Below are 45340 nucleotides of genomic sequence, written 5' to 3'. Positions count from 1 at the left end.
TTGGGTATAACAAACACACCCAAAAAATATTATTTGTGGACACAATTTGTGGAAAATGATATTAGTAGGGTTTTTGGAAGTGCAAGTCCTTAGATGATGCGGACTCGCATTCCTCACTACAAACCTTTTTTGTTCCGGGTAATTGACACTACGGGATATCAGGAATGAGAGTCAACCGTCATGGATGCGGACTCGCATTCCGAACATCGAACAGATTCCTGCTTCTGCTATGGTTTTTTGGGCTTAACTGTTCGCGGGATTTCGAGCCGAAATGTCGAACCTTTTTTGGGTTGACTTTCTGCGCTAATTGTGCCGTTCATCATCTCGACTAAATAGGCGCTAATTGCTAGTCCTAAACCTGTACCTGGATATTGCCGGGTTGTGGTTTGGTCGGCTTGATGGAATTTGTCGAAAATGTGGGCCAGCTCGGTTTTATTGATGCCGATTCCTGTGTCCCGAACGGCGATACTTAGCCGATCGCCCTCCAATTCCCCTACCTCAATGCAAATGCAGCCCTGATGCGTGAATTTAACCGCGTTGGAAATCAGATTGACCAATACCTGCCGCAGGCGCAACTTGTCATTAACTATCAATTGATCTTGCAAGCCCACGCAGACGCACATTGCCACATTCTTGTCGCTGGCTTGATTCCTAAATTCCAGGGCGGCATCCATGACTAAACGCGCTAAATCAAATTCTGCAATTTCTAATTCTGTGCGGCCGCTCTCAATTTTGGAGAGGTCGAGGATATCGTTAATCAGCACCAGCAGGTTTTTGCCGTTGTTTAAAATCCGCGCCACCATGTCTGTTTGCTGGCTCGTCAGCAGTTGTTTGTGCTGGCGCAGCAACAATTGGGAAAAGCCGATAATCGCATTCATCGGAGTTCGCAATTCGTGGGACATGGTAGCCAAAAATTGCGATTTTAACTTTGCTGCTTCTAGCAGTTGCAATTTTTGCTGTTGAATGCGCCGGCCCTGATTTTCCAGTTCTTCCTGCTGGCGAATTAGCAGCTCGTTTTGCAACTCTAAAAGCTGTTCCTGTTTTTTTAATTTTTCGATCGCCCGCGCGCTGTTAATCGCGATCGCAGCTTGTTTTCCCATCACCGCCAGCAGTTCCACCGAGCCCCTGTCAATGGCGGTGCTGTCTTTCTCGTTCCCGATCGCCAGCACGCCCAAACGCCCGGTTTCCCCGGACTCGATCGCCGCAGCACAGGCCGCCGCCGGCACCCCGCCGCCGGACTCTGAGCGCCACAGTTGCGACTCTCCCGTCGCAAACGCCCTCAGCAGTAAATTGTCTTGCACGTGCGGGGTGTGACCTGCACGTGCAAAGTTTGTCGCGCCTCCGACAGCGCTGAGTTTGAGCCCGCTGGAATCGCACTCTGGGAGCGCCACCAGACAAAACTCCGCTCCGGCGATCGCTTCCACAGTCGCGTCCGCTATTGCTTGCAACAGTTCGCACAAGTTACCCGCGCGCTGGCCCAACAGATTTGTAAACTGGTCGATCGCCTGCCACTCCCGTACTGCGTGCATTTTTGACAAATTTTCGCCTCTGGAGTTAGCTTTCGAGGGCGCTTCACGGCGCAAAAATGCTGGTTCGGCTATTGGCCCGGCTTGAGTTTGCACGATTTCCTCCATATCTGTGTAAGTTCCCACCCACTCCAAAACATCGCCACTCTCAGGGTTGGCGGGCGTTCCTCTGGCCAGGTTCCAGCGGTAAGTGCCGCCGCGCGCCTGGAGACGAAATTGTATTTCGTAACTTTGGGGCCCGCCAGCATCCGGGCGCGATCGCGCCAAAAGACCAGCACGGTCTTCTGGGTGGACGTGGGCCAGATAGCCGAAACCCAAACCTGCTGATGCTGGTACTCCCGTGTACTCCTCCCAGCGCTGCCCTAAATAAGTCACCCAGCCGCTGGCATTTGCTTTCCAAACTATGTGAGGAATTGCCGACCACAGGCGATCGTCCTGAGTTGCGCGATCGGCAACTTGTTGTTGGGGGGATGTTATTTCTGATGGCTTGTGTAATATTTCCGTCTCGGAACAGTCCGAGCGCAAAGAGTTATTGGCGTGATACTGAGTCATAACTGGTTTTATAAATAAGCATTGAACTATAGCCCTAACACCGACTAAAGAAGGAGTCCTGCTAGCTTTATAGATTTTGACGGCCAATGTGCATCAAAAGTTTTTATACTTTAAACTTACCCAGGTACTGCTATATTTACCTCTATCAAGGGGCGGACAATGGGATAAATCATGTAAACTGTTATAACATTGAGAGCTTACCAGTCCCGATCGCACTTTCCTAGCGTTCTCCGCAAAATAAGTTAAAAATTAACTTGCAATCTTGGCGGCTTCATGAGTATGCTGGAAAAAGATGTGCGGGCTGTCAAACCCTAAATCAGGACACATTCTCAAAATAACTCAGCTTAGCTGAGTTAGTTGACGATATTTTAAAAGTTTAGCGGACTATTGGAAGAAAGATGAGTAAAATTCGCGTTGCATTGATAGAAGACCACGACCTGACAAGAGTCGGCATCCGCACAGCTTTACAACAGCGTGACACCATCGAAGTTGTCGGCGATGCAGCTAACGCCACAGACGGTTTGAAACTGCTTCAGTCTACCAAACCTGACGTGGCAATTGTAGATATTGGCTTGCCAGATTTTGACGGCATTGAACTGACACAAAAGTTCAAAAAATCGATATTAGCGGAGTCCGATCCGGATACCAAAGTTTTGATTCTGACTTTCCAGGACAACGAAGAAGAAGTTCTGGCAGCTTTTGCCGCCGGAGCTGACTCTTACTGCATGAAAGATATCAGCTTCGATCAGTTGCTAGATGTAGTAAAAGTAACTCACGAAGGTAACTCTTGGATCGATCCGGCGATCGCTCGCATCGTTCTGAAACAAGCTCGCACTAAGGAGCCTGCTCCCGAAGAACCCAAGCCTGAGGGCAAAAGAGTCACAATTAAGGCTGCCGAACCAGAGTTCAGTCACATCATTGAAACTTACCCTTTAACCGAGCGGGAGTTAGAAGTTTTGGAACTGATCGTGCAGGGTTACAGCAATGCTGCGATCGCCGAAAAGCTGTACATTACTGTCGGTACAGTCAAGACTCACGTCCGCAATATTCTGAACAAGCTGTGCGCTGATGACCGAACTCAGGCTGCTGTTCTCGCCCTCCGTTCTGGCTTGGTTGGGTAAAGCCTCACCAGCCGGTAAAAGCAAGTGAAAAGTAGGGTGCGGAGTCCGCACCTTACGACCTCAAGAATAGGGTACACAATCGCACCCGGCGACCGAAAATTTAGGGTGCAAAATACACACCTTACTGCCGAAATTTAGGGCAAAATTCACAGTAGCAGCCGAATATTTTAAAGTATAAACAAGCTAGATTTTTATTCCGCATCTATCCCAGTGTAGATATTTATAACACAAGTTTAAAACAGAACTCTACCTTAAGATAGATACAAAATAACGATCCAGTTTCTAATACTGAGGGTTGAGCCAGAAGAAGTTAGATAAATTTCCGATCGCACTCCCGATATGGCACGATGTCACTTCATGAAATGTGCAGAGCCTGCCAGATACTCATACTTTTAGGAATAGTGAAGAACTTACAGAAATTATATCCGCAGAGTGATGCCTGAGTTCGCTTTCATTTGCGAGATTAAAAGTATCTACTGCTACTGAAAAATCTTAAAAAGAGGGATTATGAGCGCTCCAATTGAATTCCAGTTATTTGCTCCATACAACAAAGGAGCTGCCTTGATGGGGTGTTTTTCTAATTGGGAAGAAATTCCCATGGAAAAGGACGAAGCAGGTTATTTCCGCACGCGAGTTGACTTGGAGGATGGCGTTTATCAATACAAATTTCGCGTGCAATCGAAAAGCTGGTTTCTGGAAGCAGATCAGTGGGTAGATGTGGTAGATCCATACGCGACTGATATCGACGATCCCACTCAAAACGGCGTGGTTAGAATCAAAGATGGCGATCGCATTGTCGATACCTACGTGTGGCAACACGATGACAAACCCCTGCCTGCCGATCGAGAATTAGTAATATACGAAATGCACGTTGCCGACTTTTCCGGTGGCGAAGCCGATCCCCTCGCCCGCGGCAAATACGAGCACGTCGTCGAAAAACTCGATTATCTAGTCGAACTCGGCGTTAACGCGATCGAACTCATGCCCCTCAAAGAATACCCAGGCGACTACAGTTGGGGCTACAACCCCCGCTACTTCTTCGCTGCGGAGTCCAGCTACGGCACCACCGCACAACTCAAAAACCTGATAGACGAGTGTCACGGGCGCGGGATTCGCGTCATCATCGACGGGATTTACAACCACTCCGAATCATCCAGCCCCCTCACCCAAATCGATCACGATTATTGGTACCACCACGCCCCCCGCGATCCAGACAACAATTGGGGCCCAGAATTCAACTACGAATTTTACGACGACAACTTAGGAACTTACCCGGCGCGCAAATTTATCGGCGATACAGTTCGCTATTGGATTCAAGAATACCATCTCGACGGCATTCGTTTCGACGCAGCGCGACAAATTGCTAACTACGATTTCATGCACTGGATAGTTGAAGAAGCCAAAAATGCCGCCGGCCCAAAACCCTTTTACACCGTTGCCGAATACATTCCCGAAACTACTAGCATTACCAATCTAGACGGCCCGATGGACGGCTGCTGGCACGACAGTTTCTATCACTGCATTGTCGAACATATCTGCGGCGATACCTTTGATTTAGAGCGGCTCAAAGACGTAATCGACTGCAAGCGCCAAGGTTTCTTGGGTGCTACAAATGTAGTCAATTATTTGAGCAATCACGATCACGATCGCGTGATGGCCGAATTGGGCGATCGCACAATTTTGGATGAAGCAGCATTCAAGCGGGTGAAGTTGGGATCTGTGTTGTTAATGACCGCAGTTGGCGTACCGCTGATTTGGATGGGCGAAGAATTTGGCGAATACAAAGCCAAAACAATCGAGCAAGCAAAAATTGACTGGACGCTGCTAGGAAATGACATGAATAAAGGTTTGTGGGAATACTACAAAGGCTTGATTCACCTGCGCAAAAACAACCAAGCACTTTACACCGAAAACATCGACTTTTTCCACGAAGATCCCGACTCGAAAGTGTTTGCTTACACTCGCTGGAATGATGAAGGCTCGCGAGTTGTTGTAGTCGCAAATATGTCGGAAAATTATCTAGCGGGTTACAGCGTTCCCCACTTCCCGGCCAATGGAACTTGGCACGAATGGACGGGTAATTATGATGTGGAATCGGGCGATGATAATATTATGATTGACTTGCCGGAATACGAAGCCAAAGTGTTTGTTTGGCAGTAACCAGTCTTGTGATATCCGCTAGAACGACTATGGAATAGGTTCGTAGTGAGGACTTTAGTCCTGATTTCTGCGGACTAAAGTCCGAACGATCAAACCTGATAAAACTTGCGTTGCATTGGGGTTAATTTTTAGTTAGGTACGTTGTTGCGCTTGGGCGCTCTCTTGTATATGAAAGAGCGCCCAAGCGCAACAACATACCTTTATTTGATGTTAGTTGCGAGGGATTTTCTTTCTGAGATGCACCCCAATACGCTTCAATTAACCGTTTTTTTGTCATTGCGAGCGATCGAGCGAAGCAATCGCCTAGACTATGACACTTCTTGATTAAGGCAGGGGTAGTCAGAAACCGGGTTTTTTGCGAAAATACTTGATTCCAACTCCCAGATATTATGAAAACCCGGTTTCTTGGGCGATGAGTCAACTTGGGTTAACAATCTAATGACTTTGCACGCATATTAATCAATTGAGCGGCATCATAGTCTTTGCGATTGCTTCGCTCGATCGCTCGCAATGACATTAGGATTAAATCAATTGAGCGGCATCATAGTCTTTGCGATTGCTTCGCTCGATCGCTCGCAATGACATTATGGTTAACCTAAGCGTATTGAGATGCACCCTACGGCTACTTCTGGTTGTTAATGTAAACTACATATTGTACTCAGTTTATTTTCTAGATACAATTGGGTGGCCGCCGCCGCCGGTATGGGTTTGCTAAAGAAGTAACCCTGACCCATATCGCATTGCAGGGATTGCAAAAATGCCAACTGTTCTGCTGTTTCCACTCCCTCAGCAATCACCCGTAAATTCAAGCCCTGTCCCAGGGCGATCGCCACTTTCACAATCGTAGCACCGCTGTTGCCGTTGAGCAAATCTGCCACGAAGGATTTGTCTATTTTTAAATTATTCAGTGGCAAGTTTTTCAGAGACCACAGCGAAGAATAACCGGTGCCAAAATCGTCTAGAGAAATATGAATGCCCATTTGCTGCAACTGCTGCAATACCGATACCGTAAAATTCACATCTGTCATGGCAACTGTCTCAGTAATTTCTATTTCTAAATACTCGGGATTTAACTCAGTTTCTGACAAGATTTCAGCGATGGTTTGTACCGTGTTAGCGTGCAGAAACTGGCGGGCTGATAAATTCACAGCTACCCGTACCGGAGGCAATCCTAATAACTGCCACTCTCGATTTTGCAAGCAAGCTGTCCGCAGCACCCATTCATCTATTTGGCAGATTAATCCTGTTTCTTCAGCTAAGGGAATAAATCGATCTGGAGGAATTAAACCGCGTTCGGGATGCTGCCAGCGAATCAGAGCTTCCATGCCGACTATTTGGCAGGTATTTAAGTTTATTTGCGGTTGATAGTGCAGCACAAACTCGGATTGTTTCAGAGCTTTGTAAAGATAATTTTCTAAGTTAAGTTCCTCGGAGACTTGATTTCCGATCGCCCGCGTGTAAAACTGATAATTATTCCGACCTCTCTGTTTAGCTTTGTACATCGCAGCATCAGCATTTTTCAGCAAAGTTTCTGCATCTTCTCCATCGTAAGGAGCCAAGGCAATTCCCAAGCTAGCCTTAATATAAAGTTCCCGACCGTCAAAATCAAAGGGACTGCTTAAACTTTGGATAATTAGCTGGCACACCTTAGTTGCGTCCTCAGGGCAGTTGATATTGTACAGCAGCACAGTAAATTCATCACCGCCCCAACGGGCGAGCGAATCTCCCACGCGCAAACAGCTAGTCAAACGCCGTGATACAGCTTGCAGCAACTGGTCGCCCACTGGGTGGCCGAGGGTATCGTTAACATTTTTAAATCTGTCTAAATCTAGAAATATCACCGCCAACATTTCTGCATTCTGGTGAGCGTTAGCTAAAGCTAAAGACAGCCTTTCATTAAACAGCAATCTATTCGCTAAACCTGTTAATGGGTCGTGGGAAGCTTGATGTCGCATCATCGCCTCGACGCGCCTCTGCATGGCAGCCATGTACAGGTGAGTTCCTAAAGATTTTGCTAGCTTCTGTTCGTCGCTTGTCCACTTTTGAGCTTCGCCGGTTTTGATTTCTTTCCAAGCTGCAAAGGACTGTCGGGGACGATCGCTCCGGGCGTCGGAACTGCAACGGCCAGCCCACCAAATTTCGGTTTCTACGGCGCTGCGAAAAACGGTGAGACAGCCGATGCACTGTTGGCGGTATTGCAGCGGTACTGCCAAAAATGACAGAATAGAAGCTTGGGAAAAATTTGCAGATAAAGATTGGAGTTGAGGTTCATCAGAAATATCGGAAATTGCGTACAAGTGCGGGACGATAAAATTAGAAATATTTGTATCAATTGAACTGTAATGCTCGGAATATAGATTTTGAAAAATACCTAATTGGCTGGTAAGATTGGCAGCTTTTGGCTCCTCTTGGTTGGCAAACCCCATGATCTGCTGCCAAAAATCGCTGAGTTCGAGATTGGTGTCTGGGGGCTGCGGCCCGCAGGTATAAAGTTTAGCAGGCCGATCGCCAAATTCAGCAGCAATGTACAATCGCCCTCCCGAACCGTGCAAATGCTTGACAGTTTGTTCGAGAACTGCTTGCCGAATTTCGCTGAGTTCCAGAGGAGAGTGCAGCAAACTGCTAATTTGGTTGACAATGGCTTCGTCGCGCGCTTGCTGTCGGGCTTGAGTGAGGAGAAAAGATTGGGCGATCGCAATTGAAAGCTGATCCACAAGCAACTGCACCATGTTCAATTGTCGATCGCTAAACCGTTTCGGTTGCCTGTGGTGAGACACCAACAGCCCCCAAAGCTGATTTTGATGCAAAATCGGCACCGCCAGAGAAGAAAGCGCCCCCATCGCCTTCAGATATTCTGCGTGACAGGGGTCTACAGGACAATAGCGAATATCTTCAACTGCTAAAGTTTTGCCGGTTTCGGGACAATCTAAGCGATTAATTGTTTGATGCTGCAATTCCACATCTACAATCACTCGCTGCCGCGCTTTGACAAACATTTCGCGGGAACTATTGGGAATGTCGCTGGCTGGAAAGCGCAAACCAAGCAGAGATGGCAAGTTATAGCCGTCGATCGACTCAGCAATCACCTCGCCGCTACCGTCTGCATCAAAGTGATAAACTTTTACCCGATCGCTTCCTAAAAAGCTGCGGATTTCTAGCGCCGTTGTCGTCAAAATCTCTTGCAGTTCTAAAGAGTTGCGGATGCGATGGGTAATTCGATTGAGTAAAATCTCTTGTTTTAAATTAGCTCTTGACGTTTGTCTAACTTTTCTGCGGGCCATCCCTTTTAATCTCCAGGGCAATTGACAGCATTTTTGCGAGCCACCGTGTTAACTCGCCCTGTACTATAGATTACAACACTTTCGCTGCGTTTGTGGGATTTACTCAACCCTCGGACAGAGAAACCCAGTTTTTAGGAATATTTCTGGTTTTTCCACAAATTTTGTGTAGTAACCGGGTTTCTTAAAAGACTTTTACGCGGACTAAAGTCCTCACTACAAACGAATAAAGAAACCGGGTCGATCGCACAAGCTTCTCACTTAGAGTGCAGAATGCTTGAAGAGTCCACCCGGTCGCTCAGTATTTATACTGGGAAATATCCCGTTAAGCCGACTCCCAAATTTCCCGAATTCTGTCGGGTAAAAAGCCAGCTATTTCCTGAATTCGCTCCTGGGACAACTCATCCTTCGTTGCTGAAAATACAGCGGCGATCGCAGTTTCTGCTTTTACTCCCGCAGGAAGCGCACCTTCTAGTTCCACCCTCCGTGCAAACAAATTGCCATCGATCCCCAAAGGTGCAGGCCCGCGCAAAGGCTGACGCACCCGGCTGAGCAATCCTACCAGCGGATTCGTATCTTTCCAGAGGTCGGCTATTTCTGTTTGCAGGGTTTTGTCGTCCGTCGGTAAAACTTCTTTGTGCAGTTCGGCTTCCACGCGATCGCTGGCTTCTGTTGTCATCACATCGCGCATGATGCGATACACCACTTCGGTAATGTCCCGGGCATCAAAGATATCCTCCAAGTGACCCTTTACCATCACTTTTTCCAAAAATGGCATATCCTTAGTGGCGATCGGAACTGCTGACCCTTCTTGATGCAGAGACTTAGGAGGATTCGTCTCCATTTTCTGCAACAGTTTGCGGCCTTTTTCGGTTAAATCAGCTTCTTGAAATGCCACTAAAGGCGGCAATAACTCAGTGCCTCCGTAAGGCTCTCCGCTAAACTCCGCTTTGATAAATTCCCTTTGGTTGAGGTAGTCCAAGTGCCCGAGCAATTCAGCTTCTGCCACATCTCGACCGACATACTCTTCGGCTGCATTCCTAATTTCCGACTCTCCCCTGCTACCGTTGCCAGTGGCAATCTGTTTGAGCAAGATGTAAGTTAAGTCGTCTCTGATTGCAATTGTCATCAACATCTCCTAGGTTAATATCTGGTAAAGGGTCAGTAAAAAATGATATTTTTACTGGTTCAAGTGGCGATCGTAATTACTACTTAAAAACATTGAAGTCTAAACCAGAGAAACAAGTATCTCTCAGCAGGTGGAAGTTGTTAAATTTATGTGCGTTATCGAATATTCCCTTAGGTAGATACACGGAGGATATCTGTAGTGTAGTTTTGAGAGAATTATCGAAAACCGCCGCCACTCTTCAAAGCAAAAATTAAGCTAGGAAAGTTTATTAGCAAGATTTTTCCTGGTTATCGCCGCTTGTTGTCAAGGCTAACGCAACCGTAGGGCGTAAGTTGGCAATTTGCGCGGGGCTCGGTAAAATTATGGAGATACTGTGGGAGCGCTCGACTGGTGGAGTCTTTGCCAGAACTTGCAGCGATATTGTACAATCTGGCTAGACTGAAGACTGGCCATCTGAGAGCTACAAATACGAGCCAATCTGTTTCAAGTGCCGCAGCGCCACTTGAAGAATGCCTCGGGTACAATTTTTACGATCGTTTTTCGATCTGGATTTATGAATTACCCTGCTTGGAATCAGCATTTGGAATCTTCTTTAAATATGGGTCAACCGGCGGTTGACAAGCGTCCTATCGTGTTGGCTGTAGACGACAATCACGATAACTTAGAGCTGCTGACGCAAATACTCGATTTATTCGGCTGCGAGTGCGTGGGAGCCGCGGACGGATACAGCGCTCTTTCGACAGCAGTCTCGCGCTGTCCCGACCTAATCGTACTCGACATTTGTCTGCCCGATATAGACGGTATAGAATTAGTAAAACGGATCAGAGAAAACCCGGATCTGGTACATATTCCGATCGTGGCCGTCACAGCACTAGCAAAAACCGAAGACCGCGATCGGATTCTCGAAGCAGGCTGCGTTGCATACCTTTCTAAACCTTTCAACATCAAGGATTTAGAACAAATTATCAGCCAACACCTCAAGCATCAGGCGTCTCTGGTTGAGTTTTAGATTTAGAACTCGCATCGCGAACTTTCGGTGCAGACTCCAAAATGGCGATCGTTCCGGTGCGGCCAGTCTCCAAAGTCGCATCGGTGAGCAAATCAGTCACTCCCACACCCAAAACCTCTTTGATTAAGTCTTTCAGTGGCAATTCCAAAACTGACTCTAATTGCGATCGCACCTGGGAAGCCAAATCTCCGTGACCGTTCTGATCCAGCAATTTTTCTGGTTGAGTAATCGCATTTTCGATCACAATTATTAATTTGTTATCCAAAAGATTGCAGAGCGCCTGACTCGTTTGATGTCCGAGTAGAGAGCGATACAAAGCTTGAATACCCTGCGCCAGACTCCGTTCTAATTTGCCGCGAGTAGGTACTAAATTTTCCCCGGTCATATTTTTATGTACAGCAAGATAACTCAAAAAAACAGTTAACGGTTATATCAATTTAATGTGAAGGTGCACATATCTCGATCCCCCTCGCATCCCCCGAATCGTTGCGGGGACTTTGAGAAGAATCTTGTCCCACCCCCTACTCCCCTTATTAAGGGGGGTTAGGGGGGATCGGATTCTGGAGCATCCTCATAAAAAATTGGTATTAACAGTTAACAAGTTAACCGTTAACTGTTCCTAACAACCGTCGCGCTAGCCGACAGTAACTTGATTGGTTTCCACCCCAGTTGCACCCTTAACACCTTTAGCAATTGTCACCAACGTGCTGACAATTTCTTGACTGGGAACCGTACCTTTGAGAACCACCGTAGTGCCGTGTTGAGCCACATAAACAGTGTCAATGTCCGCCACATCAGGATTTGCATCAAAGGCCTGAGCCACCCGTTTAGCTAAACCGCTTTGATCGTATTCTCCATTCAATCCCATGCGTTCCGGCGGGATTGTTTGAGTCGCAGTCGCAGCAGGTTGAGCTTGAGCTTGAGGTGCAGCGACAGGTGCTTGGTAAGCAGGAGCTTCCACATTGTCGTGATTTTCCAATTTTTCTAAACCAAACAGTCTTTTGAGCCAGCCCATAGAATTTATCCTCTCACAATGTTTTTGTTAATTGACATTTGGCACGGCGCCGTACAATTCTTATGCTCAATACCAGGAATTGCGATCGCCATCCAGGACGCAGACACTCTCGTTGTGACAGCCATCAGGCTCGGTAGAAAAACCCGGTCGATCGAGTTGTATGCGCCAGTCATAAATACAATTTAGTCTTCTACAACTTCGCCGATCATCTGCCTGGAGACATAATTATCCCGAACTCAAATAAATACCTGAGCTGACCATTCAGGCAAATCAAACTTAAAGTCTTCTTCCCCAACTTCTACAATTTTGTTGTACATCCACTCGTGCCAAGTTCCGGTATCGGGAAAGTTAGGAATGCAGTAATCAGATAGATAAGTGTCAGAAAAATTGGCCACCACTACTATTCGCGAACCCTCATCGCTCCAGCGATAGTAAGCGAGCACTTTTGCTTCGGCATTTTCGTGGAGAAATTCAATATTTTCGGTGTAAAGTGCCGGAAAATTTGTCCGCAATCGAATCAGGTGTTTGTAGTATTCCAACAAATCACGATTCTGTTGATTGTTCAACAAAGACCATTGCAATTTATTCGGCTGGTTGGGAGTTTGGCAAGTGGATTGTCCGAACTCTTCGCCCATCCACAGCATCGGTATTCCCACTGCTGTAATTAACAAAACCGCTGCCAATTTAGCGCGTTTAAAAGCAGCTTCGGGGTCGAGATTTTCAAAGCTAGATTCTGCCAGCAAGTGGTTGCGGTCGTGACTGGCTAAATAATTGATAACATTAGTTGTGTGTTGATAGCCTTGTTGTGTGGCATCCAGAACTTGCTTGAGCTTTTCGATATCGAAACTATTCCCCGCCAGATTTTCGAGGGCAAAAATCCGAAAACTTTCGCGCCAGCAAGCGTCCATCGGCCCGTCCGCCGCCACCAGTTCGGGAAGTTCGGGAATGTGTTCTGCGATGTTGTAAAATGGCTTGTCGCCGGCAGTTTTTCTCGCTTCGGCAGTTATCCAGTGCAAGAAATCTCTATTTTCCAACTGCCGCACTGCGTCGTAGCGAATGCCGTCGATCTGATATTCTTGAATCCAGAAATTAACCACATCGCCGATGAATTGCCAAGCCGGACGAATGCCGAGTTTGGCGTCGAAGTTTTCGTAATTAAACTCCGGGCCCCAGTAGTTAGCGGGATCTTCGGGATAATGTTTGTCCTGGTAGTACCAATAATTGCGATCGATTAGCAATAAGGGACATTCTTCGTCGCAGTGGTTGTAAATGCCATCCAAGATGACTCGGATGCCCCGTCTGTGGCACTCGTCAACCAATTTCTTCAAATCTGCGGTTGTACCGTAGCTGGACTCTACGGCGAAGAAATCGCGGACTTTGTAGCCCCAGCTATAATCACCGGGATATTCATTAACAGGCATTAGTTCGATCGCATTTATCCCCAAATCACCGAGATCATCTAATTTCGCGATTACCTGCTGAAACTTACTGCTGCGATCGGAACCATCGGCGCCACAAAAATCAGCAACGTGCAGTTCGTAAATCACTAATTCTTCATTTTCGGGAAGTTCCGTGTCGTCGTGTTCCCAAACATAAGTATCAATAATTCGCTCTCCGGCTTTGATACGAACTGCACTGGTATGAGTAGTGCGATCGATCTCAGTAGCGTAGGGGTCATTAACTTCTACCCATTCGTCCGGTTCAACACAGGGACTTTGCGACTGAACTCGGAACTTATATTGATAAATACCGTCTGCGAGCTGAATTTGAGTGCGAAAATAACCTCTCTCATCTTTTTCTAAGGGAATTTCTTCCCATTGGGAAAATGAGCCGAGCAGTGTAGCTGCTTTGTTGTTGGGAGCGAAGAGTTTGAATTCAATTGCAGCACTCATGAATACTTGGCTGGCAGAACTTATAAGTGGGATTAGTATTCATTTTTACAATTTTGCCAATCTGTCGCCATCGTTCTTAAGAGTTAAATTGTAACTCTAATGTTGTAAGGTGCTGGGGTCGCACCCTATCAAAATCCTTTGTCTCTCTCGTTTGCATCCCAGTCTCGATCCCCCCTAGCCCCCCTTAAGAAGGGGGGGGACAAGAGTGTTTCCGATCCCCCCCTTTTTAAGGGGGGTTAGGGGGGATCAGCGGGCCTAACACCAGCAACCTACCGATTGAGTCAGGTGCACACAAGCAAAGCACTCGGAGACCTGATTTCAATCAAAATTGTAGCTAAAGTAACTAAAAAATATCAGACGTTATTTATGAAAATTAATTTAACTTTTGATAACTAGATAAATCGCGCTGGAAGATTAATATTTGTAACCAAAGGAACATTTTTTAGCTGACAGAGCTAATACCGTAGAAAGATGTCATTTTAGGCGGAAAGGGCGAGGATGAGCTTGTAGTTATCAAGTAAGGGAAACCAGAAAGATAAATACTTTATTCAACTGGATTCTCGGGCGATCGCCTTTAAGTCAAGTTTGAGCGGATCAGAGCAATGATTATTTTTGCTTATACATTGGGAGCACTTGTTTGTTAGTCAAAGACTGGGAAACTTTGCAGAACCAAAATCAGCTTAAACGACTGCTGCTACCTCAGTAATTGGTAATTGGTGAAAATTTCATCCGTCCCTGTTACCTGTTAGATCTTCCGAGCAGCGGCTAAGATGGCTCTAAAAGTTTAATGTGGGATGTTGACGAATTACCGTTACTGTAAAAACTCTGGAGTGTTAAAAATGCTAAAACAAATGTGTTGGTTGCCCAGATTGGGAGGCAATGGAGAAACGATATTGCACCTCCGCACCGAAGCCCGTCAAGCGTGGCGGCCTTATACAGCTTTTCCGCAGTTCGCGGTCTCGGACTACCTGGAACCGGGCGGTTCTAAGGGATGGGCAACTTTTCAGAAGCTGATAACTCAAGGGTGGAATTTAGTATCGACTGAAGATGGGCAGCAGTCGTTCTTTGACCAACAAAAAAGTGCTTGAGGAAGCAGAAACCGCAGGCAGAAAAGAAGAGGTAAAATCCTCTTCTTTTTTTAGTATTTGGGACGAATAAACTACTATAAGTTCGTAGTGCGTCCTGGCGTCCGCAAAAAGCTGCGGACGCCAGGACGCACTACAAACCTTTTATGATAGTTCGTTTCGCCCTTTCTGACTTTCTGACTATGCTGGTATTGCTACCTTATCCAACACCGGCTGGCGAGTTTTCAAATTAAACCGATAGCCGTGGGGGAGGATGTGCAACTTGGCCCCGCAAAGCGCCAAAGCCTCATCCTTCAACAGTCCATCCATATTGTCGTGGAGTTTTTCCGACTCGTCGATGACAGTCACAGCCCCTTGGCCAATGACTGCAACCTCGTCACCGCTGACTAAAATAGCTGTATTTTCGTCAATCCCAAATCCCAACACGGCTGGTTGCAGCAAGAGTGCGGCAACTAAGCGTCCCAAACGGCCTCGCTGGGCGAAATGCTGGTCGATGACAATTCCCGGCAGGAAACCCATTCCTGGGCCCATTGCTACCACGTCAACGCGAGGATTTGTCTCCGAGTCTCCTTCAATAATCATCATGTCTGGCATCATCGCCGCGCCTGCACTGGTGCCGCCCACGATCGCCCCTTCCGAGTAGCGTTTGTGCATAGCTGCGTCGAGTTTGGTATCTTTCAAGCAGCTAATAATCCGCGCTTGCTCTCCGCCGGTAAAGAATATGCCTGTCGCTTGTTCGATCGCTTCTAAATAATCTGGATTGTCAGCATCTTCGGGTTTCTGGGTATCAACCACTCGCACATCTTCAGCGCCCAGCCGTTCAAACACTCTGATGTAATTATCTCCGACTTCTCCCGGCAGACTTGTCGCAGCCGTCATCACTACAATGCGGGCTTTAGTGCCTCCAGCGCACCGCAAGAATTCCCGCAGAATTTTGCAGTCCCCGTCTTTGTCTTCAGCGCCGCCAATAATTAGCAACTTTCCCTGATTTTCGCTGCCAGCCATACGATCTGCACTCTTAATGGATTATATTTCAATAAAACATAACATTTTTGTCCCTAAAACTACCAAAAGGTAGAGATTGATACAGAAAAACTATCTGATTTTGATGTGTCTTGGATGCACGCAACTCAAGCGTTCCGGTTGTTTTACTCGAATTCCTGGCTGTAACGCTAAGTAGAAGGAAGAACGAAGAAGGGCCTTCGGCTTCGGTCAGGATAAAAAGAAGAGATACACAGCCAACCTTTTAGCGATCGGGATTTTACGTTGAATTGGGTAGATGTACTTATTTTTGATAAAAAAACGAACCCCTCCTCACACCATGGAGGAGGGGTCAAAAAATGAGTTTATATTACAGGACTTAGGCGTGCGACGTGTTTAACCCGGTTTCTAACTGGAGACTTAACCCATAAACCTCTGATTTTTCCGATCGACCGGGTTGATGAGCGCAACTTATAGATTAGTCCGATCGCGAGTTAGTGCGATCGATCGATCAAATTGCTCAACACTGTACGCGCCCGTTCCAAAGGCAGGTGTCTGGGTTTGCCGTTCCAGACAATCTGATATTCGTTGCTGTGTTGACCGTCGCCGTAGCCAGAAATCAGCTTCAGGTGAAATGCTTCCTCAGCTAATTGATGAACTTGATCCCTGAGAGCAGTTTGTGCAATCTTCATAATTTGCTGCCTCTTAAATCCTTTTTCACAGTCATAGCCAATTTTAATCGGCCGTGTACCCCTCAAAAGTTATAGCTTTTTTTGATTAGTCATTAGTCATTAGTCATTAGTCATTAGTCATTAGTCATTAGTTTTGGGCATGGGGAATTGGGCATGGGGAATTGGGCATGGGGAATTGGGAATTGGGCATGGGGAATTGGGCATGGGGAATTGGGAATTGGGAATTGGGGATGGGAATGGGGAATTCTCTCCCTCTCCCTCTCTCTCCCTCTCTCTCCCTCTCTCCCCCTCTCCCATTCTCCCTCTCTTCCCCTCTCCCATTCTCCCCCTCTCCATTCTCCCTCTCTCCCATTCTTCCCCTCTCCCTCTAGGCCTCTGCAATATCTATGCCCGCAGGTAGTATCTAAGGCGCCGACAAGAGAGCTAGTGTGACAAGTTAGCTAAAAGGAGGTTAGATAATGCTGCAAGAAAAAAATACCGATACAGCCCGGGTCAATGCTCGAAAAACCGATGTTTTTGATATTTTCAACTTCAAACACTATATGGGGCCGAACCCTTATTTAGAAACAGCGGCTTTAGTTTTCGATTTTGCGGTGACGGATGCGATCGCACCACAGCCGATCGCACATTACCAGGAAATTATCGGCGATCGCTACCCGCAACTGCTGCACGAAACCTTCACCAACCACGCCCAACTGTTCGGCCGCACCGCCTCAGAAGTAGCCAAACTCGACATGGGGTTGCACTTCCAACACTGGAACGTCAAACCATTTTCTCACTTTAGCAGAATCAGCATCGAAGCAATTCACGCCCGCAGCGCCAGAGCCGTAGTTTACGCTGTTTGGGATTGGTTTGAAGCCATCAATCAAAATCAAGATTTCCCCTTAGCAGCACAAATCGGCGCCCTGCAAAATATGTTCCGGCAGTCGGTTTACGGAGGCCCGACAGTTTATTCATTAATGCGATCGGCATCCCAAAAAGGCATTCCCGCATTTTATTTGTGGGATGAAGGATTGATGCAATACGGTTACGGTAAAAAACTGGTGCGCGGCTCGGCCACAACCTTTGATTCTGACAGCCATTTAGACTCAGATTTTACCACGCGCAAAGACGATTGTAAAGCTTTTCTCGCTACCTTAGGCTTTCCAGTTCCCAAAGGCGATATTGTCTCCACCGAAAACGGAGCTTTGGCAGTTGCGAGAGAAATTGGCTACCCAGTTGCTATTAAACCCGTAGTCGGTCATAAGGGAATTGGCGTCACCGCAGATGTCCGAGATGCTGAGGAATTGCAGGCGGCTTTTAAAAGAGCAGTTAACGCAATTCCAGAAACATCGCCCGTGCGAGTTATTGTGGAAAACAGTATCAAAGGAGCGGATTTTAGGCTGCTGTGCGTAGACGGCAAATTCGTTTCTGCAACTGAACGGCGGCCGGCTTGGGTAACAGGAGACGGCGAATTAACAATTCGCGAATTGATCCGCCGCGAAAACCGCAAACCTGAACGTTTGGACACGCCAACTTCGGCGATGAGCAAAATTCAGTCCGACGAAGCGATGGAAATGTATCTGGAAGAACAAGGGCTGTCATTGGATAGTGTCTTGGAGGGCGATCGCACTGTGTCTCTGCGCAAAGTCGCCAATCTTTCCGCAGGCGGCGTGAGCATTGATGCTACCCGCACCATTCACCCGGATAACATTGTTTTAGCTCAAGATATCGCCCTGCATTTTCGGTTAACTTGTTTGGGGATTGATGTCGTCACAGAAACTCTCGCCAAATCTTGGAAAACCGGGAATTTTGGGATTCTCGAAATCAATGCCGCGCCGGGAATTTTTATGCACCTCAATCCGGCTGTCGGAGAAGGGGTTGATGTGCCTTCGCATATTATCGATACTTTCTTTGAATCGGGAAAGTCTGCCAGAATTCCGATAATTACGTTCAACAGAATTTCGGTGCACGAACTGCAAGAAACCATCGATCGCATTTTGTTGCAGCATCCCGATTGGACAATCGGCGCTGTTTGTCGCGGTGGACTTTTTGTCAATCGTTCGGAAAAGGTGTTGAATAAAAATTACAATCTTAACGTGCAAACTTTGCTGCGGAATCCGAAGCTCGATTTGTTGATTGCTGAATATCCCGAAAATGTTTTGGAAGCTGAGGGAATGTTTTATCAGGGCAGCAATATGGTGGTGCTGGACAATCCGGGGGAAACAGAGATGATTTTGCTCAGGGAAAGCACTGATGATGATACCGTGGTGGTGCGGGAAGGCAATAGTATTTCTATCCGCCGCCAAGGTTTAATCGAACAGTACAGTCTGGAGGATGGGGAACCGTTTACTCGGGTGTATTTGAAGGAAATTGGGACTGTTTTGTAAGGTGAAAATTGCTACTTGAGTAAGGTGTGGGTTGCCCGCCCTTAAATCAACACGAAGGTGCGAATTGTTACTGGCACAAAGTAATAAGCGCACCTTTGTCTTAACGATTAAGTGAGAATTGCGATTTAGGCAAGGTTTGTATCCCCCACTCAAATTTAACAACTCAGTGCGAATTGCTACTTGTGTAAGGTACTTTCGGCGCACCCTACTTAGGTAAGGTAATTGTCATCTTGTCGTTACCAAACTAATATTTTCGTAGAAACCGACTTTATGAAGATAAATTCATATTTGTGCGATTTTAAGTTTTGACACAATCTTGTTTCTGCGCTGTCGATCGTGTTATCAAGGAAATTCAGAAGTATTCAAACAAATCGCGCTCCGCTGTCAGGCTGTGGAAATATGAATGTTGCGAACAATTGGTTTAAGTATGTGACGAAAAGTTTACAATCATACCGCCGCTACATTCCAGCAGCGCTGACTCTTTGTACGGGTGCGGGTTTGTCATTGATAGCGGCAGGCGTTGTCTGGAATTGGGAAAATCAGCGCATGGAAGCAGAATTTCATCAGCAAGCCGATCGCCTGAATGCGACATTGCAGCAAAGCATCAACAAAAATTTAGATTTTCTGTACTCAATTCAAGCATTCTACAGCGCATCTAGTGAAGTTAGCAGGCAAGATTTTAGAGAATTCGTTCAACCTGCACTTCCCAGAAATTCTGCCGTGTTTTCTGTCAACTGGGTTCTCCGCGTCCCGGCTGCGGACAAAGCAGCTTACGAAGAGGCAATTCGAGCCGAAGGTTTTGGGGCATTTCAAATTTATGAGCGAGATGCTGACAAAAAGCCTGTACCAGTCAAAGCGCGATCGGAATATTTTCCTGTCACATACAGAGAAGCCGTAGAATTAGACACAAAAGCACTTGGTTTCGATCTGGCATCGAATCCTGAACGCAAAGCAGCTTTAGAGAAGTCGGTGAATAGCGGGAAAATAGCCGCTTCTGGGAAGATTAAATTAATCAAGAACGATAAACCGGGAGTGCAAATATTTCTACCAGCACCTGGCCAGACAAGTTCTCCAGATAACTATGCCTACAGCAGCCAAAAACTCAGGGGAGTTATTTCGGGTGTGTTTCAGATTACCAATATGGTGAATTTTTATTTAGAATCGCTGAATTTAGACAAGATAAATTTTTACCTTTATGACAACTCTGCTACAGGGAAAGAACGCTTTCTGATTCGTTACGACTCGGAAGCGAAGGAGTTGATAGACGATCCAAAACTCGAAAAGCCTGAGTTAATTAATCTGGGGGGACAAATCTGTGCAAATCCTAGTGCTTGCAGTCGCACATTTAACGTAGCAGACCGCCAGTGGATGCTGCTAATTTTGCCGGGGAAGGGGTACAATGGTCTGAACACGCATCAGGGTTCGCTGGCAATTGGCGCGATCGGGCTTTTGATGACCGGCAGCTTGACGGCTTACCTGTTGATGTCTCTAGGACGTACAGCCAAAGTAGAACGCCAAGTGTGCGATCGTACAATTCAACTAAAACACCGCACCGCTGAATTAGAAACGGCACTGAAAAACTTGCAGTCAGCTCAACTTAAACTCATCCAAACTGAAAAAATGTCCAGCTTGGGGCAGTTAGTGGCTGGAGTGGCTCACGAAATTAACAATCCTGTCTGCTTTATTTCTGGCAACCTGAGCCATACAGGCGAATATACTCAAAACTTGCTGGAACTTGTGAAAATCTACCAGCAGCAATATCCCAACCCAACGCCAGAAGTACAAGAAAAACTACAAGATATAGATTTGGAGTTTATCCGAGAAGACTTGCCCAAACTCCTAAAATCCATGAATGTAGGAGCCGATCGCATCCGCCATATCGTGCTTTCTCTGCGGAGTTTTTCGCGATTGGACGAAGCTGAAATGAAGTCAGTAAATATTCATGAAGGTATTGACAGCACCTTGATGATTTTGGACAGTCGGCTGAAAGCGAACGGTGATTTTCCTGGCATTAAAGTCATCAAAGAATACGGGAATTTGCCCTTAGTGGAATGCTGGGCAGGACAATTAAATCAGGTATTCATGAATATTTTGAGCAATGCTATTGATGTTTTACATGAGGAAGAAAAGACACCTTTAACCATAAAATATAAGTCAGATTCAGAATTTTTGCCTTCGATTCGGATTCGCACTGAAGTTTTAAGTTATAATTGTGTAGGTGTGCGATTTTTTGACAATGGAGCGGGCATGACGGAGCGTGTAAAAAAACATTTATTTGAGCCGTTTTTTACTACCAAGCCTGTAGGCAAAGGTACGGGATTGGGATTGTCGATTAGCTATCAAATAGTTGAAAAACATCAAGGTTCGCTCAAGTGCGAATCCTCTCCGGGAGAAGGAACTGAATTCTGGATTGAGGTGCCAGTCAGGCAACAACCGGAGCCATCTGTTTATAAGGTTTCATCTGCGGTAAGTGTCAATCAATTTTAGATTTGAGATTTGAGATTTTAGATTGGGGAATGACTTACTGTCTAATGGTTTAGATATCCTCTACAGTTGCATCACCTACCGGGGACAGCACTGTTAAAAAATACTTCTTGCATTCATTATACCTCTTGAAAAACTATCTATGAACGGGCCAGATGCCCGTTCACAAACTAACTTTTTAGATGGAACAGGAAAGATCCCTGTTCCCAAATTTGATTAAAAAGACTTTTGCAAGATATAGCACTTGTAAGTATGTGAGGTACGCAGAAGAGATAGGGAAACGGCATTGCCGTGTCCCTACAGGGTTCTGGAATGTACCGAATAAATCTGCAATCTGCTGTATCTATTGAGATGCTCCGGTTAGAGTTATATCAATTAAAAAAAACCTGACTACCAAAAATAAATTAGAGATTTTTACCTGTAGGGAGAAGGCACCTTGAGTATCCGGAAATTTACGATAGTAACAGATAATTTATATAAGCTTAATGGTAGCAACAATTTGTCAAAATAAGCTGATTAGCAAGCTCGTCGTAATTTACATCTAAATATCGCCCAAAACAAATATCTGGGATTTTCCCCGCCGCGACAATTTATAATTGTAGTAAGACCCGATTACCAATTACTAATTACGATGTCTTTACAATTTATTAGCATTCCGCCAAGAACCGATCGCAAACCTGTAGCTTTAATTGTCGCTTTGCACGGATGGGGTGCTAATGCTCGGGATTTGACTAGCTTAGCACCGGCTTTCAATTTGCCGGATTATCAGTTTGTGTTTCCCGACGCCCCGTTTCCCCATCCCCAGGTAATGAGCGGCAAAATGTGGTATGACCTGGCAAACAAAGACGCTCAGGGATTGGTAGAAAGCAGGCAATTGCTGAGAGAATTGTTGCTGTCTTTGGAAAGCAGCACGGGCGTGCCTTTGTCTCGCACGATTTTAGGTGGCTTTTCTCAAGGCGGAGCGATGACTCTGGATGTGGGCTTGACTTTGCCTGTAGCGGGTTTAATTTGTCTGAGCGGTTATTTGCACTCCTCGATTTCGACCGTTGCTGGGAGTGCTTTGCCACCTGTTTTAATCGTGCACGGTACTCAAGATACTATTGTGCCCGTTAGTGCTGCGGTGCGATCGCGCGAGAGTTTGACTGCTTGGGGAGCGGCCGTGCAGTATCGAGAATTTAACATGGGACACGAGATTATGCCGGAAGTTGTAGATGTAATGCGAAGTTTTGTTGTAGGAACTGTGTCTAAATCGGATTAAAGGATTAGGATATAGTATGGCGGAAGTCTCGGGCAGGGTAAAAAAATGAAAACTTTAACCAAAGCATCGCGCGATATTGCTGTACTTACTTCTCAGGACGTGGCAGAATTGGCTGTCCGTTTGGAAGTTGACGATTATACAGATCCTTTTGAGGGATTGAATGATTGGCATTTGTTGCGATCGCTTGCCTTTCAGCGGCCGGAGATGGTTGAACCCTATCTCCACCTTCTGGATATGGAAGCCTACGACGAAGCATAGGCTTAAAAATCTAGCTGAAAATTTTCGACGGGATTGAGGAAGAAGTTAGCAGCGTATTTTGTTGCGGGTTGAACAGATGAGTTATAGATTTTTGTCTGTTTTTATCTCAACTTCTTTCTTGATTCTTTTTTATGAGAACATGAAACAAGGTTCGTAGTGAGGACTTTAGTCCGCAAAAAAAGAAGGACTAAAGTCCTCACTACAAACCAATCTTATCGCACATAAATAATATTATACGTAAGTCCTGTTCGTTCTAAAATCTAAAATCGTATGGTGAAGGGCAGGAAAATTTTAAAAGGTTCGTAGTGAGGACTTTAGTCCTTCCTAGATGCGGACTAAAGTCCTCACTACAAACCAATTTTATAGCACATAATATTATACGTAAGTCCAGTTCGTTCTAAAATCTAAAATCGCATGGTGAAGGGCAGGAAAATTTTAAAAGGTTCGTAGTGAGGACTTTAGTCCTTCCTAGATGCGGACTAAAGTCCTCACTACAAACCAATTTTATAGCACATAATATTATACGTAAGTCCAGTTCGTTCTAAAATCTAAAATCGCATGGTGAAGGCCAGGAAAATTTTAAAAGGTTCGTAGTGAGGACTTTAGTCCTTCCTAGATGCGGACTAAAGTCCTCACTACAAACCAATTTTATAGCACATAATATTATACGTAAGTCCAGTTCGTTCTAAAATCTAAAATCGTATGGTGAAGGCCAGGAAAATTTTAAAAGGTTCGTAGTGAGGACTTTAGTCCTTCCTAGATGCGGACTAAAGTCCTCACTACAAACCAATTTTATAGCACATAATATTATACGTAAGTCCAGTTCGTTCTAAAATCTAAAATCTAAAATCTAAAATCGTATGTTGAAGGACAGGAGAATTTTAATCGGCGTTAGTGGCGGGATTGCGGCTTACAAAGTTTGCGAAGTAGTTTCAACTTTAGCAAAAGCTGGAGCTGAAGTTAAAGTGATTCTGACTGATGCATCCGGAGAGTTTGTAACGCCTCTGACTTTTGCTACTCTTTCCCGCCATCCTGCTTTTACAGATCAGGATTTTTGGCAAGCAAATCACGGCCGCCCGCTGCACATTCAACTCGGAGAATGGGCGGAAGTTTTTGTGATTGCTCCCCTGACAGCTAATACTTTGGCTAAGTTGGCGGGAGGTTTTGCTGATAATTTGCTCACTAATACTGTGTTAGCTTCTACTTGCCCGATTTTGCTAGCGCCGGCGATGAATACGGATATGTGGGAACAGCCTGCGGTGCAGCGGAATTGGCGGGAAGTGTTGAGTTATCGGCGCTATCATGCGGCGAATCCGGGGGCGGGAATGCTGGCGTGCGATCGCGCGGGTGTTGGTAGGATGGCAGAACCTGGTGAGATTTTGCCTCATATTGAGTCGCTGTTGTATGCTAAGGGCGATCGAGATTTAGCGGGCAAACGCGTGTTAATCAGCGCCGGAGGAACCCGAGAACACCTCGATCCGGTGCGGTTTATCGGCAATCCTTCGACGGGCAAAATGGGCGTAGCTTTGGCACAAGCTGCACTGCATCGGGGCGCGACTGTAACCCTGGTACACAGTATCGCTGGGGAATTGCCGCTGTCTGGTGTACGGGCGATCGCAGTTACCAGCGCCCAAGAAATGCGGCAGGCGATGCTACAATGCTTTGGCGATGCAGATTTAACGGTGATGGCGGCGGCGGTTGCGGATGTAAAACCGGCCGATCGCAGTAATGAGAAATTGCCAAAGCGATCGCTCCCCAATGCTTTACCGTTAGCGCCGGTAGCTGATATTGTGGCAGAGTTGGGGAACTTGAAACAGCCACACCAAAAACTGATCGGCTTTGCAGCACAAACTGGAGATATTGTCAAGCCTGCGAGCGAGAAATTGCGGGCTAAGAACCTGGATGCGATCGCCGCAAACCCGATCGATAAAATAGGTGCAGGTTTCGGCAGCAATACCAATCAAGCAATATTGATTAATGCCGCCGGCAAGCAAGTAGAAATCGCACCTTGCAGCAAATTAGAAATGGCTCACCGGTTGTTTGATTTTGTAATGGAGGAGTGATATAATGCTCTGTGAATTAACCACAATATTTGTAGGGGCGGGTTCACCAACAATCTTTGATTCACATTCACAATATCTATAAACCCGCCCTGACAGATGCACAGAATGCGATCGACTTCCAAATTGTTATAAATTTGCTGGTTCCGGGGATAATTCTGATTCCACAAAATTCTTAGATTCCGACTCAGCCGGCAACTCAATATCTGCAACAGTAATTTCTAGTCTAAATCCTAACGCTTCCAGCAATTCTACCAAACTGTAAATTTCCGAACCGCCACTTTCAGTCAGCATCCCATCGAGTTTTTCGTGATATTCTTTTGCTGAATCAGAAAGAGCATCCATCCTGATTCGAGCCTCAATCACCTTTCTGATGGCATTTCTCAGCAGTGCGGGTTCAGGATCTTTTTCTTCCAAAATAGCCCCGATGTAACCAGCAGCTTCTTCGGGATCTTTGAGAGATTCAATGAGGTACTCGCGGTAGCTATCACTTGTCGGTGCTTTCACGTTTTTCATAATCTTTCCAGTATGCTATAGCTTGTCGAATGTCTTGTTCTTGAGTGCTTTTATCTCCGGCTACTAAGATGACCACAATTGTCAATCCAACTTGTCCGAAGTAGAGGCGGTAGCCCGGCCCATAATTAATTCTGAGTTCAAAAACCCCTTCTCCCACTGACTTGACATCTCCGAGATTACCTTCTTCAACTCGGTCAAGCCTAGACTTGATTCTAACTCTAACATTCCGATCGCGGAGGGAATCAAGCCACTCTCCGAATGGAACTTTGCCGTCTGATGTCTCGTAACGTCGAATTTCACGCTTGTTGTACTTCCATAATTTTATCTTAATTCTTTACCAATTTCTATAATAAGGCTGTGAAGCGTAGCTATCCCGTAGGGAATCGCCTCCGCATTCCCCAAGCAAATCATACTTCAGACAGAGGCATTCGATCGCCTTTCAGGTAAATCTTGTGCAGGAAACTTTGATTAAAACAGGGAATTGTGAATGAACTTTAAATCGATCGCAAAAACCAATCTACTGCTCAGCAGCCTAATCGTGAGTCTGGGATTGCAAACACTTCCAGCCGCAGCAGAAGCAGTCACCGACGCGCAAGTTTCCGCCCTCGTAGAAGCGCTGCGACAAGCCGCGCCGCCGCAAACCGCAAATGACGGAATGTACAGTCAGTGGCAAGTTTTGCCCGGGAATATTTCCCGCTGGGCAAAATTCTGTACCAAACAAGAATTAACACCGCAGCAATTTGAGGCCGACGCCACAAAAGCCCAATCAATTGTTACCTGTATCGTGGGCGATTTGCTGCGCGACGAATACAAAGCTAGCAGCAACAATGAATTAACCGCTATACGCCGCGCTGCTTGCTGGTGGATGACTGGGGACTCCGCAGCTTGCAAAAGTGGCGCCACTGCTACTTATGCGGACAAAGTTGTCAGCGTTTACCAGCAGCAGCGGGCTAAAAAGTAAGGTTTGTGCTGCGGGATTTAGATTCTTTTGACCGCAGATAGTGGCAGATTAACTCAGATTAACGCAGATTGGCGATCGGTTTCATTCCCCGATCGCCAATTCATCTTCTTTTAAAATAACCCTTAGCCTAAATCCTAGCGCATCCAATAACGCGATCGAAGTGTAAATTTCAGAAGCGCCACTTTCGGAAATAATTTTATCTAGTTTCTGGTGATGCACTTGAGCTGCCTTCGAGAGATTGTTTTCCCGCAAACGCGCATCAATTACGTCTTTAAATTCCGCCCGCAGCAGTTGAGAATCGGGTGATTCTGCTTCTAAAGCCACACTGAGGTAAGCCACAGCTTCGGCGGGGTTTTTTAGCGATTCAATTAGTGCATTTAGCCAGCTATCACTGGTTGGCGCTGTCACGTTTTTCATAATACCTCTTGCATTCATTCCCAAATTATCGGAAAATTATCTGCGTTAATCTGTGTTTATCTGCCTGACATCTGCGGTTTCTGTATCAATGAAAGATTTATGCAATTCAAGTCTATTTTCCGCCTGACTTCTCATCAACTTTTGCACGCTCCCCAACGCCCGATTTAATTCGTAACTCTTTCTTTCCGAATTCTGCAAAAAAGCCTGCTGTTCTTCCTCAATCATCAACACATCCTGCCGCACCAAACCATCTAATAACTTTTGAGCAGCACCGAAACAACTATCTTTGATAAACTTGCGAAACCAAACAGGCAATTTGTGCAACCGCCAAAACGCATTTAATGAGGTAAAATGAATTAAATAAGCGCGAGTTGCTGTCTCGCTTACCGGACAAACCAAGCAGTAAATCTTAAAGTCGCTTCCCAGTGTTGAAACCCAGTGCGGGTAAACGTAACTCACATCAAGCGGTTCCGGGTGCAGCTTCCGCAGAGATTTAAAAAATAACTGGGAAATTGACCAAATTTTATCTATTTTGTAATAACTTTGTGCTTGATAGCGAGCAGTTACTTGATGCTCGTTCTCTGCTAAAGTATCTAATACCGGATTTGCCCAAGCTTGCCAATCGTCGTGCAAGTGTCCGTGGTACATATCCATCAAGTTTTCAATTAAAAATGAGTAATGAGCCTGACAGTCTATGAGTGAAACTGTGGCAATATAATTGAGATGTTCCCACTCGGGCAAATTTAATAAATCTATCTTTTCGGCTTGGCTTTCCTCGCCGGGAAACAGCCAGATAAAACCGTTTTGTTCTTTGACTGGATAGGATCGAATCTGGCAGTTAGGTAGCTTTTGATTTTCTGCTAAATAATCGACTTCGGCGCATTCTCCCCTGGCATTTAACCGCCATCCGTGGTACGCGCATTCGATTAAATCGCCTTTAACTTTGCCGTGGCTGAGTTTAACTTGTCGGTGCGGGCACCTATCTTCTAAAGCGTTGATTTTGCCTGCACTGTCGCGGAAAAGCACGATCGCCCGATGCCACAATATCACAGCTAGCGGCTGACTCTGTACCTCTGTGCTGCGGGCGACTGCATACCATTGCTCTAAATTAATGCCCAACTCGCGGATGTGAGTTTTTTCTACCCTTTCAGATACCGATTTTATCCCGTTGTTTTGCATTACAAATTTTCCCAAATTACGCCCATAAAACAACCCAATCTTACAAAATAACAGCCGGGAAAGCAACGACCGTAAATTTTTTTAAATCTCCCTTCTGACAAATACCTGTCGCTCGCTAAATGCTTCAACCAGCTTGGCGACAATCTAAATTTCAACAATCTTGAAGCATCGCGAAATCCGTATTTAGAACAATCGGGAATAAAATCTTTGGCTGCACCTATGATGTAGCCGATGGTAGCAGGTGTTTCGACTTCCGAAACATTATCTAAAAAGACGACTTTCCCCTGCCGATTTAACAAGTTTTTAATGGCACCTAGGGCGGCGGGGAGGTTGGGTAGGTGGTGAAAAGTGGTGGCACTAACTATTAAATCAAATTGGCGATCGAGCGCTAATTGACTGGCATCCATTTGGATGTATTCGATATTGGGGGCTGAGCGTTTTTGACTAGCAATAGCCAGCATTTTTGCTGATAAATCTACCGCCACTACACGCTCGTAATACTTAGCTAATTCCCAAGCCAGAATGCCAGAACCGCAGCCAATATCTAATGCTGTACCTTTGTTGGAAGACAGATTTTTAGTAAAAAAATCGTTCTGGCTTTCCAAGGTGGCAGCGAAATCGTATTCTGTTGCAAAATCATCAAACGTTACAGATTTATTGGGAATTTTCCAGTTACTCTTCAGCATCTATTCTTGCTTTATACTCATTCAACATTTTACCCGCAGATGCACCCAAAGCGACGGCGATGTTTTTTTGTTCCCAAACTATGACTTTTCTCCTCAGCGAAACCACACCCACAAACCGTAACTCATCTGAATTGCTAGTAATATTACTAACAAACTCAGGAGAGCGATCGCTCCTAATCCTCCGAAAAGACCTAAAATTAGTGTCACAACAGCCGCAGCTAACTTTAAGGTAGGACTCCATATCGGGTGAGCGGGTTCGTCCTCATCTCGGCGCAAAGTGGTTTCCAGTAGAGCAATCACAGCTAAAGAAATTGCTAAAGAACCGCAAATTAAGCACCGCACGTTCAAAGGCAGCACTGTTGCTTTCGAGGCAATTACATTGTTGATTCCCGCCGCCGTTGCTGTCACCGACATTACCAACGGCATATGCAAATATCCCCATGCAAATACCCAACCAGTTGCAGGTTTTGGAGGCCTGCGAGCGACAAAATCAAAGTATATCCACCAGATACCGAAAGTTAGGGTCATTCCCAGAATTCCAGTGATGGCATGGGCGAAATCAAAGTGTTCTTTGGCGGCTAATCCTTGAACTACGCTGACTACGGCTTCCCCCAAAACGATAATCATAAATAGTCCGTATCTTTCGGGAAGTCTGGAACTGCTGAATTTGGGCAGCTTTGCTTGGTGCTTGAGGGTCAAAATTGGGGTATTGATATCAACAAACAAGCCGATCGCCCACAATAAAAAACGTGTGGGCGCAGGTACGAAAACGGATAAGATAAAAAAGGCGATCGAAATGCTAGAACCCATGACAAACCGTTTCGCAGTCGGGCGGAAACTTGGTTCGTGATAGCCTGCCCGCCACCATAGAACAGTTACGATCGATCGCGCAAATACGTAAGATAAGGCAAAACCCACAGAGGTTTCTCCTAAACCGTGGTGGGAAAATACCGCCAATCCCGCTACAGCCAAAATTAGGAGAAATGTAAACAAGCGATTTTCAATTCCTTCTGTCTCAAACCGCTCGTTATAGTAAGTTGCACCGATCCAAACCCACCACGCGGGCAAGAATAGCAAGATGTATTTACCCGCACCTACCCAAGAAACATCGATCGCCAAATTGTGCGATAATTCGGCAATAATGACTACAAATACTAGGTCAAAAAAGAGTTCCAGCCAGCTAACTTTCCGGTGCAAGTGCTGTTCTTCGTCGGTGCGGATTTGCGGTTTTTGCCACCAGATTCTTTTAGCCATAAACCAAGTTTTTTTGTGCTAATTTAACTCGACATCAAATAAAAAAGTTCGTAGTGAGGACTTTAGTCCTTCTATGGATGCGGACTAAAGTCCTCACTACGAACCCGTTTTGTTCGTGCGGACACAATCTAAAATCCACCCGCTGCAAACCTTAGATTTTTAGCACGCCTTCGGGATTCACCGTCAAGAGCGATCGCCTTTGCAAACCCTCCTGATATAAAATAGCATTAGCAGCCAACAAACCGCTGCTCACCGCCCTTTCCATCAAACCGCAAGGAAACGGCATTTTTACCCAATCTCCCGCAAACAACAGGTTGGGAACAGCGCAGCAAGTCTCCGGCCTTTCCGCATAACTACCGGGCGGATAACCCGAGAAATTCTTTTGGTTCACCAGTTCCCGGTGCAGCACATTCGCTGCTTTTAATTCCGGTACAATTTCATACAATTCTCGCTCAAAAGTCGCCAGCAAAACTTCCTGGTTTGGAAATTCCTTCTCTTTGTAACAATAAGCGTGCAGTTCCACTACGCTGCCGCCAGTTTTCTGATGCCACTCGATGAACTGATCCTGGATTTTGTGGTAAAGTGTGATGCTGTCGGTCAGTTTGTAGCCGGAAAGTGAAGTAAAATAGCTGTGTTCCCAGGCAAAATCGCGATCGAACCAAAAACGCCCAACCGCAAACGGATCTGCTATTTTCAATTTCTCAATTCGGCTCTGCACCTGCAGATTCACCTCGCCGCTGGCCAAACTAAACAAATGCTGCATCCCCGGAACATCCGCCGCAAATACATAATAATCAGCCTTCAATGTTTCCCCCACATTCTGCGGTTGCGACTTGTTAACCGCTGCGGCTAACTGTATCTCATCTGATTTTTTATCAACTACTTTAAATCGAGGCAAATCCCGTTGAGCAGGCCCGCTCACAACTCGCCCATCAGCATCAAAAACTGCCCCATGACAAGGACAGTGAAATTGACCGTCATTTTGTTTCTGAACCGTGCAGCCTTGGTGAGTACAGCTCAGAGAAATTGCCTCTTTTCCTCCAGGTGCGGCGGCAAACACGCTGTCGCCAGCGCCGAAATATTCCGTAGAGTTGCTGTCAGTTAACAGCGCGTTTCGCTTCACCCAAAAAGGTACTTTACTTTGCACTTCTCCCGACTGATAAGTCAAAGAATCAATCTGGCCGTTTTCCCAGTGAATATTACTAACTGCGACATCTGTCAATACTTTGCCACCTTTGCTTTCAATGGATCTGGCAATCGGCTGCACCAAACTCGTGCCCATATCTTGCCGCGTGCCGTTGAAGGCCAAACCTTCGGGATTTCCGAAAAAGTAAAAGTGGAAGAATTGCATTAATTCTCCTACGCTCAATTCGTCGGGAGCGTTGAGGCTTGATTTGGCAAAAGGCAGAAAATACAAGTCGTAAAGTCCGCGCGGGAATTCACCTTTTACCCAGTCGGCGACTGATATATTGTCGAGTCGGTCAAAACTTTTTTGAGTTTGAAAACCGCCGATTTCCCGAAAAACTTGCCAGTGAGCGGGTTTTGTCAGATTGATTCCCCACTTGAGCCGGTTGGGAGAAGATATCCCCAAGTCAACTATATTCCAGGGGAAAGCTGAATGGTTGGGACGGAAAACTTCTGGTTTGTATTTGCCGTCTCGAAACACAACGGCGTAGGATTCTAAAGATACAAAGTTATCGGTAATTTCTAGTTCTTTGACCACACTTTTGAGGTTGTAGTATTGCGGGAAAAAACCGTGAAAACCGTGTTCCATCATAAAGGTTTCGTTCCCGACTTGTATCGGCCAACTAGCAATTTTACCGCCGAGTTGGGGCGATTTGTCCAACAGCGTCACGGCGAAACCCCGCTGACTCAGTTCGTAAGCACAGGCGAGCCCTGCTAAGCCTGCGCCGACAACCGCAACGGTTTTGGGTTTATTCAGCATTCGCGGCAAGTCAAGAGTATCTTGCTGGAAAACGGCGGGTTCGGGCTTGGACAATCGAGAGTAGCCCAGCAGCCCGCCTGCGGCTCCGACTCCGAGGAATTTGAGGGCGGTTCGTCGAGAAACTGGTTGAGATAGCGGTGGATTGGTTGATTCACTCATAAAGCTGGTTCAAACAAAAAGGTCATCCGATTTTCAATTTCAGACTTCGGCGTGAGCGCTCAGTCGAACGATTTTAGATTTTAGAGGCGATCGGCGAATGTTTCCGGGGACTTGTACCTAAAAACATCTCAAATCGGCTGTTGTCTCTAAAATTCTTCCGCGATGGCGTATATGCCATAAGCCATACATCATAAGACCTAAGACCTAATACTGGCAGAAATACTCAGACAGATTATCGGGTTGCAGGGAGTCGATCGCGCGATCGCAAATTAATGTATCTCAGGTATGATGTCTCCAGGGCTATTGTAAAGTAATGTTACGCCCGCTACACCCAAACCCAACTCCAAAATCTATCACTTAATATCCATAAACTTAAACCCGTGACAGTTAAACTATTGTCGAAATTGCGCCGCCGAGAGTTTCTGAAAGCTTTCTCACTTGGTTTTGCCGCCCCTTTTTTGTATAACAGTACAGCACATTCTCAAGACTATTCAAATCTCGCAAAAAGTACGTTAGCGAAGCCCTCGAAGAGGAACGCCACCAATCTCACAGCCCGAGAAAACCAAAAACCCGGAACTGCGGATTGGGAGTTAGAAAATCCTGCTACGAAGCGAGAAATCGAAGGTTACGCCTCTCTAACCAGCGTCAATCTGGGCGGCGCAATTAAATTATTTGTCAACACTAAAGAACCTAATTATACTATAGAAATATTCCGCGCCGGATGGTATGGCGGACTGGGCGGCCGCCGGATGAATGACCCAATTGTGCGGAAGGGAATCAGACAACATCCGGCGAAAGAAGATGAAGCATCGGGACTGATAGAATGCGATTGGAAAGATCCGTATATTTTGCAAATTCCCGATCGCCCTTCCGACTGGACAAGCGGCATTTATTTAGCTAAACTCACTGCCAGTATCAGCGGGAAACAAAGTTATATTATCTTTGTAGTGCGGGATGACGATCGCAAATCCGACATTTTATTTCAATCCAGCGTTACCACTTTTCAAGCGTACAACAATTGGGGCTACAAATCCCTTTACCGCTGGAACAGTCAGGCAAAACAAGCCTACAAAGTTTCATTTAATCGACCCTACGCCATGAGTCCCAACCGCAAAGCAGCTTACGGGGTAGGGGCGGGGGAATTTCTGACAAATTTTCAGCCAAAAAGGAGAACTTCGAGCGCTGGTTGGGAATACAATATGGTCAGGTGGCTGGAAAAAGAAGGCTACGATGTTACCTATGCCACCAACATTGACACGCATTTTAACTCTCGGTTGTTGTTGTCTCACAAAGCATTTTTATCTGTAGGTCACGACGAATACTGGTCGCGAGATATGCGGGAAAATATAGAAGCAGCTAGAGATGAAGGCGTCAGCATCGGCTTTTTTGGTTCCAATATTTGCTACTGGCAGATCCGCCTAGAACCCAGCCGGATTAATGGCGAAGTAAACCGAACTGTAGTTGCTTATAAAGAAATGGCAGATTTAGACCCTTTGGGCGAATCTCAACAGCAATTGAGCGCCGTTGATTCTATCGTCGAAATAGCGGATGGTGGGGAATTGAACTACGGCATTCGCAAAGCAGAACCCGCTCGAATAGCAACAACTTACAAGAATAAATCCCCTGCACTTTATTCTTTAGTAACAACTCGCTGGCGAGACAGATCTGTCGGGAGTCCCGAGGATGCTTTAATCGGTGTGATGTACGAGACATTTCAAGTAAATTATGATATTGCGATCGATAAAAATGCCCCGGATTGGTTGCTAGAAAAAACTCAGTTAAAACAGGGCGACAAGTTACCGGGACTGTTGGGTTATGAAGTCGATCGAATGTTTGGTAATGCCCCGAAAAATATAGTTAGGGTCGCCCATTCTCCATACCCTCACGGGGGAGGCACTCGCTATGCTGACATGACGGTTTATACAGCAGATTCGGGGGCGAAAGTATTCGCGACTGGTTCGATGCAGTGGGCGTGGGGATTGGATGATTACAATGCGCCGCAGTTGCGATCGCCAGTTTTAAATGCCGGAGCTCAGCAGATAACGCGAAACGTTTTAGCAAAGCTGTTAAATTCAGCCAAAGAGTAAATTATAGCCTTTCTCAAAAAGATGAGGTACTCATGGCCAATAGCCAAACCGGCCAAACCGGGCTATCCTCACTACGCTTGAGAACCGCTATATATAATAACTATAGCAGTTCGAGTTAAAGATGAGATACGTTTGAGGTAATAGGTAATGGGTAATTGGGAAAACATAATCGGTAATCATAAAAAAGCTTGCGTTTCAAAAGCTGTGCTGCGGCAATTATTCCTTACCAATTACCCATTACCTATTACCCGTTACCATAAGCGTCCCTCGTCTATTTGAGAAAGGCTAAGGTCAATACAGTTCACTTAAAATAGATTCCCCCTAACCCCCCGATCGAAGCAGGGCGGTTTTATGGTCAGGAAAATAAATCTGAAAGTATCGAAAGCATCGCTCAAAGATCGAGTGGTGTATTAGACGCAACTGTCATATTAATCAAGGTACGTAGTTGGGATGCGAGCCCTCTTCATGTATATCTCGAAAGAGGGCTCGCATCCCAACTACGTACCTAATTTTTATGATTACAATAAAACCACACTGCTTGTTAACGGGGATGCGAGGGGGATATCCAAGTATAAGGAGTGTTAAGTGAACCGTATTGGGCTATAGGTCAAAAAAAACTGTAGGGTGCGCACTACGTACCCTACAACTTATATGTAACAGGTTAAACAGTAAATAGATGTAGAGGAGGTTTTACTGATTGTTAGATTTGCCGTCAAACACCTCTCTGAGTAACGTCAATCCTGCCAAAACTATCCCCATCTGCTCCTCAGACAAGTCCTCGAACATTGGCGAAATATTGTTACAGGTGAGCTCTCGAATTTCTTCGAGCCTCGCGCGACCCGTTTCTGTCAGTTTCAGCACCACCGCTCGCCGTTCCTGAGGATGTTCTTTGCGGTCTACAAAATTTTCCTGAACCAAGCGCTCGCAAATTGCAGAAGCCGTCGGTCGAGTCACCCCTAAATAATCGGCTAACTTGGATAAAGAAGAACCTGGATAGCGGTAAAGAAACATGAGACTGCGAAACTGAGATATCGATAAAAAGGGTTCTCCTTGATTTCGCATTTGGGATCGAATCGACCCCACAATCAGCGGAATAATTTCCACTACAGCAGCAGCGCATTGCTCGGGGGTGATGCCTGTAGAGGATTGTTCCAAATTCATCTTTCTTCCCCCTTATAAATCTCCACCATTGCTGTAGTCAGCAAGGTGGCGTGAGCAAAAGGGATGCTCGGTTGGTGCAGCATACAAATCACATTTCATCTTTGAGTAAAAAACCTTCGGCTCAACAGAGGCTCTCTTTGAAGCTCCCGCACCTACGGGCGAGGGTGCTTCGGTGGCTGATTTAGGTTTTTAGTTTACCTTTCCCAAGAGGGTGTAAGTAAGTATAGGCGACTGGGGCATTTAATTCTGGACGGATCGCTAATTTGCTTTATAAACAGTACAGGTATTCGCTCTGCACCGCAATTGCAGTAATACTAACTGTTAGGTTTTCTAACAGTTTAGAATGAATTTATTTCGGTTAAATAGTCAATTTATATGAAAATCGTGGGTAAATTTGGGAATTTAATCTGTTTATCCCTCGCTGATTTGAATTTGCTGCAATTAACTGCCGCGCGCGGCTATTTTCATTTAGGGATCCCGAAAGGTTGCTTTTAATTGGCGGCAGATTTTTTTTGTTGTCGATCGCTCAAAATGGCGATCGATCGCATCGTGTAACACCATCTAAAGCAGTAAGTATTATTACATATCACTTAGGTAGTGTCGGTGATAGATGTCACATTTATTGGATCGATCGGCAAAAGTGCGATAAATTTTGGAGTTTCAACCGCCGATAGCTCGCGGGTTGGACGCGCCACAATAATTAACCAAAATGAATATAAAAAAGTGGAAAATTTGGTGTTTATTGGCAGGATTAACAACATTTTTGTGCTGCGTACAAGTACCTATGTTCGCGAAAATTGCGGGTGCGATCGCAAATCAAGTCAACGGCAAGACTGAAATATACCGCCACCAACTTGTCGTCGCCCAAAAGATCGGCTTAGCCGAACTCTACCGCAAGGCTTGCCATACTTTGCTGCCAGTGATCGAGCGAGTTAAATTTGATTGTCCCAGCTTAATTCAAAACCAAATATATCCGATATAAAAAGCAATGATTGAAAATCTCTCCCACATTTAAATCGCTACATATGGGTTGAGAAATTTAGATTATGTATTGGATCTGACTGATGCTTTGAACAATTCACAAATCATGTTGAATCGCAGTTTAGCCATCCCCAAAACTTGCTGTTTGATGCCAAAAACAGCAGTCTGGCACTAGGTTTGACCTAGGGAGCATCTCATTTTTGCAAAAAGCATTTTTTTGACAGTGCTGTCCTCGCTCGCGTGCTATGCAGACTCGCTCGCGAGGACGCTCGCACTCTTGTAAGCAAAACAGAGATGCTCCCTTTGACGTGTTTGTTGACGCCAATGAATGCGGGGGATTGCCCCCCTACAGCAGAAGCTGTGGGTAAGTCCTGGCGCACGGGCGATCGCCCCCTGCACGCCCTGTAATACCCCTGGGCCCGCTGCGTGAAGCCTTCTTCCCGCAGGGGTTCGGTGAAGGGTAGTGTAGCTATCCGGTAGGGAATCCCCCATTTACTGTAAACTTTTGTAAAGTTTAGGCAATTTTTGCATAAAACTTGGGGAGCGTGCGTGAGATAAATGCAGGGGAAACGAGCAGGGTGAGAGTTCGCTCTCAAGCCCGAATTTCCGCTGCTTCAGGTTCAACTGTTGATTGTTACATTTATTTTTGGGTTGGAGTCTTTAAAAATATGCCACAGGATTCGATCGAGGGTGTTGAAATCAAGGCGGGATTTACGATCGCAGGGGAATCAATTGCCGCTATTTCTCAAAATAAGCTGCCGTCAATCTCATTAAATGTTAAATATCCTCCTGGTATTGGCGGCACTGCTGGCACTGAAAAGGAAGAAATTTTTACAAGCAGTATAGATATTGCTTCAAAGGAGTCTGTTAAAGATAAATTTTTGTCAAGTCCAAACGCTGTTGATATTGGAGTTGGGATTGATTTTCCGAAAAAAGAACCTGAGGCAAATTCTCAAGTGGGTATTGATTTGCTGACAGGTATCAAAGTGGTTGATGTGAATTCGATCGCAGATGTTGTCATTGGCGGGAAAAAAGCGGATGTCGAGAGAGATCCACTGATTAATCCTGCTGCAATCGATAAATCGCCATCAATTTCTAGCAGTATTGAACCCAAAAGTAGCGAGAAATTAGAGTCCAAGGCGCTCGCACCTCAAGTCAAATCTGAGGCTGTGGTTGAGAAAGTAGAGTCCAAGTCGATCGCGCCATCGGTGAAATCTGAGGCTGTGGTTGAGAAAGTGGATGAAAAGTCGATCGCACCGTCAGTGAAATCTGAGGCTGTGGTTGAGAAAGTAGAGTCCAAGTCGATCGCGCCTGAAGTCAAATCTGAGCCGATTGTTGAGAAATTGGCGTCCAAGTCGATCGCGCCTGAAGTGAAATCTGAGCCGATTGTTGAGAAATTGGCGTCCAAGTCGATCGCGCCTGAAGTCAAATCTGAGACGGTTGTTGAGAAATTGGTCGAAAAGTCGATCGCGCCGTCTGTCAAATCTGAGGCTGCGGTTGAGAAATTGGTTGAAAAGTCGATCGCGCCGTCTGTCAAATCTGAGGCTGCGGTTGAGAAAGTGGGCGAAAAGTCGATCGCGCCTGAAGTCAAATCTGAGACGGTTGTTGAGAAATTGGGGGAAAAGTCGATCGCACCTTCCGTGAAATCTGAGGCGGTTGTTGAGAAAGTCGATTCCAAGTCGATCGCGCCTGAAGTCAAGCCTGCGGTTGTTGAGAAAATGGGGGAAAAGTCGATCGCGCCGTCTGTCAAATCTGAGGCGGTGGTTGAGAAATTGGCCGAAAAGTCGATCGCGCCGTCTGTCAAATCTGAGGCTGCGGTTGAGAAATTGGTTGAAAAGTCGATCGCGCCGTCTGTCAAATCTGAGCCGGTTGTGGAGAAAGTGGGCGAAAAGTCGATCGCGCCTGAAGTCAAATCTGAGCCGATTGTCGAGAAATTGACCGAAAAGTCGATCGAGCCGTCCGTCAAATCTGAGGCTGTTGTTAGTGAAAAAGAAGTTTTAACCGCAGAGAGCGCAGAGAGCGCAGAGGGAGGAGCAAGAGAGAAAGTAATCAATGAAAAGCTTGTTAAAAATGCCGATAATCCGGAGGTAGAAAAAGGCGTAGAGACAGCAGTTATGCCGAGCGCAACTCCGGCACCAAAGCTGTGGAATCTCACCTTTGATACTGGTGTTTTCAAAGTCAACAATCCCAATGGCTTAGTGAAATTTGATTATCTATTTGACGGTGGCGACTATCAAGGAGAACTGGCGATATTCAACATCAAAGGCATGAATCAGTTCACCAGTCAAGAAAATTTCATCAAAGAAGCAGCGCGTCGAGCCACCAGCAATTCGGCTGAAGGTTATATCGTCATCAAGGACTTAAATGAAGGTGCAAGATTTAGCGGAAAAGTCAGTTACGAAGACAATTACAACAAAGGTAATTATCAAGGCATCAAATCCTTTGCCATGAAGTTCGGCGACGAATTTGCCGTGATGTTAGTTCCCAACGGAACTGTGCGGCAGGTATTGCAAAATCCTAGTATTGGCGGTGATTTGAGGCCTTTGTTTTCCTTGGGGACGGCGAATCCTAACGATGAGTTTTCGCTGCGGCAAATTGCCGATGTTACTGGCGATGGCAGTACGTTTGCGATGGAGGATTTGCGGGCGGATGTTTGGACAGACCGGGATTATAACGATATCACGTTTAAGGTCACGGGAGCGACGGCGAAGGCTCCTTTGTTGGCTGGGGCGATCGCACCAGAGCGTGACTGGACAAAAACTGATTTTGGTGGAGACTTAGTTAAGTACGCCAAGTCGGAAGTTGAGTTCAAAGGGACTAATGATAGTATTGCTAAATCGCTGTCCGATCGCGTAAATTACAGCGTGCAAAGAGCGGAAGTTCTCGACAACTACGAACCGGAAGCGTTGGCGCAAACGAAACAGTGGGTTGTGGGAGTTACTTCCGGCAAATCTCCTGAAGATTTTGCGAACTTATTTGAAGCCAAAAACCTGGGTGCGACGGGACATATCCCCAACACTTATACCTGGGAATTGCCTGCAAATGTCACACCAGCACAAGTGCAGTCTCGCTTGGACAATCTCAACGGTGTCGAGTTTGCTTATCCGCTAGTTGCGATCGAACTTAAACCGCAATCGATACCGAACGATACTCTATTTCAGCAACAGTGGACTTTGCAGAATACGGGACAAAGTGGCGGCACTCCCGGCGCGGATGCTAATGTTACTAAAGCTTGGGATACTGCGAAGGGGAAAGGAGTTGTCATTGGGATTGTTGATGATGGTTTGCAGCACACTCACCCGGATTTGCAAGACAGGTATCGGGCAGATTTGAGCCGCGATTTTAATGAGATAACTAACGGCGTTTATGACAAAGATCCGATGCCCAATGCCAACCAAGGACACGGAACCGCAGCCGCAGGAGTTGCAGCAGCAACAGGCAATAATAATTTAGGAATTAGTGGTGTTGCACCGGAAGCATCTTTAGCAGGTTTGCGGTTGCTGGCCGGGCCTGTGAACGATCGACTTATTGCCGATGCTTTGTCTTATCTCAACAATGAGATCGACATTTATAACAATAGTTGGAAGCCGACTCAATCTTTCGGCAGTTCGCCTTTAAGCGAATATGTAATAGAACAGGGTGCGACTCAAAATCGCAACGGATTAGGTACTAATTACGTGTTTGGTGCCGGCAACGATCAAAAATCAGGTGGCAATGTCAATTACAATGACTTCGCTAATTCTCGCCATGCGATCGCTGTAGCTGCGATCGATGATAAAGGCAAGCAAACTACCTACAGCGAACCGGGCGCATCGGTGTTGGTATCTGCTTACTCTAGCAATACAACTCCATATAATATCCCCGCAGTAGTTAACCAAGACATTCCTGATGATGGAACTGTTTTTACTTCCACTCTCAATGTCAGTGGTAAACCAGCAGTTATCACCGATATAGGGGTTTTATTAACTCTGCAACACCCTCGCAACAGTGATTTAGATGTATTTCTGACTGCGCCGTCTGGTAAAAAAGTTGAACTGTTTACCAATATCATAAATAATGGCAATTTCTTCCAAAATACTCAGCTATCAGACAATGCTTTTACTTCCATTGCTGAGGGGGTAATTCCAGCAGGAGTTTTCCGACCAGAAGGACGATTATCTGATTTTGACGGTGAGAATCCTAACGGAACTTGGAAGTTAGAAATTACCGATCGTACCGGAGAAGAAATTGGTTTCTTAGAGAATTGGTGGCTGTCAACTAATACGAACGGTATTGTGACGACTGATTTAATGGGAACAGATGGGAAAAGTGCGGGGAATTATACCTATGATTTTGGTGGTACTTCTTCAGCAGCACCCTTAGTTTCTGGGGAAATTGCTTTGATGTTAGAGGCGAATCCCACTTTGACAAGACGCGATATTCAGCATATCTTAGTCGAAACTGCAAAGCCTACAGATTTTGGTACAAGTTTGACTCAGCGGAAAATTTTAGGTTGGATTCAAAACGCCGCTGGTAAGTGGGTGAATCATAAATATGGCTTTGGGGCAATTGATGCAGCAGCAGCAGTTGAAAAAGCTAAAACATGGACGCCTGTTAGTAGCGAAATTGCAATTCGTTCGGCAGAAGTATCAGTGAATGCTGCTATTCCAGATAACCGTACTGCGATCGATCGTACCGTTACAGTTAATGAAAATATTACTGTTGAATGGGCAGAAGTAATGTTTGATGCGACTCATTTGCGGCGGGGAGATTTGGATGTCAGGCTGGTTTCTCCCGATGGTACGGAATCGATTTTAGCTCAATCGAGTAGCGATTCTGGCGATAATTACAGTAAATGGGTGTTTACTTCTGCCCGCAATTGGGGAGAGTCATCGGTAGGAGATTGGAAGTTGAAAGTTTCCGATACAAATCCAGGAGAAGCAGGTACTTGGAATGCTTGGAAGTTGAATCTTTTTGGGACTAAACCGACGGTTTCACTGGTGGCGACTGACCCGGATGCTACGGAAGGGCAAGATCCGGGGGAGTTTACGATTACTCGCACTGGGAATACTAAGTTGCCGCTGACGGTGAATTATGCAGTGACAGGACTCAATACTTGGTCGCCACCGGAATCAGAGAGTGATAAAGATTACAACTCTTTAAGCGGTGTGGTTACTATCCCGGCCGATCAATCTTCTGTCAAAATTCCGATTCAAACTATTGACGACACGGTTGCTGAATGGCCCGAATCAGTTGTATTGCAGTTAAAGGCAGATAATTCTTACGAGATGGGTTCTAGCAATCGCGGTAAGGTGACAATTTGGGATAGCGAAACACCTGAAGTTCAAGTATTTTCAGAATGGTTTTCTGGGAAAATTGGCAATTACCAACGGGAAAACTACGCTTCTGAATCTGGGAATCTTGCTGATGTTACATTCCGGCGCATCGGCAGTTTAGCTGAGGATTTGACGGTAAATTACTCGCTGACGGGAACTGCTACTCCGGGTACGGATTACAAAGCTGTATCTGGTTATCCACCTATGTCTGGAACCGCTGTCATTCGTGCCGGCCAACACGATGTTGCTTTTATTGTAGAAGCGATCGACGATACTTTAGTAGAAGGAGAAGAAACAGCGATACTTTCAATCACCCCAAATGCTAACTACAAAGTATGGGAAGGTAGCGGAAGTATTAAGACAACAATTTGGGATAACGATGATAAACCAACTGTTTCAATAATACCTACAAAGGATACTGCTTCTGAATACGGCGAGTTGGGTCAATTTACATTTACTCGCACTGGCAGTACGGCTAATCCGCTCACTGTCGATTATTGGGTAGATCCTAATTGGTGGCCGCGCGCTAAAGATGGTGTGGATTTTCAGTTGTTCAACGGTCAAATTCTGCTTCCAGCTAATCTTTCTTGGCTTGCACAAGACCAAAAGAAAGCCTCAATTGTGATTCCTGCTGGTGCTTCTTCGGTGACAGTTGACGTGAAACCGATCGATGATGCCATATCTGAAGACAAAGAAAAAGTGCGTTTGCTGCTGGTAGAAAATCCTCAATACACGATCGCTCAAAATGACGGTGCTGAAGTAACAATTATTGACAACGATACTCCTACATTTGGGTGGAAGCGACAGTCGGGGATATCAACAACTGGTTATGATTCCTCGAACGCGATCGCAGTCGATCGCACTAACAACATTTACACCGTCGGCCGCACTTCTGGCAACTTAGACGGCAGCAATCAGGGGCTGTATGATGCCTGGATATCGAAGTATGACAGCACGGGACAGCAAATTTGGAAGCGACAACTCGGAACTACTGCTTATGATGCTGCTAGCGGTGTTGCTGTGGATAAGGATAGCAACGTATATGCGATCGGTTCGACAGACGGCGGTTTGGGAAATACGAGCGATCGCACTTCCTGGCTTGTCAAGTACGGCACCAATGGCGATCGAATTTGGCAACGCAATTTACTGACACCAGATTATAACATTGCCAATGGTGGAATTTCTGTTAGCAGCGACGGCAGCATAAATATCGTCGGGCGCACGATCGGCAATGCACCGGGAAGTAGTGAAATCACCACCGATGCTTTTGTCGCCAAATACGACAGCAACGGCAATCAACTTTGGGTGAGACAAATCGGAACTGCTGCTTGGGATGAAGCGAAAAGTGTCGCTTCTGACAGTGCGGGGAATATCTACATTGCCGGAACGACTAACGGCAATTTGCAAGGAACCAATGCTGGTGATGCTGATGCTTGGTTGGCAAAATATGACAGCACAGGCAATGAAATTTGGAGGAAACAAATAGGGACGATTGCGGAAGATGAAGCTTTTGGAGTTGCTGTCGATAATGGCGATCGGGTTTACCTGACTGGGTATACAAAAAACAAATTGGGAGATGTTTTTACAGGCAATCCAGGCGAATGGGTAGGCGAAGAGAACGGTCAGGGGGGCGCGTTCGGCCCAGGCGACGACACTAAATTAGGCGGTATTTATTACGGAAATGCAGATGCTTGGGTTGCCCAATTCAACGCCGTAACTGGTGTGTTGAATTGGAAGCGGCAGCTAGGAACATCCGCCTACGATGCCGCTACTGGAGTTGCCACCGATATTTATGGCAACGCCTACATTACCGGGCGCACTCGCGGCAAATTGGGAGAAAACTATGCAGGTGGCGACGATGCTTGGGTTGCCAAGTATAACGTCAACGGTGCATTGCAGTGGAAGCAGCAATTGGGAACAGTTGGCGATGATGTTTCTAACGGTATTGCTGTTGGCAGCAGTGGGGTTTATATCGGCGGCGTTACCTCCGGGAATGTCGAGGGAAATAATTTGGGAGGTGATGATGCTTGGATAGCTAAATTGTCTTAGACAGTTGACTGTTGACAGTTGACTGTTGATAAATTAAGCGCGATCGCCCACTCTCCAGAGAATCGATTCTCTGGGTGGTGAAATACAAACCGAAACAGATCAACAAATTTATCTTTCAGATCCGGAGAAAAAATCAAATGCCAGAAACAACAAATATCACTTCTTATTGGTCATTCGATCCAATTGTGTATGACTCTCTTTACGGTCAGAAAATTCAGTCAGTTAGAGGCGGCACTCTTTCCCTACAATCGGACGGAGGGGAATCAATTTCTATAGATTATTTGTGGGGAAGGCGTAGCTACTACAATAGCCCAACCAGACCAATGGATTCACCAGAAATAGAAGACTACACTCAGGTATTCGCGCAAGATCCAAATGATTTGTATTGGTGGGAAATCACAGCGTCAAGTCCTGCTACACCTCCACCATGCCCGCCCGGTCAAATTTGCTTGAAACCTGCTGATACTGGAGTGACGAATGTCGATGAAATAATTTATTACTTAGCTTTGGGGAATAACATAAATCCCGATCGCTTGCTGTTAGAGAAATCAGTCAGACAGATCGACAATAGTAACCCCAGTCTTGACGATGCAGTATTCAGCTTGTTGATTCAGCAACCGTACAAAGTTTCAGGTGTCAGGGAGATTTTCAGGAAAGAGGAGATTAAAGTTGATCTTCCCGGCAATCCAAGAGTACCTAACCCTTCGGAACCTGTGCCGGAACCGAGTTTGCTTTTCAGCAGTTTGGCTTTTGGTGCTGTCAGCATTTGGATGCGGAAACAGCGGGGGAAATTAAAAGCTGCACGCAAGTAAATTGCCGCAAATTTCATAGGCCTGTAGGGGCGGGTTCGCCAACAATATTTGATGCTCACAAACAATCTTGATAAACCCGCCCCCACACAACAGATAACCCACATGAACCTTAATTGCGATCGAATTTTCAAAATGTACATGGTGATTTATCGTTGGGTGGGGGCGGGTTTTTGAAATTGTCGATTATTGGCCGGTATGGTTGGTGAACCCGCCCCTACAAGAGCGATCGAAATGTATGCGATGATTGATATCATTATTGACAAAATTCACAATCTGTAGGGGCGGGTTCGCCAACAATATTTAATTCCCACAAACAATCTTTATAAACCCGCCCCCACACCACAGATAACCCACATGAACCTTAATTGCGATCGAATGTACAAAATGTATATATAGATTTATCGTTGGGTGGGGGCGGGTTTTTGAAATTGTCGATTATTGACCGGTATGGTTGGCGAACCCGCCCCTACAAGAGCGATCGAAATGTATGCGATGATTGATATCATTGTTGACAAAATTGACAATCTGTAGGGGCGGGTTTACCAACAATATTTAATTCCCACAAACAATCTTGATCAACCCGCCCCCACACAACAGATAACCCACATGAACCTTAATCGCGATCGAATTTTCAAAATGTACATGGTGATTTATCGTTGGGTGGGGGCGGGTTTTTGAAATTGTCGATTATTTGCCGGTATGGTTGGCGAACCCGCCCCTACGACATTTGGGAATTGATGTTTATCTCGATCGCAAATATGATTTATCGTTGGGTGGGGGCGGGTTTTTGAAATTGTCGATTATTTGCCGGTATGGTTGGCGAACCCGCCCCTACGACATTTGGGAATTGATGTTTATCTCGATCGCAAATATGATTTATCGTTGGGTGGGGGCGGGTTTTTGAAATTGTCGATTATTTGCCGGTATGGTTGGCGAACCCGCCCCTACG

The 45340-nt window shown here is 45.9% G+C and carries 31 protein-coding genes; 15 read left to right on the top strand and 16 right to left on the bottom strand.

From position 1 onward, the window contains the following. Nucleotides 1-227: 227 nt before the first annotated feature. Nucleotides 228-2078 (bottom strand): PAS domain-containing sensor histidine kinase, encoded by a 1851-nt coding sequence (locus tag QUB64_RS23110; RefSeq protein ID WP_333275094.1) that lies wholly within the window; start codon nt 2076-2078, stop codon nt 228-230. Nucleotides 2079-2476: 398 nt separating this feature from the next. Here QUB64_RS23110 and QUB64_RS23105 point away from each other — a divergent pair, with 398 nt between their 5' ends. Both QUB64_RS23105 and QUB64_RS23100 read left to right on the top strand, forming a co-directional pair. Continuing rightward, a complete protein-coding gene (locus QUB64_RS23105; RefSeq protein WP_333275091.1) occupies nt 2477-3199 on the top strand; it encodes a response regulator transcription factor in 723 nt (240 codons plus the stop codon). Between the two features lie 507 nt (nt 3200-3706). Continuing rightward, nucleotides 3707-5359, top strand: a complete 1653-nt coding sequence (locus QUB64_RS23100) for an alpha-amylase family glycosyl hydrolase (protein WP_333275088.1) — start codon at nt 3707-3709, stop codon at nt 5357-5359. Nucleotides 5360-5994: 635 nt separating this feature from the next. On the opposite strand, the gene QUB64_RS23095 is transcribed toward QUB64_RS23100, so the two are convergent. After that, nucleotides 5995-8640, bottom strand: a complete 2646-nt coding sequence (locus tag QUB64_RS23095) for an EAL domain-containing protein (protein WP_333275085.1) — start codon at nt 8638-8640, stop codon at nt 5995-5997. A gap of 322 nt (nt 8641-8962) precedes the next feature. After that, nucleotides 8963-9766: a DUF2267 domain-containing protein gene (locus QUB64_RS23090; RefSeq protein WP_333275082.1), complete on the bottom strand. Its 804-nt coding sequence runs from the start codon at nt 9764-9766 to the stop codon at nt 8963-8965. Between the two features lie 553 nt (nt 9767-10319). Between QUB64_RS23090 and QUB64_RS23085 the strand changes: the two genes are divergently transcribed. Continuing rightward, a complete protein-coding gene (locus tag QUB64_RS23085; RefSeq protein ID WP_333275078.1) occupies nt 10320-10775 on the top strand; it encodes a response regulator in 456 nt (151 codons plus the stop codon). On the opposite strand, the gene QUB64_RS23080 is transcribed toward QUB64_RS23085, so the two are convergent. The 3 genes from QUB64_RS23080 to QUB64_RS23070 form a co-directional block, all read right to left on the bottom strand. Next, on the bottom strand, nt 10744-11160 hold the full coding sequence (locus QUB64_RS23080) for a DUF2294 domain-containing protein (protein WP_333275074.1): 417 nt from the start codon (nt 11158-11160) through the stop codon (nt 10744-10746). The two genes, QUB64_RS23085 and QUB64_RS23080, sit on opposite strands and share 32 nt — an antisense overlap. A gap of 249 nt (nt 11161-11409) precedes the next feature. Then, nucleotides 11410-11790 (bottom strand): BON domain-containing protein, encoded by a 381-nt coding sequence (locus tag QUB64_RS23075; RefSeq protein ID WP_333275071.1) that lies wholly within the window; start codon nt 11788-11790, stop codon nt 11410-11412. 236 nt (nt 11791-12026) lie between these two features. After that, nucleotides 12027-13682, bottom strand: coding sequence for an alpha-amylase family glycosyl hydrolase (locus QUB64_RS23070; protein WP_333275069.1), 1656 nt, complete (start codon nt 13680-13682; stop codon nt 12027-12029). 839 nt (nt 13683-14521) lie between these two features. Between QUB64_RS23070 and QUB64_RS23065 the strand changes: the two genes are divergently transcribed. Continuing rightward, nucleotides 14522-14770, top strand: coding sequence for a hypothetical protein (locus QUB64_RS23065; protein ID WP_333275066.1), 249 nt, complete (start codon nt 14522-14524; stop codon nt 14768-14770). A gap of 177 nt (nt 14771-14947) precedes the next feature. Here QUB64_RS23065 and QUB64_RS23060 read toward each other — a convergent pair whose 3' ends face one another. After that, nucleotides 14948-15772, bottom strand: a complete 825-nt coding sequence (locus QUB64_RS23060; protein WP_333275064.1) for a cyanophycinase — start codon at nt 15770-15772, stop codon at nt 14948-14950. A gap of 470 nt (nt 15773-16242) precedes the next feature. Further along, a complete protein-coding gene (locus QUB64_RS23055; RefSeq protein WP_333275063.1) occupies nt 16243-16440 on the bottom strand; it encodes a hypothetical protein in 198 nt (65 codons plus the stop codon). 139 nt (nt 16441-16579) lie between these two features. Here QUB64_RS23055 and QUB64_RS23050 point away from each other — a divergent pair, with 139 nt between their 5' ends. The 6 genes from QUB64_RS23050 (at nt 16580) to coaBC (ending at nt 24872) form a co-directional block, all read left to right on the top strand. Next, complete coding sequence (locus QUB64_RS23050; RefSeq protein ID WP_333275060.1) at nt 16580-16840, top strand: hypothetical protein; 261 nt, start codon at nt 16580-16582, stop codon at nt 16838-16840. A gap of 58 nt (nt 16841-16898) precedes the next feature. Continuing rightward, entirely contained in the window at nt 16899-18809 is a 1911-nt protein-coding gene (locus QUB64_RS23045; protein WP_333275058.1) for an ATP-binding protein, read from the top strand. A 399-nt stretch (nt 18810-19208) separates the two neighbouring features. Continuing rightward, complete coding sequence (locus QUB64_RS23040; protein WP_333275056.1) at nt 19209-21296, top strand: CHASE domain-containing protein; 2088 nt, start codon at nt 19209-19211, stop codon at nt 21294-21296. Between the two features lie 628 nt (nt 21297-21924). Next, nucleotides 21925-22551, top strand: a complete 627-nt coding sequence (locus QUB64_RS23035) for an alpha/beta hydrolase (protein ID WP_333275054.1) — start codon at nt 21925-21927, stop codon at nt 22549-22551. 45 nt (nt 22552-22596) lie between these two features. Further along, on the top strand, nt 22597-22809 hold the full coding sequence (gene isiD / locus QUB64_RS23030; protein ID WP_106150386.1) for a protein IsiD: 213 nt from the start codon (nt 22597-22599) through the stop codon (nt 22807-22809). Nucleotides 22810-23669: 860 nt separating this feature from the next. Beyond that, nucleotides 23670-24872, top strand: coding sequence for a bifunctional phosphopantothenoylcysteine decarboxylase/phosphopantothenate--cysteine ligase CoaBC (gene coaBC, locus QUB64_RS23025; protein WP_333275051.1), 1203 nt, complete (start codon nt 23670-23672; stop codon nt 24870-24872). A gap of 126 nt (nt 24873-24998) precedes the next feature. Here the strand turns inward: coaBC and QUB64_RS23020 are convergent, their stop codons facing one another. Both QUB64_RS23020 and QUB64_RS23015 read right to left on the bottom strand, forming a co-directional pair. Then, complete coding sequence (locus tag QUB64_RS23020) at nt 24999-25385, bottom strand: helix-turn-helix domain-containing transcriptional regulator (RefSeq protein WP_333275048.1); 387 nt, start codon at nt 25383-25385, stop codon at nt 24999-25001. After that, nucleotides 25357-25710 (bottom strand): type II toxin-antitoxin system RelE/ParE family toxin, encoded by a 354-nt coding sequence (locus tag QUB64_RS23015; protein ID WP_333275208.1) that lies wholly within the window; start codon nt 25708-25710, stop codon nt 25357-25359. The genes QUB64_RS23020 and QUB64_RS23015 overlap by 29 nt, the downstream gene beginning before the upstream one ends. A gap of 162 nt (nt 25711-25872) precedes the next feature. On the opposite strand from QUB64_RS23015, the gene QUB64_RS23010 reads away from it, so the two are divergent. Next, a complete protein-coding gene (locus tag QUB64_RS23010; protein WP_333275045.1) occupies nt 25873-26346 on the top strand; it encodes a hypothetical protein in 474 nt (157 codons plus the stop codon). Nucleotides 26347-26427: 81 nt separating this feature from the next. Here the strand turns inward: QUB64_RS23010 and QUB64_RS23005 are convergent, their stop codons facing one another. From QUB64_RS23005 to QUB64_RS22985, 5 genes are all read right to left on the bottom strand, one after another. Next, complete coding sequence (locus QUB64_RS23005; protein WP_333275042.1) at nt 26428-26763, bottom strand: helix-turn-helix domain-containing transcriptional regulator; 336 nt, start codon at nt 26761-26763, stop codon at nt 26428-26430. A 45-nt stretch (nt 26764-26808) separates the two neighbouring features. Beyond that, nucleotides 26809-27942 carry an aromatic ring-hydroxylating dioxygenase subunit alpha gene (locus tag QUB64_RS23000; RefSeq protein ID WP_333275038.1) on the bottom strand — a complete coding sequence of 378 codons (1134 nt, stop codon included), beginning with the start codon at nt 27940-27942 and terminating at the stop codon, nt 26809-26811. Beyond that, entirely contained in the window at nt 27942-28628 is a 687-nt protein-coding gene (locus QUB64_RS22995; protein WP_333275035.1) for a class I SAM-dependent methyltransferase, read from the bottom strand. Before QUB64_RS22995 ends, QUB64_RS23000 begins: the two co-directional genes overlap by 1 nt. Nucleotides 28629-28721: 93 nt before the next feature. Beyond that, nucleotides 28722-29882: a low temperature requirement protein A gene (locus tag QUB64_RS22990; protein ID WP_333275032.1), complete on the bottom strand. Its 1161-nt coding sequence runs from the start codon at nt 29880-29882 to the stop codon at nt 28722-28724. 151 nt (nt 29883-30033) lie between these two features. Further along, nucleotides 30034-31986 (bottom strand): FAD-dependent oxidoreductase, encoded by a 1953-nt coding sequence (locus QUB64_RS22985; RefSeq protein WP_333275030.1) that lies wholly within the window; start codon nt 31984-31986, stop codon nt 30034-30036. Between the two features lie 380 nt (nt 31987-32366). On the opposite strand from QUB64_RS22985, the gene QUB64_RS22980 reads away from it, so the two are divergent. Next, nucleotides 32367-34073: a N,N-dimethylformamidase beta subunit family domain-containing protein gene (locus QUB64_RS22980; RefSeq protein ID WP_333275027.1), complete on the top strand. Its 1707-nt coding sequence runs from the start codon at nt 32367-32369 to the stop codon at nt 34071-34073. 690 nt (nt 34074-34763) lie between these two features. Here the strand turns inward: QUB64_RS22980 and QUB64_RS22975 are convergent. Continuing rightward, nucleotides 34764-35234, bottom strand: a complete 471-nt coding sequence (locus tag QUB64_RS22975; RefSeq protein ID WP_333275025.1) for a MarR family winged helix-turn-helix transcriptional regulator — start codon at nt 35232-35234, stop codon at nt 34764-34766. Nucleotides 35235-36018: 784 nt separating this feature from the next. Here QUB64_RS22975 and QUB64_RS22970 point away from each other — a divergent pair. From QUB64_RS22970 to QUB64_RS22960, 3 genes are all read left to right on the top strand, one after another. Next, nucleotides 36019-36216: a hypothetical protein gene (locus tag QUB64_RS22970; RefSeq protein ID WP_333275023.1), complete on the top strand. Its 198-nt coding sequence runs from the start codon at nt 36019-36021 to the stop codon at nt 36214-36216. Nucleotides 36217-36793: 577 nt separating this feature from the next. Continuing rightward, complete coding sequence (locus QUB64_RS22965; RefSeq protein WP_333394222.1) at nt 36794-43579, top strand: S8 family serine peptidase; 6786 nt, start codon at nt 36794-36796, stop codon at nt 43577-43579. Nucleotides 43580-43716: 137 nt separating this feature from the next. Continuing rightward, nucleotides 43717-44391: a hypothetical protein gene (locus tag QUB64_RS22960; RefSeq protein WP_333275013.1), complete on the top strand. Its 675-nt coding sequence runs from the start codon at nt 43717-43719 to the stop codon at nt 44389-44391. The last annotated feature ends 949 nt before the right edge of the window (nt 44392-45340 follow it).

Source organism: Microcoleus sp. Aus8_D2 (genome assembly GCF_036702665.1).
Lineage (GTDB): Bacteria > Cyanobacteriota > Cyanobacteriia > Cyanobacteriales > Microcoleaceae > Microcoleus.
Note: the sequence above shows the minus strand (reverse complement) of the source record. Positions and strands in the feature narration are given on the sequence as shown.

Bases quoted from the DNA above. Each gene is read 5' to 3' on its own strand.
- QUB64_RS23050 (WP_333275060.1), top strand. From the start codon at position 16,580: ATGGGGAATTGGGCATGGGGAATTGGGCATGGGGAATTGGGAATTGGG.
- QUB64_RS23085 (WP_333275078.1), top strand. From the start codon at position 10,320: ATGAATTACCCTGCTTGGAATCAGCATTTGGAATCTTCTTTAAATATG.
- QUB64_RS22985 (WP_333275030.1), bottom strand. From the start codon at position 31,986: ATGAGTGAATCAACCAATCCACCGCTATCTCAACCAGTTTCTCGACGA.
- QUB64_RS23010 (WP_333275045.1), top strand. From the start codon at position 25,873: ATGAACTTTAAATCGATCGCAAAAACCAATCTACTGCTCAGCAGCCTA.
- QUB64_RS22995 (WP_333275035.1), bottom strand. From the start codon at position 28,628: ATGCTGAAGAGTAACTGGAAAATTCCCAATAAATCTGTAACGTTTGAT.
- QUB64_RS23080 (WP_333275074.1), bottom strand. From the start codon at position 11,160: ATGACCGGGGAAAATTTAGTACCTACTCGCGGCAAATTAGAACGGAGT.
- QUB64_RS23065 (WP_333275066.1), top strand. From the start codon at position 14,522: ATGCTAAAACAAATGTGTTGGTTGCCCAGATTGGGAGGCAATGGAGAA.
- QUB64_RS23105 (WP_333275091.1), top strand. From the start codon at position 2,477: ATGAGTAAAATTCGCGTTGCATTGATAGAAGACCACGACCTGACAAGA.
- QUB64_RS23100 (WP_333275088.1), top strand. From the start codon at position 3,707: ATGAGCGCTCCAATTGAATTCCAGTTATTTGCTCCATACAACAAAGGA.
- QUB64_RS23045 (WP_333275058.1), top strand. From the start codon at position 16,899: ATGCTGCAAGAAAAAAATACCGATACAGCCCGGGTCAATGCTCGAAAA.
- QUB64_RS22975 (WP_333275025.1), bottom strand. From the start codon at position 35,234: ATGAATTTGGAACAATCCTCTACAGGCATCACCCCCGAGCAATGCGCT.
- QUB64_RS23035 (WP_333275054.1), top strand. From the start codon at position 21,925: ATGTCTTTACAATTTATTAGCATTCCGCCAAGAACCGATCGCAAACCT.
- isiD (WP_106150386.1), top strand. From the start codon at position 22,597: ATGAAAACTTTAACCAAAGCATCGCGCGATATTGCTGTACTTACTTCT.
- QUB64_RS23040 (WP_333275056.1), top strand. From the start codon at position 19,209: ATGAATGTTGCGAACAATTGGTTTAAGTATGTGACGAAAAGTTTACAA.
- QUB64_RS23055 (WP_333275063.1), bottom strand. From the start codon at position 16,440: ATGAAGATTGCACAAACTGCTCTCAGGGATCAAGTTCATCAATTAGCT.
- QUB64_RS22960 (WP_333275013.1), top strand. From the start codon at position 43,717: ATGCCAGAAACAACAAATATCACTTCTTATTGGTCATTCGATCCAATT.
- QUB64_RS23075 (WP_333275071.1), bottom strand. From the start codon at position 11,790: ATGGGCTGGCTCAAAAGACTGTTTGGTTTAGAAAAATTGGAAAATCAC.
- coaBC (WP_333275051.1), top strand. From the start codon at position 23,670: ATGTTGAAGGACAGGAGAATTTTAATCGGCGTTAGTGGCGGGATTGCG.
- QUB64_RS23095 (WP_333275085.1), bottom strand. From the start codon at position 8,640: ATGGCCCGCAGAAAAGTTAGACAAACGTCAAGAGCTAATTTAAAACAA.
- QUB64_RS23005 (WP_333275042.1), bottom strand. From the start codon at position 26,763: ATGAAAAACGTGACAGCGCCAACCAGTGATAGCTGGCTAAATGCACTA.
- QUB64_RS23000 (WP_333275038.1), bottom strand. From the start codon at position 27,942: ATGCAAAACAACGGGATAAAATCGGTATCTGAAAGGGTAGAAAAAACT.
- QUB64_RS23070 (WP_333275069.1), bottom strand. From the start codon at position 13,682: ATGAGTGCTGCAATTGAATTCAAACTCTTCGCTCCCAACAACAAAGCA.
- QUB64_RS23060 (WP_333275064.1), bottom strand. From the start codon at position 15,772: ATGGCTGGCAGCGAAAATCAGGGAAAGTTGCTAATTATTGGCGGCGCT.
- QUB64_RS23020 (WP_333275048.1), bottom strand. From the start codon at position 25,385: ATGAAAAACGTGAAAGCACCGACAAGTGATAGCTACCGCGAGTACCTC.
- QUB64_RS23110 (WP_333275094.1), bottom strand. From the start codon at position 2,078: ATGACTCAGTATCACGCCAATAACTCTTTGCGCTCGGACTGTTCCGAG.
- QUB64_RS23090 (WP_333275082.1), bottom strand. From the start codon at position 9,766: ATGACAATTGCAATCAGAGACGACTTAACTTACATCTTGCTCAAACAG.
- QUB64_RS22970 (WP_333275023.1), top strand. From the start codon at position 36,019: ATGTTCGCGAAAATTGCGGGTGCGATCGCAAATCAAGTCAACGGCAAG.
- QUB64_RS22990 (WP_333275032.1), bottom strand. From the start codon at position 29,882: ATGGCTAAAAGAATCTGGTGGCAAAAACCGCAAATCCGCACCGACGAA.